Here is a 55,054-nt window from a genome sequence, read left to right as displayed (position 1 = left end):
CACGACCAGCTGAACGTTGGAAACGTGGATCGGGGCCTCGGTGGTCACGATGCCGCCGGCCTGGGAACCGCGAGCGGTCGGGCCGGCCTTCGTGTGCTTCTTGACCCGGTTGACACCCTCGACCAGGACACGGTCCTCGCGGGGGAAGGCCGCGATGACCTTGCCCTGCTTGCCCTTGTCCTTACCGGTGATGACCTGGACCAGGTCGCCCTTCTTGATCTTCATGCTTACAGCACCTCCGGCGCGAGCGAGATGATCTTCATGAACTTCTTCTCGCGCAGCTCACGGCCGACAGGGCCGAAGATACGGGTGCCACGAGGGTCGCCGTCGTTCTTCAGAATGACGGCGGCGTTCTCGTCGAAGCGGATGTACGAGCCGTCCGGACGGCGGCGCTCCTTGACGGTGCGAACGATGACGGCCTTGACGACGTCACCCTTCTTCACGTTGCCGCCGGGGATCGCGTCCTTGACGGTGGCGACGATGACGTCACCGATGCCCGCGTAGCGGCGACCGGAGCCACCGAGCACACGGATGCAAAGGATCTCCTTCGCACCAGTGTTGTCGGCGACACGCAGTCGCGACTCCTGCTGGATCACGTCTATCTCCTGGTTGTCTGCCGGTTCCCGGGGCGGTTCGCACAGCGGCGGACCGCCCCGAGCCTGGCGGAACTATTCCTAGGGGGTCCCCCTAGGAGGGATTACTTGGCCTTCTCGAGGATCTCGACGACGCGCCAGCGCTTCGTCGCCGACAGCGGCCGGGTCTCCGCGAGGAGGACACGGTCGCCGACGCCCGCAGCGTTCTGCTCGTCGTGGGCCTTGAGCTTGTTCGTACGGCGGATGACCTTGCCGTACAGCGCGTGCTTGACACGGTCCTCGACGGCGACGACGACGGTCTTGTCCATCTTGTCGCTGACGACGAGACCCTCACGGGTCTTGCGGAAACCGCGCGCCTCGGTGTTCTCAGTCACGTTGCTCTCGCTCATCAGGCGTTCTCCACCGTCTCGATGCCCAGCTCGCGCTCACGCATGAGGGTGTAGATCCGCGCGATGTCCTTACGGACGGCCTTGAGCCGACCGTGGTTCTCGAGCTGACCCGTCGCCGCCTGGAAGCGGAGGTTGAACAGCTCTTCCTTGGCCTCGCGGAGCTTCGCAAGAAGCTCCTCGTTGCCCAGCTCGCGCAGCTCGGACGCCTTGGTACCGGCCGACATCACGCTTCACCTGCCTCGCGCTTGACGATCCGGCACTTCATCGGCAGCTTGTGGGCTGCGCGAGTGAGGGCCTCACGGGCGATCTTCTCGTTGGGGTAGGACAGCTCGAACATGACCCGACCCGGGTGCACGTTCGCGATCCACCACTCCGGAGAACCCTTACCGGAACCCATGCGGGTCTCGGCAGGCTTCTTCGTCAGGGGACGGTCCGGGTAGATGTTGATCCAGACCTTGCCGCCACGCTTGATGTGGCGGGTCATGGCGATACGGGCCGCCTCGATCTGGCGGTTGGTCACGTACGCCGGCGTGAGGGCCTGAATGCCGTACTCGCCGAACGCGACCGTCGTACCGCCCTTGGCCTGACCACGGCGCTTCGGGTGGTGCTGCTTGCGGTGCTTGACCCTACGGGGGATCAGCATGTCGGTCAGGCCTCCGTTCCGGTGCTCTCAGCCGGAGCGGCGGCGGGAGCGTCGGCCTTGGGGGCCTCGGCAGCCGGAGCCGTCTGCGGCTTACGACCGCGACCGCCACGCTCGCCACCGCGGCCACCACGGCCGGCCGGGCGGTCAGCGCCGCCACGGGCCGGGCGGTTGCCCGCGCGGGCAGCAGCGTTCTCGGCGCGGACCTCGGCGATGTTCTTGACGTCGCCCTTGTAGATCCAGACCTTCACACCGATGCGGCCGAAGGTCGTCTTGGCCTCGAAGAAGCCGTAGTCCACGTTCGCGCGGAGCGTGTGCAGGGGCACACGGCCCTCGCGGTAGAACTCCGAGCGGGACATCTCGGCGCCACCGAGGCGGCCACCGCACTGGATCTTGATGCCCTTGGCGCCGGCCTTCATGGCGGACTGCATGCTCTTGCGCATGGCCCGACGGAAGGAGACGCGGGAGGAGAGCTGCTCGGCGACGGCCTGGGCAACCAGCTGAGCGTCGGTCTCGGGGTTCTTGACCTCGAGGATGTTCAGCTGGACCTGCTTGCCCGTGAGCTTCTCGAGGTCGCCGCGGATGCGGTCGGCCTCGGCGCCACGGCGGCCGATGACGATGCCCGGACGAGCGGTGTGGATGTCCACACGCACGCGGTCACGGGTGCGCTCGATCTCAACCTTCGAGATGCCGGCGCGCTCCATGCCGGACGTCATCATCCGACGGATGGCGACGTCTTCCTTGACGTAGTCCTTGTACAGCTTGTCGGCGTACCAACGCGACTTGAAGTCGGTCGTGACACCGAGCCGGAACCCGTGCGGGTTTACCTTCTGGCCCATTACCGGGTTCCTTCCTTGCTGCTGACGACCACGGTGATGTGGCTGGTCCGCTTGCGGATCCGGTAGGCGCGGCCCTGGGCACGCGGACGGAACCGCTTCAGGGTCGGGCCCTCGTCGACGTACGCCTCGGAGATGTAGAGGCTGTCGGCGTCAGTGTGGTCGTAGTTGTGCGCGGCGTTGGCAATGGCGCTGTCCAGCACCTTGCCGACCGGCACGCTCGCGGCCTGCGGGGCGAAACGCAGGACCGCCTGAGCCTCCGTGGCATCCATGCCACGGATAAGGTCCACCACGCGGCGGGCCTTCATGGGCGTGACGCGGATGTACCGCGCCTGGGCCCTGGCTTCCATGGTTGTCCTTCCAGTGTCTGTCATGGTCAATCCACCCCGCTACTAGCGGCGCTTCGACTTCCGGTCGTCCTTGACGTGACCCCGGAAGGTGCGCGTCGGCGAGAACTCGCCGAGCTTGTGGCCGACCATCGACTCGGTGACAAACACCGGGATGTGGGTCTTGCCGTTGTGCACCGCGATCGTGTGGCCGAGCATGGCCGGGATGATCATCGAGCGACGGGACCAGGTCTTGATGACGTTCTTGGTGCCGGCTTCGTTCTGTACGTCCACCTTCTTGATCAGGTGGTCGTCGACGAAGGGCCCCTTCTTGAGACTGCGCGGCATCTAAACCCGCTCCTAGCGCTTCTTGTTCGTCTTGCGGCGGCGGACGATGTACTTGTTCGAAGCCTTCTTCGGCGAACGAGTACGACCCTCCTTCTGACCCCACGGCGAGACCGGGTGACGACCACCGGAGGTCTTGCCTTCACCACCACCGTGCGGGTGGTCAACCGGGTTCATCGCCACACCGCGGACGGTCGGGCGGACGCCCAGCCAGCGCTTGCGGCCGGCCTTGCCCCAGTTGATGTTGCTCTGCTCGGCGTTGCCGACCTCGCCGACCGTGGCGCGGCAGCGCTGGTCGACCAGGCGGATCTCACCGGAGGGCATGCGGAGGTGGGCCATGGTGCCCTCCTTCGCGAGCAGCTGCACCGAGGCACCGGCGGAGCGGGCGAACTTGGCGCCGCCACCGGGACGGATCTCGATCGCGTGGATCGTGGTACCGACCGGGATGTTGCGGAGCGCCAGGTTGTTGCCCGGCTTGATGTCGGCCCCGGGACCGTTCTCGACGCGGTCACCCTGCTGCAGGTTGCGCGGGGCGAGGATGTAGCGCTTCTCGCCGTCGGCGTAGTGCAGCAGCGCGATGCGCGCGGTGCGGTTGGGGTCGTACTCGATGTGCGCGACCTTCGCCGGCACGCCGTCCTTGTCGTGACGACGGAAGTCGATCACGCGGTAGGCGCGCTTGTGTCCGCCACCCTGGTGGCGAACGGTCACACGACCGGCGTTGTTACGGCCGCCCTTGCTGTGCAGCGGGCGGACCAGCGACTTCTCCGGCGTGGACCGCGTGACCTCGACGAAGTCGGCGACGCTGGAGCCACGACGGCCCGGCGTAGTCGGCTTGTACTTGCGGATTCCCATTTCTCAGTCCTCGTCCGATATCGGACGATCCGACCCGCTTACGCGGTCGGACCGCCGAAGATGTCGATACGGTCGCCCTCGGCGAGGGTCACGATCGCGCGCTTGGTGTCAGCACGCTTACCGAAACCGCTCTTGGTGCGCTTGCGCTTGCCCTGGCGGTTGATCGTGTTGACCCCGGTGACCTTGACCGAGAAGACCGCCTGGACGGCCTCCTTGATCTGGGTCTTGTTGGAGCCCGGCGCCACGACGAAGGTGTACTTGCCCTCGTCGAGCAGCGCGTAGCTCTTCTCCGAGACGACCGGCTTGAGGAGCACGTCACGGGGGTCCGTGAAGGACTTGCTCAGCGGCGTCTCGACGGTGTTCTTGCCCTCGGTGGCGTGGCGCTTCGCCTTGGCGACGCGCGCGGCCTTGGCGGCCTTGGCGGCCTTCGAGGCGATGCTCGGGTGACGCGTAGCCATCAGGCTTCGCTCCCTTCGGTGTCAGCGGCCTTGGGGCCAGACACGAAGGACTCGAACGCGGCCTGGGTGAAGACCACGTCGTCCGAGACGAGAACGTCGTACGTGTTCAGCTGGCCCGGCTCCAGGATGTGGACCTGGGGCAGGTTGCGGGCGGACAGCCACGCGGCCTCGTCGGTGCGCTCGGCGACCAGGAGCAGGTTCTTGCGCTCCGAGATCTTGCCGAACAGCGTCTTCGCGGCCTTGGTGGAGATGTCGCCGTCGACCACGCCGGAGACGACGTGGATACGGTTGTGGCGCGCCCGGTCGGTGAGGGCGTGGCGCAGGGCCGCGGCCTTCATCTTCTTGGGGGTGCGCTGCGAGTAGTCGCGCGGCACGGGACCGTGCACGACGCCACCACCGGCGAACTGCGGCGCGCGGGTCGAGCCCTGACGGGCGCGACCGGTGCCCTTCTGGCGGTAAGGCTTCTTGCCACCGCCGCGGACCTCGCCACGCGTCTTGGTCTTGTGGGTGCCCTGGCGGGCAGCGGCCAGCTGCGCGACGACGACCTGGTGGATCAGCGGGATGCTGATCTTCTCCACGTCGAAGATCTCCGCGGGGAGCTCGACCGTACCGGCCTTGTCGCCGGCAGGCGACAGGATGTCAACAGTGCTCATCGGTTACCTCAGGCCCCCTTGGCCGCGGTGCGGACCAGGACGAGGCCGCCGTTCGGACCGGGAACCGCGCCCTTGATGAGCAGCAGACCCTTCTCCGCGTCAACGGCGTGGACGGTCAGGTTCTGGGTGGTGACCCGCTCGTTGCCCATGCGGCCCGCCATGCGGAGGCCCTTGAACACACGGCCCGGGGTGGCGCAGCCACCGATGGAACCGGGGGAGCGGTGCTTGCGCTGGGTGCCGTGACCGGCGCCGAGGCCCTTGAAGTTGTGACGCTTCATGACACCGGCGAAGCCCTTGCCCTTGCTCTTGCCGGTCACGTCCACCTTGATGCCGGCCTCGAACACCTCAGCGGTGATCTCCTGGCCGAGGGTGTACTCGCTGGCGTCAGCGGTACGGATCTCGACGAGGTGGCGACGGGGGGTGACGTCGGCCTTCGCGAAGTGGCCCTTGAGGGGCTTGTTCACCTTGCGCGGGTCGATCTCGCCGAACGCGATCTGGACGGACTCGTAGCCGTCGACGTCGTTCGTGCGGACCTGGGTGACGACGTTGGGGCCGGCCTTGACGACGGTGACCGGAACAACACGGTTGTTCTCGTCCCACACCTGCGTCATGCCGAGCTTCTCGCCCAGGATGCCCTTGATCTGCTTAGCCATTCTCAGATCACCGATCCCTAGAGCTTGATCTCGATGTCGACACCGGCCGGGAGGTCGAGTCGCATCAGAGAGTCAACGGTCTTGGGCGTGGGGTCGAGGATGTCGATGAGGCGCTTGTGCGTGCGCATCTCGAAGTGCTCGCGAGAGTCCTTGTACTTGTGCGGCGACTTGATGACGCAGTACACGTTCTTCTCAGTGGGCAGCGGCACCGGGCCCGCGACCGACGCACCAGTGCGGGTCACCGTCTCGACGATCTTCTTCGCCGAGGAGTCGATGACCTCGTGGTCGTAGGCCTTGAGCCGGATGCGGATCTTCTGTCCCGCCATGGCTACTCAGTAGTCCTTTGTCTCGATATAACGCTCTGGTACCCGAGGGTTCGCATCCTGGCCTCCGACCCACGCGGTCGGGTGTGTCGCGCTCCTGGCGACAGGGATGTCCATACATGGATTCCCCACCAGGGACGCGGCTCCGCCCGAAAGCGACCGCAGGACCGGGGGTGAGAACACCCACCGGGCGCCTGGTCCGCACCCCGCTGACACTTCCCGGAAGATTCCCGTACGTCCGCCCCAGCGCTGCCTCGCGGCAGATTGGGCGACGAGTACTGTGGGACTCGCTTCCGGTCCCCCCGACGGGAGGCGCGCAGCATCGGCACTCGACCGAGCAACTCCGACAGTCTGCCATAAGGGACGGGGCCCTGGCCAATCGAGCCGGAGAGAATACCCCCGAAGTGACGCAGGTCAAACACCGGCCGAGCCAGTGGCGGGGATCCGGGGCGTCCCCGTCGGTCCTGCGATCACCCGGTCGCCGGGAGTGACCGCTCCCGCAGCGGTGACGAGAGCCGCGAGGGCCTCGCCCGGCACGGTCCCCCTCCGCACGGCCGAGCCACGCGACTGCCGCCTCCACGCACGGTGGGCACACCGAACACGCCAGGGACAGAGGGCAGTTGGCGCGGCGGACGGACGGCTGGGTATCGGGCCGGCGGCCGTGAACCCGTTCGAGGGCTACGGGTAACAACGGGCGTATCCGACCGACGGCAGACACGGAGACCGCGTGAACAGCCCCCCTGACAGACATGACGAGGACGCCTCCGTCATCGCCGACTCCCTGACCCGGCCCGAGGTCTTCGGGGAGCTCTACCACCGGCACGCGGCGCTGATCCACCGGTACGCGGCCCGCCGGCTGGGCGAGGACGCGGCCGAGGACATCACCGCCGAGACCTTCCTGGCCGCGTTCCGCACCCGCGGGCGCTACGACGTCTCGCGCGCCAGTGCCCGCCCCTGGCTGTACGGGATCGCCGCCAACCTCATCGGCAAGCAGCGCCGTAACGAGGTACGGGCGCTCAGGGCCCTGGCCCGCACGGGACACGACCCCGTGGCCCACTCCTGGACCGACCGCAGCGACAGCCGCGTCACCGCCGAGGCCGCGCAGGGCCGGCTGGCCGGCGCGCTCGCCGACCTCTCCCGGGGCGACCGGGACGTCCTGCTGCTGGTCGCCTGGGCGGACCTCGGCTACCAGGAGGTCGCCGAGGCGCTGTCCATCCCGGTGGGCACGGTGCGCTCCCGCCTCAACCGGGCGCGCCGGAAGGTCCGCCTGGCCCTCGGTGACGTGGACCCCACGTTCGTACCCGACTCCCGGGAGGTGATCGGCCATGGCTGAACCGGCGATGGAGGAGATGACAGCGGTACGACGGCTGCGCGACGACGCTCCCGTGCCCGACCACGCCCGGCTCACCCCGGCCCGCCAGCGGCTCCTGGACGAGATCGCCCGCCCCCGGCGCGGCCACGGCGGCTGGCGGCTCAAGGCGCTCGGCGCGGTCGCGGCGGTGGTGGCCGTGGCCCTGCTGTCCACGCTGACGCTGTGGGGGCAGCACACGGCACCGGTCGAGCCGACGGCACCGATCGGGCCCCACCAGTGGGTGTACCTGGAGTACCGGTACACCCACTGGCATTGCCCATCGCTCATGAGCGGGACGGGGTACGGCGAGGTCGCCGGGTTCTATCTGGATCCCGGGAAAAAGCCGTGCTCCGAGGAACCGGCCACGACCTACGACAACGAGCAGTGGCAGCGCTACGACGGCGAGAGGCAGGCTTCCGGGGGACCGGACGGCACCGGCGTGAACGTATACGGCCCTCGCGGGGACTACCTCTCGCCGAAGGCCGCCGACGCGCTGCTGGCGGACCTGCCCGACGACCCCGCCGACGCACTGCGGCTGATCCGCAAGCGGTCCGTCCCCGACCGCTCCGTCGACAAGGAGAAGCAGACCCAGGCCCAACGCGACTTCCACCAGGTCGTCGAGGTTCTCTCCTGGGCCTCGGCCGTCCCTGCCGACAAGGCCCGCACGATCCGTCGCGTCCTCACCGGACTCGCCGGAGCCATCGAGCCCGTCGGCACGACAGACGACGCGGGGCGCAAGGTCCTGGCGTTCGGCGTGGACGGCAACTTCCGCGACTACGCGTGGGAGCGCAACAACATGCAGGTACTGCTCGACCCGGAGACCCTCGCCTACCGAGGTGTCCGCTGGGTGGCCGCACTGGACTACTACGCGGGCGGCAAGGCCTCCGGCGGCCCGTTCGTCCCGAAGGGCACGGTCGTCGGCACGAGCACCCGTCTCCGCACCGTCGTCGTCGACGAGGCGGGCGAGCGCGGCTGAAGGTCAGGCCTGGGCCGCGTAGGCGACGAACGCGGTCCAGGCCTCGGGGGCCATCGCCAGCCGGGCACCGCCCGGGTTCTTGGAGTCGCGGATGTGGATCCGGGTGGGGGTGGGGGCTATCTCGACGCAGTCACTGGGGTTACTGCTGTCGCTGTAGCTGCTCTTCACCCACTTCAGCCCGGAGGTTTCGTCGACCGAGGTTCCGTGCGTCATGTCTCTCCCAGCACTCGCTCGATGAAGGCCAGCGACTCCCCCGGCGAGAGAGCTTGAGCCCTGATGATGCCGTACCTCAATTCGAGAATCCGGATGTGCCTCGGGTCGGAGACCGGGCGCCCGTTGAATTCGTCGTCGGTTCGCCCCGCTGCCGTGCCGTCTCCGAACTTCAGCACTTGGATCCGCCCAGCCGCACCAGGGTGGTCGGCGCGCGCAGTGGGCATCACCTGGAACTCGACCTGCGCCAACTCTGCCATTTCCAGCAGGCGTTCGAGCTGGCGACGGTGCACCATTGTGCCTCCGACGGGCCGTCGCAGAGTCACCTCTTCCTGCACAAAACTGAGCTCCGGAACGGGTGACCGGGAGAAAATGGACCGCCTGGCCATACGCGCGGCCACTGCTCGCTCCAATTCATCCTGAGACAGCGTTGGTCGCCACGTCCCGAAGAGCGCCCGCGCGTACTCCTCTGTCTGCAACAACCCATGAATGTTGTGGTTGCTGTAAAGCAGCAGCTCGACCGCCCGCTCCTCCAGCATCTTCAGCTCGCGCACCTTCTTCGGGTACCGGGCCTTCTCCATGTCCTCCTTGAAGGCCCTGAGGCGTCCGCCGGCGTTCAGGACCTCGTCCGCGCGGTCCAGGAAGTCCGCCCGGGGGATCCGCGCCCCGCGCTCCACCTTCCGGACCAGGTCCTCCCCGTAACCGATCGCCCGCCCGAACTCGACCACCCGCATCCCGGCCGCCTCCCGCCAGAGCCTGATCTGGCGGCCGGTCGCCTCGACCACCGGGGCGATCTCGTCCTCCGGGCCGACATCCCACCCCGGTTCGTCCGCGCTCTCGCTGCTCATACCCACCCACCTCCAACGCCCACGGTTCCCGTACGACACCCGGGACAGCCGGGACAGATCAGGACAGCGACCGGACAGTCCCGGTACGCACCGGCGTCATCGCAGCTCACAGTAGGCAGGGTCGGACACGCTGAGTGACGTGAATCAGGAAACCGCCGGGCCGGAGGCCCAACGCGTCGAACCCGTCCGCAACTTCAGCGTGCCGCTGTCCCCCACGCCACGCGGTGCCCGTCTGGCCCGGCTGCTCGCCACCGAACAACTCCGCTCCTGGGGACTGCCGTCGAGTCCGGCAGACCTGATCGTCGCGGAGCTGGCGAACAACGCGGCGACGCACGGACGCGTGCCAGGACGCGACTTCCGCCTCACGCTGTACGTCGTCGGGGGCATCCTCCGCATCGAGGTCACCGACACCCGCGACGACCGTCGGCCGCGGCTCCGACACCCTTCGGTGGAAGCCGAGTCGGGGCGGGGACTGCTCCTGGTGGACGCCCTGGCCGACCGCTGGGGCAGCACCTCCGGGCCACGCCCGCGCAAGATCGTCTGGGCTGAACTGAGGCTCCCGGCTTCCGCTTCCTCTCCGTGACGAGGGCTTGTCACCGCACCGGGCCGGTTCCATGATCCGAACCATGTACAGACGAAGACGCCTGGCGGGCACGTTCCTCGGAGCGGCTCTCGCCACCGCCGTACTGCCCGGAATCTCCCTCGTCCTCGACGACCCGCCCTGGGAACTGGTCCTGAGCGTGGCCGTCTTCCTCGTCGTGAACCAGCTGATCTCCAGCTATCCGAGCGCCGTCCGCTCCGCTCCCCCGGTCGCGCTGCTCGCCCTCACCGCGGTCGGCATCGTCCAGGACACGCTGATCTGGCTGCTCGTCTCCTGGATCGGCTCCCAGATGGACTTCGGCGTCCACGTCGGCGGCTTCCTGGCGGCCCTGGCGGGCGGCGCCGTCATGCGGCTGACGGTCCTCGCCGTCATGGCGGTCGGCCCGCAGCCCGTTCCCGAGACCGCCTGAACCGGCGCAGGACGCGGGAAGGGCCCGTACGAACGACGTCGTACGAGCCCTTCCCGGAGTCCGGACCGGTCAGATCACGCCCTGCTCCAGCATCGCGTCGGCGACCCGCTCGAAGCCGGCGATGTTGGCGCCGCTGACGTAGTCGCCGGGGACGCCGTAGCGTTCGGCGGTCTCGTGGCAGACGTCGTGGATGTTGTTCATGATGCCGGTCAGCTCCTCCTCGACCCGCTCCCGCGACCACGAGGTACGGGCGTGGTTCTGGCTCATCTCCAGCGCGCTGACCGCGACACCGCCCGCGTTGGCCGCCTTGCCGGGGCCGAAGGCGACGCCCGCCTGCTGGAAGAGGTGCACGGCCTCGGGGGTGGTGGGCATGTTGGCGCCCTCGGAGACCGCCTTGACGCCGTTGCCGATCAGGGTGGCCGCCGCGGCCGCGTCCAGCTCGTTCTGGGTGGCCGAGGGCAGCGCGACATCGCCGGGCACGTCCCAGACGCTGCCGTTCGCGACGAACCGCGCCGACGCGCCGCGCCGGGCCGCGTAGTCGGAGACGCGGCCGCGCTCGACCTCCTTGACCTGCTTGAGCAGTTCGACGTCGATGCCCTTCTCGTCGACGACATAGCCGCCGGAGTCGGAGCAGGTCACCGCGTTCGCGCCGAGAGCGGCGAGCTTCTCGATGGTGTAGATGGCGACGTTGCCGGAGCCGGAGACGACCGCGGTGCGGCCCTCCAGGTCCTCGCCGCGCTCGCGCAGCATGGCGGCGGCGAACAGGACGCTGCCGTAACCGGTGGCCTCGGGCCGGATCAGCGAACCGCCCCAGTGCGTGCCCTTGCCGGTGAGGACACCGGCCTCCCAGCGGTTGGTGATGCGCCGGTACTGGCCGAACATGTAGCCGATCTCGCGGCCGCCCACGCCGATGTCACCCGCCGGCACGTCCGTGTGCTCACCGATGTGCCGGTACAGCTCCGTCATGAACGACTGGCAGAACCGCATGACCTCGGCGTTCGACTTCCCGTGCGGGTCGAAGTCGCTGCCGCCCTTGCCGCCGCCGATGCCGAGACCGGTCAGGGCGTTCTTGAAGATCTGCTCGAAGCCGAGGAACTTCACGATGCCCAGGTTCACCGACGGGTGGAAGCGCAGGCCGCCCTTGTACGGGCCGAGCGCGCTGTTGAACTCCACCCGGTAGCCCCGGTTGACGTGGACCTTGCCGTGGTCGTCCGTCCACGGGACACGGAAGATGATCTGCCGCTCGGGCTCCACCAGGCGTTCGACGAGAGCCGCGTCCGCGTACTCCGGGCGCTGCGCGAGGACCGGGGCCAGGGTTTCGAGCACCTCGTGCGCGGCCTGGTGGAACTCGGGCTGCGCCGGATTGCGCCGCTCGACGTCGGCGAGCAAGGACGCGATACGGCTCTTCGGGTCAGGACGGGTCACCTGGGGTCCCTTCTGAGGGGGTGGCCGGAACGGTGGACCGGGATGGTCCGACCGGGTGGGTTTCCGGCGGCATCGGCATAGGGGCCAGGGCGCACCCGGGCAGGAGTGGGCGCCTGGAACCCCGGGAATCCGGTACGACCGGCGGGGGTGCGTGCGCTCGGCGCCGTTGCCGGTGCGCAGACCTGCGGATCCCCCGCCCGAGGGCGGAAGACCGCCCCCACAGTGTTACTCCTGAATTTCATTCGCGTTACGTGATTCCGCAGACGCGACAGGAGAAGGGCACTTCACCTGCGGGGTTCGTCCGTACAAGGTAACCCCGGCCGGTCTCTGTATACGGGCTTGTCCGACCGCCGAGACAGATGACTCCACAGGGTGGGCAATACGGATGAATCCGGCTCAATGGTAACCAATCCGGAGTGATCCAAGGTCGCGACGTTCCCGGCCGGCCGTCCCCGGACATGCGAAAGGGCCCGTACGACCGAAGTCGTACGGGCCCCTTCTGGAGCTCAGCTCAGGCTGTGGCTACCGGGTCAGGCGCAAGATCACTTCGTGATCTTGATGACCTGACCGGCGCCGACCGTCCGGCCACCCTCACGGATGGCGAACTTCAGGCCCTCTTCCATGGCGATGGGCTGGATGAGCTGCACCGACATCTCGGTGTTGTCACCCGGCATGACCATCTCGGTGCCCTCGGGGAGGGTCACAACGCCCGTCACGTCCGTCGTACGGAAGTAGAACTGCGGACGGTAGTTGTTGAAGAACGGCGTGTGGCGGCCACCCTCGTCCTTGGACAGGATGTAGGCCTGCGCCTCGAACTCGGTGTGCGGGGTGACCGAGCCCGGCTTGATGATGACCTGGCCGCGCTCGACGTCCTCGCGCTTGATACCACGGAGGAGCAGACCGACGTTCTCACCGGCCTGGCCCTCGTCGAGCAGCTTGCGGAACATCTCGATACCGGTGACCGTGGTGGTGGTCTTCTCGGTCTTGATGCCGATGATGTCGACGGTCTCGTTGACCTTCAGGACACCACGCTCGATACGGCCGGTGACGACCGTACCGCGACCGGTGATCGTGAAGACGTCCTCGATGGGCATGAGGAACGGCTTGTCGACGTCACGCTCGGGCTCCGGGATGGAGGCGTCGACGGCGTCCATGAGGTCCAGAACGGTCTGGCCCCACTCCGCGTCGCCCTCGAGGGCCTTGAGCGCCGAGACCTTGACGACGGGAAGCTCGTCGCCCGGGAACTCGTACTCGGAGAGGAGCTCACGGACCTCGAGCTCGACGAGCTCCAGGATCTCCTCGTCGTCCACCATGTCGGCCTTGTTCAGGGCGACGACGATGTACGGAACGCCGACCTGGCGGGCCAGGAGCACGTGCTCCTTGGTCTGCGGCATCGGGCCGTCGGTGGCGGCGACCACGAGGATCGCGCCGTCCATCTGCGCGGCACCGGTGATCATGTTCTTGATGTAGTCCGCGTGACCCGGGCAGTCGACGTGGGCGTAGTGACGCGCCTCAGTCTGGTACTCGACGTGCGCGATGGAGATGGTGATACCGCGCTGGCGCTCTTCGGGAGCCTTGTCGATCTGGTCGAAGGCCGAGGCCTCGTTCAGGTCCGGGTACTTGTCGTGCAGCACCTTGGTAATGGCGGCCGTGAGGGTCGTCTTACCGTGGTCGATGTGACCGATGGTGCCGATGTTGACGTGCGGCTTAGTCCGCTCGAACTTCGCCTTCGCCACTGGGATCCTCCTACGGAGTGGTTCTGTACGCCTTACTCATCGGCGCCAGGTGATCTTTGCTGGTAAGCCCGGGCCCCGGGTCATCCCCCCGCGAATGCGGAGGAATGACCCGTGAGGCTCAGGAGTCAAGCCTAAAGCGTGTGAACGGAGTGCGTTACTCGCCCTTGGCCTTCGCGATGATCTCCTCGGCGACGTTCCGCGGAACCTCGGCGTAGGAGTCGAACTGCATCGAGTAGCTTGCGCGACCCGAGGTCTTGCTGCGGAGGTCGCCGACGTAGCCGAACATCTCCGAGAGCGGCACCAGACCCTTGACGATCCGGGCGCCCATGCGCTCCTCCATGGCCTGGATCTGACCACGGCGGGAGTTGATGTCGCCGATGACCTCACCCATGTAGTCCTCGGGCGTGGTGACCTCGACGGCCATCATCGGCTCAAGGAGCACGGGGGACGCCTTGCGCGCGGCCTCCTTGAAGGCCTGCGAACCGGCGATCTTGAACGCGAGCTCGGAGGAGTCGACCTCGTGGTAGCCACCGTCGATGAGGATGACGCGGACGCCAGTCATCTCGTAGCCGGCCAGGATGCCGAACTGCATGGCCTCCTGCGCACCGGCGTCGACCGAAGGGATGTACTCCTTCGGGATGCGACCACCGGTCACCTTGTTCACGAACTCGTACGAGGCGTCGCCGCCCTCGATGGGCTCGATCGCGATCTGCACCTTGGCGAACTGACCGGTACCACCGGTCTGCTTCTTGTGGGTGTAGTCCAGACGCTCGACGGCCTTGCGGATCGTCTCGCGGTACGCGACCTGCGGCTTGCCGACGTTGGCCTCGACCTTGAACTCACGGCGCATACGGTCGACCAGCACCTCGAGGTGCAGCTCGCCCATACCACCGATGATGGTCTGGCCGGTCTCCTCGTCCGAGTGAACCTGGAAGGAGGGGTCCTCCTCCGCGAGACGCTGGATGGCGACACCCAGCTTCTCCTGGTCACCCTTGGACTTGGGCTCGATGGCGACCTGAATGACCGGCGCCGGGAAGTCCATGGACTCCAGGATGACCGGGTTCTTGTCGTCGGACAGCGTCTCACCGGTGGTGGTCTGCTTCAGGCCCATGACGGCGACGATGTCGCCGGCGCCCACCGACTCGATCTCCTCACGCTTGTTCGCGTGCATGCGGTAGATCTTGCCGATGCGCTCCTTCTTGCCCTTGACCGAGTTCAGCACCGCGGTGCCGGACTCCAGACGACCGGAGTAGATCCGGACGAAGGTGAGCTTGCCCAGGTGGGGGTCGCTCATGATCTTGAAGGCGAGCGCGGACAGCGGCTCGTCGTCCGACGGCTTGCGCTTGACGACGACGTCGGCGTCCTTGACGTCGTGACCCTCGATGGCCTCGACGTCGAGCGGGGTCGGCAGGTAGCGGACGACCGCGTCGAGCAGGGGCTGGACGCCCTTGTTCTTGAACGCGGTGCCACAGAACACCGGGGTGACCGTGACGTCCTTGGACTTGCCGGACGCGATGGTGACGCGACGGATCGCGGCGTACAGCTGCTCCTCGGTGGGCTCCTGGCCCTCCAGGAACAGCTCCATGATCTCGTCGTCGTGCTCCGCGACGGTCTCGACCAGCTTGCCGCGGTACTCCTCGGCAGCCTCGGTGTGCGTGGCCGGGATGTCGACGACGTCGTACATCTCGCCCTTCGCCGCCTCGGCGGACCACACGAGCGCCTTCATGCGGACCAGGTCCACAACGCCCTTGAAGTCCATCTCGGCACCGATCGGCAGCTGCATGACGATCGGGACCGCGCCGAGGCGGTTCTCGATCATGTCGACACAGCGGTGGAACTCGGCGCCGGTGCGGTCCAGCTTGTTCACGAAGCAGATGCGCGGCACGCCGTAACGGTCGGCCTGACGCCACACCGTCTCGGACTGCGGCTCGACACCGGCGACACCGTCGAACACCGTGACGGCACCGTCGAGGACGCGGAGCGAACGCTCCACCTCGACCGTGAAGTCGACGTGCCCGGGGGTGTCGATGATGTTGATCGTGTAGTCGTTGTCCTCGAGCGGCCAGTGACAGGTGGTGGCAGCAGAGGTGATCGTGATGCCACGCTCCTGCTCCTGCTCCATCCAGTCCATGGTGGCAGCGCCGTCGTGGACCTCACCGATCTTGTAGCTGACGCCGGTGTAGAAGAGGATCCGCTCAGTGGTGGTCGTCTTGCCCGCGTCGATGTGGGCCATGATCCCGATGTTGCGGACCTTGGCCAGGTCAAGTGAAGTGGTAGCCATAAGGCTTCAGTCTTCTCTCGGTCTCGATGGGGTCTGCGACTACCAGCGGTAGTGCGCGAAGGCCTTGTTGGACTCGGCCATCTTGTGGGTGTCCTCACGCTTCTTCACGGCCGCACCGAGGCCGTTCGAGGCGTCGAGGAGCTCGTTGAGGAGGCGCTCGGTCATGGTCTTCTCGCGACGGGCGCGCGAGTAACCGACGAGCCAGCGCAGCGCGAGGGTGTTGGCGCGACCGGGCTTGACCTCGATCGGGACCTGGTAGGTCGCACCACCGACACGGCGGGACTTGACCTCGAGGGTCGGCTTGATGTTCTCAAGCGCGCGCTTCAGCGTGATGATCGGGTCGTTGCCCGTCTTCTCACGCAGACCCTCCATGGCGCCGTAGACGATGCGCTCGGCGGTGGAGCGCTTGCCGTTCAGCAGCACCTTGTTGATCAGCGACGTGACAAGAGGAGAACCGTAGACCGGGTCGATGATGACCGGGCGCTTCGGGGCGGGGCCCTTACGAGGCATTCTTACTTCTCCTTCTTGGCGCCGTAGCGGCTGCGGGCCTGCTTGCGGTTCTTGACACCCTGGGTGTCGAGCGAACCGCGGATGATCTTGTAACGAACACCGGGCAGGTCCTTCACACGGCCGCCACGCACGAGCACGATGGAGTGCTCCTGCAGGTTGTGTCCCTCACCCGGAATGTAAGCGGTGACCTCGATGCCGCTGGTCAGACGCACACGCGCGACCTTACGCAGGGCCGAGTTCGGCTTCTTCGGGGTGGTCGTGAACACACGCGTGCAGACGCCACGACGCTGGGGCGAACCCTCGAGTGCGGGCGTCTTGTTCTTCTCGACCTTGTCCTGCCGGCCCTTACGGACCAGCTGCTGGATCGTAGGCACTACTTCTCCGGTTTCTGTGTGCCGAATGGTGAAGCTAACCTGGAACATTCGCCGACCCACGCGGTCGGGTGTGTCGAATCCGGCAGATCTTCGCCGCGAGGCGAAAAGGGCGCAGATCGCGGTGGCCGTTGACAGACCCCGCGTGCGGTTTCAAGGCACGCACGAGGGCCAGGGCACACCCCAGGCACAAGGTCTGAGCGTACCTACCTCATTCGCTGTGGTCAAAACAAATGGGCAGGACCGGTAGGCCCACACGATTCAAGCCGAAGCCGCGACCCCGTCCACGATCTTCGAATCAGCGGTTCCCGGCCCGAGGCCCGTCCGCGCGCGAAAGACCCGCGCCGATCACCGCACCGACCCACGATACGGACCGGCGCGGCCCGCCGCGACCGGAGCGGCCGGAAGCCCTCATCCAGAAATGGCCGATTCGCGCCCTTTCACGCTCCGCGATCTTGCGCCTTCAGTACGTTGATCCGTCCGTTGCGGTGAATCGGGGGCTGAGCATGACAATGTGGACACCTGCGTACTCGCCGGACGACGGCGGGCTGGACGACCGGGTGCCGTTCCTGGCCCGGCTGGAGAGCGAGGACCGCTCGGCGCTGCTGGCCCTGGGCCGCTCGCTGGACTTCACGCCCCGCATGGTCCTGGTCCGCCAGCACGAGCCCTCCTCCCACGTCCTCTTCCTCGTCCACGGCTGGACCAAGGTCACCGCCTCGGCCGCCAACGGCTACGAGGCCCTGCTGGCGCTGCGCGGCCCCGGCGACATCGTCGGCGAGTCGGCCGCGCTGACCGGACGCCCACGGTCGGCGACGGTGACCGCGCTGGAGCCCGTACGGGCGGTGGCCGTCGAACGCGACCGCTTCAAGGACTTCCTCGGCCGCTCCCCCGCCGTCTCCTTCGCCCTGCTCGGGCTCACCGCGGACCGCACCCGCGCGGCGGACCGGCGCCGGCTGGAGTTCGCCTCGATGAGCGTGCGGGAACGCTTCGCCGTCCTGCTGCTGGATCTGGCCCGCACCCACGGCCGCCGCACCCCGGAGGGCGTCGAGCTGGCCGTGCCGCTCAGCAAGCAGGAGCTGGCCGGCTCGGTGGGGGCGTCCCGGGAGATGGTGCAGCGCCTGCTGCGGGAACTGCGGGACAAGGGGGCCGTGGCCACGGGCCGCCGCACCATGCTGATCATGCGGCCGGACATCCTGCGCCGCATCGCGGCGACGGGTCCGGCGGCGGGCATCCCGACACCACCGGGACCGTCGGAGGAATGAGCGGGGCTCGCGGCGCGTCGGCGCGCGCGGCAGCCGACACCTCGCCGCGCGCGGCCGCAGACGCCTCGCCGCGCGTCGACGCGCGCGGCAGCCGACGCGGGCGGGCGGGCGAGCGCGCCCTGCCCGTGGTGTCCCGCGGCCCTGCCCGTGGTGTCCCACCTGCCTCGGACGCCCTTCTGTGCACACGGTCACACTCCGAATGGGTCATCCGCCCTCACCGCCCGAGCCCCGTCGCCACCACGCTGCTGCTCTGCACGGCACACCCCCCGAGAGGCGACCATGACCGACCCTGTGAACCGCACGCTCCTGCTGCTGGACATCGAGAGGTTCAGCGATCGGGACGACGTGGAGCAGGCCTATCTACGACGCATGCTCTACGACATCGCCGACCGCACGCTGGAGAGCGCGGGCATCGACGAGACCCGTCGGCTGCGGGCCGACCGCGGGGACTCGGTGATGGAGCTGATCGACGCCGGCGCCCCGGTCACGGCACTGCTGCGGGCCCTGCTCACGGAGGTCCCGGCGCAGCTCCGGACGGTCAACCGCATGGCGTCCAGCTCCGCGCAGATCCGGCTGCGCGGTGTCCTCGCCACCGGTTGGGTCGCCGTCGACCGGCACGCCGGCTGGGTCGGCAGCGACCTCAACCACGCCTGCCGGCTGCTGGACGCGGACGTGCTGCGGGCCGCGCTGCGCGAGCGCACCGGCGACTTCGCCCTGTGCGTCTCGGACGCCCTGCACTCCGGTGTCGTACGCCATGACCACCCCGGCATCCCCGCCGACGAGTTCCATCCGGTGACGGTGGCGAGCAAGAACGGCCCGCTGAAGGCGTGGCTGCACGGACCGGTGCCCGCGGGGGTCGCCGGCCAGGACCACGGTGGCACGGGGGCGGGGCAGGCGCCGGGCGGATCGGGGGACCGCCCGGCGCCGCACGTCACCGCCCAGAGTCCGCCCGAGGAGCTCGGTCCCGCGCAGGGGCAACCGGAGGAGCGCGTCCCCGCCCAGGGCACACCCCAGGATCGGGTCCCCGCCCAGGGGACTCCCGAGGAGCGGGTCCTCGCGCCGGGCGCCCCCGAGGAACGGGGCCCCGCGCGAGGCACCCCCGAGGAACGGGTCCCCGCGCAGGGCACCCGCAAGGACCGCCCGGCGCCGGACGGGACACGGGGAGCCCCGGCGCCGGGCGCCGTCTTCAACTTCAACGGCGGCTCGCCCTCCTTCGGCGGCAGCCTGGTCGCCGGTGACCAGCACGGCGTCAGCGGCGGCCAGGTCACCGGCGACGTACACCTCGGCGGCCACGAGCGCGGCCACGAGCGAGGGGAAGACGCGTGAACGCCCAGCCCGAACCGGACAGCCCCAGACCCGCGGCGGCCTCCGCCGGCGGCGCGGCGGCCGCCCCTGAGCCGAAGCCCGCCGAGCCGGCCGCCGACGAGACCCAGTCGGCGGCCGCGCCCGCCGCCGAGGAGCGCGAGCAGCCGCAGAACGCCTGGTCGGCCCGGCGCGACCTGATCGACCACAGCCCCCGGACCATGAACTTCAACGGCGGCTCGCCGTCGTTCGGCGGCAGCCTGGTCGGCGGCCACCAGCACGGCGTCAGCGGCGGCCGGGTCACCGGCGACGTCATCATGGGCACCAAGACGGAGATCCACTACGCGATGGCCGGGTACTCCGCGCCCTCCTCGGCCTCCGGCGAGATCCCGCAAACCACGCTCGACCGCCTGGCCGCCACCTTCGCCGCCGACGAGGAGGTCATGGCCGACCTCCTCGAACGCCTGCGCCGCGACCGCGTGCTCGTCCTGTCCGGCGCCCGCTTCACCGGCCGTCGCACGGCCGCCCTGATGCTGCTGCGCCGACTCGCCGCCGCCCCCGTCCGCGCCCTGCTGAGCGACACCGGACCGAGTTCCCTCGCCGAGCGGTTCGCCACCGAGGAGCAGGCCCGCGGCTACGTCCTGTGCGACCTCGCCACCCGCCGCGACCGCCCGCTGCGCGAACCGCACCTGCTCGCCGCGAAGGACCGGCTCGCCGAGCGGAACGCCTATCTGGTCGTCACCGTCGGCCCCACCGCCGTCCTGGAGGACGTGCCCGCCGTGGAGTGGCGGCCGCCGGTCGCGGCCGAGGTGCTCCGCGCGCACCTGGACGCCGGACCCGACCCGCAGGCCAACGCCAAACTCCTCGACCTGCCGGCCGTGACGGAGTTCCTGGAGCGCGGCCACCAGTTGCGCGAGGTGGCCGCCTTCGCCCAGTTGCTGGCCGGCCACGCGGCCGGACGGGTCACCGAGGACGATGTCGCCCAGTTCTCGCTGCTCTCCCTGGAGCACCAGGTGCAGGAGTGGTTCGAGGAGGACGAGAGCGCGATCCATCTGCGCGACAAGGCGTTCCTGGTCGCGCTGGCCGCCTTCGACGGTGGCCCGTACGCCCTCACCGCCGAGCTGAGCGACCTGCTGTACCGCTTCCTCCAGGAGACCGAGAACCCCTCCCGGGTCCCCGAGGTCCCCGTCTTCGGCACCCATATCGGCAAACGGCTGCGGCTGGCCCGCGCCGAGCGGTTCGAGGACGACGAGCACACCGAATGGGGTCTGGTGCTCCAGCAGAAGGCCAGGTTCCGGGACGAACGCGCCTCGCTGGTGCTGCTGCGCGAGCTGTGGACCGGCCACCCGTCCGCCCGGCCCGCCCTCATCAAGTGGCTGCGACAGCTCGCCGACGACGGCCGCCCGCTGGTGCGCACCCGCGCCGCGTCCACCGTCGCGATCCTGGCCCGTACCGACCTGCCCTCGGCGATGGCGCTGGTCATCGAGCCGTGGGCGACCTCGCAGCGGTTCCGCCAGCGGCTCGTCGCGGTCAACTCGCTGACCTTCGCCCACCTCATCGGCACGCCCAACATCCCGCGCATCCTCGACGCCTGGTGCGAGGGCGACGACGCCCGGCTGCGCTGGGTGGCCGTGCGGTCGTACGGACTGATCGGCCCCGAACGCCCCGCGGAGGCCATGGCCGCCCTGCGCGGAGCGGTACGGCGGCTCTACGACGACGGCCCCGACGACCTCGACGAGGCGATGGCCGGAGAACTCGGCGAGGCCGTCGAGCTGTTGCTGCTCTCCCCCGCCAGCGACCAGGTGCTCGCGGAACTGCGCGAGCACCTCGACCGCGACCGCGCCGTGCACGACCTCGCGCTCGCCGGATTCGTCAACGCCTGCCGCCGCAAGGAGGACGACGAGCGCTACGGCACTCCGCTGGTCCTCGCCTGGTACGCCCGCGCGGTGCCCGCCGGCGGCGCCGCGGCCCGCGGCATCCCCCACCTCTGGCGCGCCGCGCTGGCCGACCCGCGCGCCACCCGGCACGCGCTCGACGTCCTGCGCGACTGGGTCCTGATCGCCGACCGCGCCACCACCACCGAATGGGCGCTGGCCGCCCTGCTCCCGACGCTCGTCACCACACCCGCCGAACACCAGCGGCTGAGCCATCTGCTGCGCACCATGCCCGGCGAGGACGGCAACCCCCCGCCCCCGGTGGCGGCCCGCCTGCTCACCACGCTTCCGACCCGCTGACCCACGTCAGAACGCCCCGCGCACGCCGGGTGGTACGTCCGAGGAGACACGCCCCATGCCCACCTTCCGCCAGCCCGATTGGCAGCAGCAGGCCGACCGGCACACCCAGATCGTCGACCCGGTCCTCACCGTGCGGCAGCTGTCGCGCTTCGACTTCAACCTCAAGTCATACGTCCGTATCGACCACGCCCTGGTCTTCTCCACCGCCAAGGGCGGCTACGAGCCCTATCTGCCGCCCCGGCGGCCGACCCGCGCCGAGGTCCTGGCCAACCACTACACGGCCGTGTACGAGGTCGACATGGGCGTGCACCCGCACACCTGCGACCTCGAACTGCCCAGCGACAACGACGCGTTCGAGTTCACCGCCGCGGTCGACATCTCCTGGCAGGTCATCGACCCGGCCCGGTTCGTGGCCAGCGGCCACCGGGACGTACCCGGTCTGGTGCTGAGCGAACTCCAGCAGGCGGCCCGCCCGGTGACGCGCCGGTTCCCCATCGCCGAGAGCGCGGCCGCGGAGGCCGAGCTGCTGGAGCGGATGAACCTGCTGGGCCCGCTCGGGGCCCCGGCCGGACTCCAGGTCACCTGGACGCTCCGGCTGCGCCGCGACGAGGACGACATCGAGCACCAGCGGCGCATGCGGGCCATCGACCAGTCCGCCAGCGAGCAGATCCTGGCGGCGCAGCGGGGCATGGACATCGACGTCCAGGTCGACCGCCGGGGCCGGCAGAGCGACGCGCTCCAGATCGAGCGGGCCATGCAGTACGGCGCCCAGCAGCAGGAGCTGATCCTCCAGCAGCAGCGCATGCAGCACGCGCAGGCGCTGCTGGCCGGTGAGCAGCAGATGCAGCTCCAGCAACTGGAGGCGGAGAAGGCCAGGTTCTACGCGTGGCACCTCCAGCAGGGCGGTGTGCACGCCTGGGCGCTGCACCTGGCCCAGCACCCGGAGGACTCGGCCACCGTCATGAACAGCATGCGGGAGGACCAGCTCCGCATGATCCAGTCCCAGATGGAACTGGTGAAGCAACTGCTGGGCGGCGAGGGCGCGGAGAACTGGGAGCTGGAGGGCCCGAAGCAGCTGGCCCTGCGCACGGTCAACGACATCCTCACCCAGCGGCTGCCGGGCGTACCGCAGGACCCGCCGCAGCTGCCGGGGGGTGCCCCCGTGTATCCGGGGTCGGCTGTCCCGCAGGGCGGCGCGCCGGATCCGGGCGCGGCGGGGGTGCCCGGGCTGCCGGGTGACGGCGGGCCGGGGTGGGCGGGCGCGCAGCACCCGGGCGGGTACGCGGCGCCGACGGGCCCGTACGGCGCCCCGGGGACACCGGGGGCCCCCGGAGTGCCGCCGGTCCCCGCTCCCGGTGCCTACGGCGTCCCCGGAACGTCTGGTCCCGGTCCTTACGGTCCCGGTCCTTACGGCGTCCCGGGGGCGCCCGGTTCTCCTTCGTACGGTGTCCCCGGGGCGCCCGGACCCGGTCCTTACGGTGTCCCCGGGGCGCCCGGATCCGGTCCTTACGGTGTCCCCGGGTCGCCCGGTTCTCCGCCGTACGTTGTTCCCGGGACGCCCGGCGCTCCGCCGCAGGTCGTGCCCGGGGCGCCCGGCTCCCCGTCGTACGGAGTCCCCGGGACGCCCGGCGCTCCGCCGCAGGTCGTGCCCGGAGCACCCGGAGCACCCGGTTCTCCGACACAGGTCGTGCCCGGGACGCCCGGCTCCCCGTCGTACGGAGTCCCCGGGGTGCCTCCGGCTCCGGCGGGCGCGCCGGACATGCCCACCGCGCCGCCCGCGCCCCCCGCGTCGCCCGGTGCCGCGCAGCGTCCCCCGTTCCCGCCCGCCGCGGGTGGGCCGGACGCCCCGCCGCCCGCCTCGCCGCCGCCGCCGGCGTACGCCCCCGCGGCCCCGGCCGGGCCGCCGTCCGCACCGCCGGAGCCCCCCGCCTGGCAGCCCCCGCCCGGCTACGGCAGGACCCCGACGCTGCCGGCCCAGACGGTGCCGGACGTCCCGGCGGCCGCCCTCCAGGACGACGGCGACGGCGAGCCGGGGGACAAGGATGCTGCCGACCGGGTGGAGGGCAGCGGCGGATGACCACGCTCGATCCCGCTCCCGGCCCGGCGCCGGCCGTCCGCCCGGACGGCGACCCGGACCGCGACCCGGACTACGGCGACCTCGTCCCCCTCTGCGAGCGGCTGCTCACGGAGCTGCGCGCAGAGGTGGCCCGAGCGGACGGCAAGGCGTCCGTCCTGGTCGGCGCCCTCGGTATGACCGTGGGTGTCTCCAGCGGGCTGCTCGCCGGGCGGGACTGGTCCCCGGCCGCGCTCTCCGTCCCGGGCGCGGTGCTGTGGTGGGCCGGGACCGGAGCCCTGGGGCTGTCCCTGCTGGCCCTGATGCTGGCGGTGCTGCCCCGCTACCGCGCCGGGACATGGACGCCGGGCAGCCCGCTGTCCTACTTCGGCGACATCCAGGAAGCCGTCCGGCTCGGTCGGTTGGAGACCGCGCTCGGCGACACCCGGCGCGACCCCACGACCGGGCTGACCAGCACCCTCGCCGGCCTGAGCCATATCGCCGCCCGCAAGCACCAGTGGATCCGCACCGGTCTGATCGCCTTCTGCGCCGGCACGGCCCTGCTGCCCTCCTCGCTGCTGATCGGCTGATCCGGCCGCACAGCAGCCGTCCCCGCCTCCGAGGCCGTCGGGCCTCTGAGACTCCGCAGGAAGCACACGGAAGTACAAGGAAGCACGATGACCCAGCCACCACCGGAGTACCCGGAGCCCCCGGAGTACCCCACGCAGACAGCCCGGCCGCAGGTGCCCCCGCAGTACCCGCAGCAGCAACAGCCGCCCGCGTACCCGCAGCAGCCCACGTATCCGCAGCAAGAGCAGCCACCGACGTACCCCCAGCATCAGCCGTCGTACCCGCAACAGCAGCAGCCGTCGTACCCGCAACAGCAGCCTCCGGCGTATCCGCAGCCGCAGCCCTCGTACCCGCAGCAGCAACAGCCGCCCGCGTACCCGGGGCAGCAGCCCCCCGCGTACCCGGGCCGGCCGCAGCCGCCCACGTATCCGCAGGCCGCGCCCACCTATCCGGGCGCCTCCGCCCCGATACCTCCGCAGTACACCCAGTCCCCTCCCCAGACCCCCGCGGCCCCCGCCTCGGCTCCCGGCGCGGCCGCGGCCGCCGACGACCCCGCCCATCCGCACCACATCAGCACCGAGGCCCGCCGGACCCACATCTCCGCCCAGCAACGCCGCACCGACGTCACCGCGGTCGGCAACCTGCTGCTCTACCTGCCGAACTTCCTGTGCAGCCTGTGCGTCGTCGGCCTGGTCTCCGCGATCTTCGGCGATCTCGCGTTCGTGGTGATCCTGCTCTGGATCGCCAGTGGCGCACTCGTGTTCCACCGCCCGACGGAGAGCGCCCTCGCACGCCGTCTGCTTCATCTGCGCTACCCCACTCCACAAGAACGAGCCAAAATCGAACCCGTCTGGCGGGAGGTCACGGCCCGCGCCGGTGTCGAGGGGCGCAACTACGAGCTGTGGGTCGAGGACAGCGACGGCCTCAACGCGGTCGCCGCGGCCGGCCACATCGTCGGCGTCACCCGCTTCGCCATGAACGAGCTCCCCAACGGCGAACTCGCCGCCGTCATGGCCCACGAGCTGGGCCACCACGTCGGCGGCCACGCCTGGTCCGGTCTGCTCGGTTATTGGTACGCGCTGCCGGGCCGGCTCGCCTGGCGTTTCCTCAAGGCGTTCTCCACCTTCGTCTTCCGGGTGTCGAAGGCCTTCGGCTGCTTCGGCGTCGCCTTCGTGGTGCTGTTCATCGGTGGTATCGCGATGGCCACGATCAGCACGCTCTACGGGCTGCCGCTGCTGATCCTGGGTGTGCCGTACGCGCTCGCCGCCGTCGGCCGCCGCGCCGAGCTGCGCGCCGACGAGCACGCCGCCGCGCTCGGCTTCGCCCCGATGCTGGCCGCCGTACTGGGCAAGCTGCACCAGCAGGAACAGCAGGCCGAGGCCCAGACCACCGCCCAGAACGGCGGTGTCCCCGTCGAGGAGAGCGCGCTGAGCAAGCTGCTCTCCTCCCACCCGGACTACCACACCCGGCTGCACCACCTCCAGCCGTACCTCCAGCCGCAGCGGCCGCGCTGAGAGCCGCACCGGGCCCGGGGCCCACGTACGGAAACGCCGAAGGGCGGCCACCCCGTGGGGTGACCGCCCTTCAGTGCTTCAGACGACCCGCGCCTTACTGGTTGTACGGACCGTAGTCGTAGTCCTCCAGCGGAACGGCCTGGCCGGAGCCGGTGCCGAACGGCGAGTAGTCGATGTCGTCGTAGCCGACGGCCGAGTACATCGCGGCCTTGGCCTCCTCGGTCGGCTCGACCCGGATGTTGCGGTAGCGGGACAGACCCGTACCGGCCGGGATGAGCTTACCGATGATGACGTTCTCCTTGAGGCCGATGAGGCTGTCGGACTTGGCGTTGATCGCCGCGTCCGTCAGAACTCGGGTCGTCTCCTGGAAGGAGGCGGCCGACAGCCAGGACTCCGTCGCCAGCGAGGCCTTGGTGATACCCATCAGCTGCGGACGACCGGAGGCCGGGTGACCGCCCTCCTGGACCACACGACGGTTCTCGGTCTCGAACTTCGAGCGCTCGACCAGCTCGCCGGGCAGCAGCTCCGCGTCGCCCGACTCGATGATCGTCACACGGCGCAGCATCTGCCGGATGATGATCTCGATGTGCTTGTCGTGGATCGACACACCCTGCGAGTTGTAGACCTTCTGGACCTCGCCGACCAGGTGGACCTGGACGGCACGCTGACCCAGGATGCGCAGCACGTCGTGCGGGTTGGTGGCACCCACGGTGAGCTTCTGGCCCACCTCGACGTGCTCGCCCTCGGAGACCAGCAGACGGGCGCGCTTCGAGATCGGGAACGCCGTCTCGTCGCTGCCGTCGTCCGGCGTGATGACGATCTTCTTGGTCTTCTCGGTCTCCTCGATCCGCACGCGGCCCATGGCCTCGGAGATCGGGGCGACACCCTTCGGGGTACGGGCCTCGAAGAGCTCGACGACACGCGGCAGACCCTGGGTGATGTCGTCACCGGCCACACCACCGGTGTGGAAGGTACGCATCGTCAGCTGGGTACCGGGCTCACCGATGGACTGGGCGGCGATGATGCCGACCGCCTCACCGATGTCGACCAGCTTGCCGGTGGCCAGCGAGCGGCCGTAGCACATCGCGCAGGTGCCGACGGCGGACTCACAGGTCAGGACCGAGCGGGTCTTGACCGTGTCGATGCCCGCAGCCACCAGCTGGTCGATGAGGACGTCACCGAGGTCGACGCCCGCCGGGGCGAGCACCTTGCCGTCGACGACGATGTCCTCGGCGAGGCAGCGCGCGTACACGCTGGTCTCGGCGTTGTCCGCCTTGCGCAGGACGCCGTCGGCGCCGCGCTCGGCGAAGGACAGCTTGAGGCCGCGCTCGGTGCCGCAGTCCTCCTCGCGGATGATGACGTCCTGCGAGACGTCCACCAGACGACGGGTCAGGTAACCCGAGTCGGCGGTACGCAGGGCGGTGTCCGCCAGACCCTTACGGGCACCGTGCGTGGAGATGAAGTACTCCAGCACGGACAGGCCCTCACGGAAGGACGCCTTGATCGGACGCGGGATGGTCTCGTTCTTGGCGTTCGACACCAGACCACGCATACCGGCGATCTGCCGCATCTGCATCATGTTTCCTCGGGCACCCGAGTCAACCATCATGAAGATGGGGTTCGTCTTGGGGAAGTTCGCGTTCATCGCCTCGGCGACCTCGTTGGTCGCCTTGGTCCAGATCGCGATGAGCTCCTGAGTGCGCTCTTCCTTGGTGATCAGACCGCGCTCGTACTGCTTCTGGACCTTCTCGTCCTGCGCCTCGTAGCCCGCGACGATGGCCTTCTTGGCCTCGGGGACGACGACGTCGGAGATGGCCACGGTGACACCGGAGCGGGTGCCCCAGTAGAAGCCGGCCGACTTCAGGTTGTCGAGCGTCGCCGCCACGATGACCTTGGGGTAGCGCTCCGCCAGGTCGTTGACGATCTCGCCGAGCTGCTTCTTGCCCACCGAGTAGTCGACGAACGGGTAGTCCTCGGGCAGCAGCTCGTTGAAGAGCGCGCGGCCCAGGGTGGTGCGCAGACGGAAGGTGTCACCGGTCTGGTACTCCGGCTCGCCCTCCTCCACGGCCGGCGGGGTCCAGCCGCGCGGCGGGATGGTGCCCACCGGGAAGCGGATGTCGATCGCCGACTGCAGCGCGAGCTCACCGGCGTCGAACGCCATGATCGCCTCGGCCGTGGAGCCGAACGCGCGGCCCTCGCCCTTGGTGTCGCGCAGCTCACCGTCGGTCGTCAGGAAGAACAGACCGAGGACCATGTCCTGGGTCGGCATCGTCACCGGACGGCCGTCGGCGGGCTTGAGGATGTTGTTCGAGGACAGCATCAGGATGCGGGCCTCGGCCTGCGCCTCCGCGGACAGCGGCAGGTGCACGGCCATCTGGTCACCGTCGAAGTCCGCGTTGAACGCGGTGCAGACGAGCGGGTGGATCTGGATGGCCTTGCCCTCGACCAGCTGCGGCTCGAAGGCCTGGATGCCGAGGCGGTGCAGGGTGGGCGCACGGTTCAGCAGAACCGGGTGCTCCGCGATGACCTCTTCGAGGACGTCGTACACGACCGTGCGGCCGCGCTCGACCATCCGCTTGGCGCTCTTGATGTTCTGCGCGTGGTTCAGGTCGACCAGGCGCTTCATCACGAACGGCTTGAAGAGCTCCAGCGCCATGGCCTTGGGCAGACCGCACTGGTGCAGCTTCAGCTGCGGACCGACGACGATCACGGAACGCGCGGAGTAGTCCACACGCTTGCCGAGCAGGTTCTGACGGAATCGACCCTGCTTGCCCTTCAGCATGTCGCTGAGGGACTTCAGCGGACGGTTGCCGGGGCCCGTGACCGGGCGACCACGACGGCCGTTGTCGAACAGCGCGTCGACGGCCTCCTGGAGCATGCGCTTCTCGTTGTTCACGATGATCTCGGGCGCGCCGAGGTCGAGAAGCCGCTTCAGACGGTTGTTGCGGTTGATCACACGGCGGTACAGGTCGTTCAGGTCGGAGGTCGCGAAGCGGCCACCGTCCAGCTGCACCATCGGGCGAAGGTCCGGCGGGATGACCGGCACGCAGTCCAGCACCATGCCCTTGGGGCTGTTGCTGGTCTGCAGGAACGCGGAGACGACCTTCAGGCGCTTGAGCGCACGGGTCTTCTTCTGGCCCTTGCCGGTGCGGATGATCTCGCGGAGCTTCTCGGCCTCCTCGTCGAGGTCGAAGGACTCCAGGCGCTTCTGCAGCGCCGCGGCACCCATCGAACCGTCGAAGTACGTGCCGAAGCGGTCGCGCAGCTCGCGGTAGAGCAGTTCGTCGCCCTCGAGGTCCTGGACCTTGAGGTTCTTGAACCGGGTCCACACCTCGTCGAGACGGTCGATCTCGCGCTGCGAACGGTCGCGCAGCTGCTTCATCTCACGCTCGGCACCCTCGCGCACCTTGCGGCGCACGTCGGCCTTGGCACCCTCGGCCTCGAGCTCGGCCAGGTCGGTCTCGAGCTTCTTGGCGCGGGCCTCGAGGTCGGCGTCGCGGCGGTTCTCGATCTGCTGACGCTCGACGGAGACGTGGGCCTCCAGCGAGGGCAGGTCGCGGGTGCGGCGCTCCTCGTCCACGAACGTGATCATGTACGCGGCGAAGTAGATGACCTTCTCGAGGTCCTTCGGCGCCAGGTCCAGCAGGTAGCCCAGGCGCGACGGGACGCCCTTGAAGTACCAGATGTGGGTGACGGGAGCGGCCAGCTCGATGTGGCCCATCCGCTCACGGCGCACCTTGGCGCGAGTGACCTCGACGCCGCAGCGCTCACAGATGATGCCCTTGAAGCGGACGCGCTTGTACTTGCCGCAGTAGCACTCCCAGTCCCGGGTCGGACCGAAGATCTTCTCGCAGAAGAGTCCGTCCTTTTCGGGCTTCAGGGTGCGGTAGTTGATGGTCTCGGGCTTCTTGACCTCGCCGTGGCTCCACTGACGGATGTCGTCAGCGGTGGCCAGACCGATCCGGAGCTCGTCGAAGAAGTTGACGTCGAGCACTATGCGTCAATCCCTCTCAGGGTTGTAAGTCATGGGGTCTGATACGGGGGTCCTGGGGCCGGCCGGGCTCATGGTGAGCCCGGCCGGACTCCCGTCAGACCTCTTCGACGCTGCTCGGCTCGCGCCGGGACAGGTCGATGCCAAGCTCCTCCGCCGCGCGGAAGACGTCCTCGTCGGTGTCGCGCATCTCGATGGACATGCCGTCCGAGGACAGCACCTCCACGTTGAGGCACAGGGACTGCATCTCCTTGATGAGCACCTTGAAGGACTCGGGGATGCCGGGCTCCGGGATGTTCTCGCCCTTGACGATGGCCTCGTAGACCTTCACGCGGCCGGTGACGTCGTCGGACTTGATGGTCAGCAGCTCCTGGAGGGCGTAAGCGGCGCCGTAAGCCTCCAGCGCCCACACCTCCATCTCACCGAAGCGCTGGCCACCGAACTGGGCCTTACCACCCAGCGGCTGCTGGGTGATCATGGAGTACGGACCGGTCGACCGGGCGTGCAGCTTGTCGTCGACCAGGTGGTGCAGCTTGAGGATGTACATGTACCCGACCGAGATCGGGTCCGGGAACGGCTCGCCGGAGCGGCCGTCGAACAGTCGCGCCTTGCCGGTCGGCAGCACCATGCGCTCGCCGTCGCGGTTCGGGATGGTGTGCTGGAGCAGACCGGCGAGCTCGTCCTCGCGCGCACCGTCGAACACCGGGGTGGCGACGTTGGTGCCCGGGGCGACCTGGTCGGCGCCGATGACCTGAAGGCGCTGGGCCCACTCGTCGGCGAGACCGGAGACGTCCCAGCCGCGGCTGGCGAGCCAGCCGAGGTGGATCTCCAGCACCTGTCCCGGGTTCATTCGGGACGGGACACCGAGCGGGTTGAGGATGATGTCGACCGCGGTGCCGTCCTCCAGGAACGGCATGTCCTCGATCGGCAGGATCTTGGAGATGACACCCTTGTTGCCGTGACGGCCGGCGAGCTTGTCACCGTCGGTGATCTTGCGCTTCTGCGCCACGTAGACGCGGACCAGCTGGTTCACGCCCGGCGGCAGCTCGTCGCCCTCTTCGCGGTCGAAGACGCGGACGCCGATGACCTTGCCGATCTCGCCGTGCGGGACCTTCAGCGAGGTGTCACGGACCTCACGGGCCTTCTCACCGAAGATCGCGCGCAGCAGGCGCTCCTCCGGCGTCAGCTCGGTCTCGCCCTTGGGCGTGACCTTGCCGACGAGGATGTCGCCGGCGACGACCTCGGCACCGATCCGGATGATGCCGCGCTCGTCGAGGTCGGCGAGGACCTCCTCGGAGACGTTCGGGATGTCCCGGGTGATCTCCTCGGGGCCGAGCTTGGTGTCACGGGCGTCGACCTCGTGCTCCTCGATGTGGATCGAGGAGAGGACGTCGTCCTGCACGAGGCGCTGCGACAGGATGATCGCGTCCTCGTAGTTGTGACCCTCCCACGGCATGAACGCCACGAGCAGGTTCTTGCCCAGGGCCATCTCGCCGTTCTCGGTGGCCGGACCGTCGGCCAGGACCTGGCCCTCGATGATCCGGTCGCCCTCGTTGACGATGACCTTCTGGTTGACCGAGGTGCCCTGGTTGGAGCGGGCGAACTTGGCCAGGCGGTACGTGATGTACGTGCCGTCGTCGTTGGCGGTGGTGATGTAGTCCGCGGAGACCTCCTGGACCACACCCGCCTTCTCGGCCTTGACCACGTCGCCGGCGTCGACGGCGGAGCGGTACTCCATGCCGGTGCCGACGAGCGGTGCCTCGGACTTGATCAGCGGCACGGCCTGGCGCATCATGTTCGCGCCCATGAGGGCACGGTTGGCGTCGTCGTGCTCGAGGAACGGGATCATGGCGGTCGCGACCGACACCATCTGGCGCGGCGAGACGTCCATGTAGTCCACGTCGTCACCGGGGACGTAGTCGACCTCGCCGCCACGGCGGCGGACCAGGACGCGGTTCTCGGTGAAACGCAGGCCGTCGTCGAGCGTGGCGTTGGCCTGCGCGATGACGAACCGGTCCTCTTCGTCGGCCGTCAGGTAGTCGACCTCGTCGGTGACGACACCGTCGACGACCTTGCGGTACGGCGTCTCCACGAAGCCGAACGCGTTGACGCGGCCGTAGGAGGCGAGCGAGCCGATCAGACCGATGTTCGGGCCTTCGGGGGTCTCGATCGGGCACATGCGGCCGTAGTGCGAGGGGTGCACGTCACGGACCTCGAAGCCGGCCCGCTCACGGGAGAGACCACCCGGACCGAGAGCCGACAGACGGCGCTTGTGGGTGAGACCCGACAGCGGGTTGTTCTGGTCCATGAACTGCGACAGCTGGCTGGTGCCGAAGAACTCCTTGATGGAGGCGACGACCGGCCGGATGTTGATCAGGGTCTGCGGCGTGATCGCCTCGACGTCCTGGGTCGTCATGCGCTCGCGCACGACGCGCTCCATACGCGCCAGACCCGTACGGACCTGGTTCTGGATGAGCTCGCCGACGCTGCGCAGACGACGGTTGCCGAAGTGGTCGATGTCGTCGGTCTCGACGACGATCGACTGGCCGCTGTCGGCGACCGTCTCGGTCTCGCCCGCGTGCAGCTTCACCAGGTACTTGATCGTCGAGATGACGTCCTCGACGGTCAGGACGCCCGCGTCGAGCGGAGCCTCCGCACCCAGCTTCTTGTTGACCTTGTAGCGGCCGACCTTGGCCAGGTCGTAGCGCTTGGGGTTGAAGTACAGGTTCTCGAGGAGCGTCTGCGCGGCCTCACGCGTGGGCGGCTCGCCCGGACGCAGCTTGCGGTAGATGTCGAGCAGCGCGTCGTCCTGGCCCTGGGTGTGGTCCTTCTCCAGGGTGGCGCGCATGGACTCGTACTCGCCGAACTCCTCGAGGATCTGCTCGGTGGTCCAGCCGAGAGCCTTCAGGAGGACGGTGACGGACTGCTTGCGCTTGCGGTCGATACGCACACCGACCATGTCGCGCTTGTCGATCTCCATCTCCAGCCAGGCACCCCGGGACGGGATGATCTTGGCGGAGAAGATGTCCTTGTCGGACGTCTTGTCGATGGAGGAGTCGAAGTAGACACCCGGCGAACGGACCAGCTGCGACACCACGACACGCTCGGTGCCGTTGATGACGAAGGTGCCCTTGTTGGTCATGAGCGGGAAGTCGCCCATGAAGACCGTCTGGGACTTGATCTCGCCGGTCTCGTTGTTGGTGAACTCAGCCGTGACGAAGAGCGGGGCCGCGTACGTGAAGTCACGGTCCTTGCACTCGTCGATGCTGTTCTTCGGCGGTTCGAAACGGTGATCGCGGAAGGTCAGGGACATCGACCCGGAGAAGTCCTCGATCGGGGAGATCTCCTCGAAGATCTCCTCCAGACCGGACTTGGTGGGGACGTCCTGACCGCTCTCCAGAGCCTCCTCGACCCGACTCTGCCAAGCGGTGTTGCCGAGCAGCCAGTCGAAGCTCTCGGTCTGCAGCGCGAGCAGGTTCGGAACCTCGAGAGGCTCCTTGATCTTTGCAAAGGAGATGCGCAGCGGGGCGGTGCTGGCAGCGTTGTTCGTATTCGCGGTCGAGGCAGTGCGCGAGGCGGCCAAGAGGGGGTCCTTCCGAGGGCTCGGACTCACTACGCGCGTACCGGTCCCTCGCTCACGCATCAGGACAGGAGGTTCCGGATCCGGCCAAAAGGCCAGGTCGGAGAGTTCCGGTCATCGATGCTCGAGTGAAGGCATGCCCCTGGTGACGGGCAGGGGACAGCTAACAGGCAGCGCAAAGGGACAGTGTAGCCACTCGGCACACTGATGTCCAGTGCGGGTTTTTCGAGACCCTCGTCGTCCTCGACACCTGCTGCAAGCCCACGCCCTCAATGCACGTTGATACTGCCCTCCACGCCGTCGATCCATGCCTCGGATTCGGATCGTTGTGACGACGCGTCCTGAGAATTGCGCGCTGCGTGCGGTTCGTCAAGGCCCCCAGGCCCGAACCGGCTGCCGCGCTCGTCACTTGCCGCCTGTCACCGGGGGTTTCGCAGGCACGATGAAGATCACCATACTCGCCGGGCCCTCCGGTGCAAGGAGGCCGCCACCCGGCCCCTCGAACGCCGAAGAGCGACCACCCAGATGGATGATCGCTCTTCGGTGCGTTCGCGTTACAGCCCCAGAAGGCCGTAATCAGCGTGCAGACGAGGTCCAGGGGACCTCGAGGTGTTACTTGACCTCGACGGAGGCGCCGGCGCCCTTGAGGGACTCGGCGGCCTTCTCGGCGGCGTCCTTGGCGACCTTCTCGAGGACGGGCTTCGGGGCGCCGTCCACGAGGTCCTTGGCCTCCTTCAGACCCAGGGAGGTCAGCTCACGCACGACCTTGATGACCTGGATCTTCTTGTCGCCCGCACCGGTGAGGATGACGTCGAACTCGTCCTTCTCCTCCTCGGCCTCGACCGGGGCACCCGGGGCGCCCGGGGCGGCCACGGCGACCGCGGCGGCGGCGGTGACGTCGAACTTCTCCTCGAACGCCTTCACGAACTCGGAGAGCTGGATGAGGGTCATGCCCTCGAACTCGGCGAGCAGTTCGTCCTGGGTGAGAGCCATGATGGCTTTCCTTCCACTAAATCGGCTGGTGCCGGATGTACATGTATGGCGGGCGTACGTTCGGCCCGCTACGACCTCCGCCCCCGGCGGGGAGCCTTAAGGCGGCGGTCATTTCGCGAGCCGAGTTACTCGGCACCGCCCTGCTCGTCGACCTTGGCACGGAGCGCGTCCACGGTGCGGACGAGCTTCGAGGGAAGCGCCTGGAAGAGCTGTGCAGCCTGCGTCTGCTTGCCCTTCATGGCGCCCGCCAGCTTGGCGAGCAGAACCTCGCGGGACTCGAGGTCCGCAAGCTTCTTGATCTCGTCGGCGGACAGCGCCTTGCCGTCAAGGACACCGCCCTTGATGACGAGGTTCGGGTTGTCCTTGGCGAAGTCACGAAGACCCTTCGCCGACGTCACCGGGTCACCGGTGATGAAGGCGACCGCCGTCGGACCGTTGAACAGGTCGTCGAGCGTGTCGATCCCGGCCTCGTTGGCCGCAATCTTGGTCAGCGTGTTCTTCACCACGGCGTACTGGGCGTCTTCACCGAGCGAACGGCGCAGCGTCTTGAGCTGCGCCACGGTGAGACCCCGGTACTCGGTCAGCACAGCGGCGTTCGAGCTACGGAACTGGTCCGCGAGCTCGGCTACCGCGGCAGCCTTGTCGGGCCTTGCCATGAGCGTGGCCTCCTTCCGGGTGATGAGGACCGCTCAGAAGGGGCTGAACAAACGAAACGCCCCGGCGCAGGCGCACGGGGCGTAGCTCGACCGGGCGTACATGGCGCGAACCATGAACTCCGGGAGCATTTCCACGGTCACCTGCGCGGGTCGTCCACTGTCAGCGGATCCTTCGGCCACCGCGCCCTCTCGCGAGCACACGGCAACGACCAGCGGTCTTTGGCTTCGGCAAGAGAGTACGTGAGCGGGCCACCGTCAGGCAAATCCGCCCGTACGGGGCTCACGCCCGGCCGGGAGCCGCCCTGGAACCGCGCGCTCACGGGGTGGTCTTCTGCTGCTTCACCAGGTCCTCGAAGTCCTGGGTGTCCGCGGCCGGCGGCCGTCGTACCGAGAGCCGTACGCCGTAGTCGCGGTAGTGGGCGGTCTGGGTCATCAGGCCCGTCGACATCCGCGCCTCCTCCACCTTCTTCACCAGCAGGTCGCGGTCGTCGACCCAGATGTCCAGGGTCTCGCCGGTGACCCCGGCCGCGGTGAGCTGCTCGCGCAGCGCGCCGTCGGCGAGAGCGGCCACCTCCACCGTCCCCGTGTAGTGCCGGGTGCGCACGCCGTCCACCGTCTCCTCCCCGGCCGCGCGGACGTCCCCGGAGGCCAGCAGGAGCCTGACCGGGGGGACGGGGGCGGTGTTGCGGAGCTGGTCCTTCAGATACCTGCCCGAGTCGCCGGGCAGGGCGTCCAGGTCCGCGTAGTCGTACCTGATCCAGTGCCGGCCGCCCATCTGCCGAGCGAACCGGGTGCCGACCTGCGCGTAGTACGCGTCGGGCAGCAGCCGGGCCTCCATCGTGGTGGTGCCCAGCCTGCGCATGGTCGCGGCCAGTTCGCCGCCGGTGTACGTGATGCGCAGGGTGCCGGTGGAGTCGCCGGCCCAGTCCAGGGCGCCCTCGGTGCGGGTGGAGAGCATGGCGCCCATCACCGTGGCCGAGGTGATCCGCGCGGAGCCGGCCCGGACGGTGGCCGTCTCCACGGCGCGCAGCGCGGCCGCCGTACGGGCGTCGGGGTGGTGCGGGGCGCTGTCGGACTCCGCGGGCCCCGAGTCGCCGTCCCGGCCGGCGGTGCAGCCCGTGAGGGCGGTCAGGACGGCCGCGAGGAGCAACGGGAGGACACCGCGCCCGACGAGTCTGTCCCTCATCCGTACCCCCCTCGTCTCCCCCGTGATCTTCACGCTAACCCGGCGCCGCGGAAAGGGCACGGGTGTGCGCGGAAACAGGGACGGGCCCCGCACCTGGAAGAGGTGCGGGGCCCGTGACCGACCGGGGTGAGCGTCAGGCTCAGACCGCCGCCGGGTCCTCCTCGACGAGGAGGTTGCGGGTGCGGTTCGGGTCGACCGGGATGCCGGGGCCGATCGTGGTGCTGATCGCGGCCTTCTTGACGTAACGACCCTTGGCGGCCGACGGCTTCAGACGAAGGATCTCGTCGAGCGCGGCGCCGTAGTTCTCCACCAGCTTGGCGTCGTCGAAGGACACCTTGCCGATGATGAAGTGCAGGTTCGAGTGCTTGTCGACGCGGAACTCGATCTTGCCGCCCTTGATGTCGTTGACAGCCTTGACGACGTCCGGGGTGACGGTGCCGGTCTTGGGGTTCGGCATGAGACCACGGGGGCCGAGGACGCGGCCGAGGCGGCCGACCTTGCCCATGAGGTCAGGGGTGGCGACGACGGCGTCGAAGTCCAGACGGCCCTTCGCAACCTCGTCGATCAGTTCGTCGGAGCCGACGATGTCGGCGCCCGCAGCCTCTGCGGCCGCAGCACGGTCACCGGTCGCGAAGACCAGGACCCGGGCGGTCTTGCCGGTGCCGTGCGGCAGGTTCACGGTGCCACGGACCATCTGGTCGGCCTTGCGCGGGTCGACACCCAGGCGGAAGGCGACCTCGACGGTGCCGTCGAACTTGCTCGTGGAGGTCTCCTTGGCGAGACGGACGGCCTCGAGCGGGGCGTAGAGCTTGTCCCGGTCGATCTTGGCGTCCGCAGCGCGGAGAGACTTGCTGCGCTTGCTCACTACTGCTCCTGTGTGTTCTTGAGGAGTCGTGGTACGGGCCGAGCAGGCCCCGCCACGGTTCTACGAAGGTGCTACGGGGCTGAGGTTCAGCCTTCGACCGTGATGCCCATGGAACGGGCGGTGCCGGCGATGATCTTCGCGGCGGCGTCCAGGTCGTTGGCGTTGAGGTCGGGCATCTTGGTCGTGGCGATCTCGCGGACCTGCGCCTCGGTGATCTTGGCGACCTTGGTCTTGTGCGGCTCGCCGGAGCCCTTCTCGACACCCGCGGCCTTGAGGATCATCTTCGCGGCCGGCGGAGTCTTGGTCACGAAGGTGAAGGAACGGTCCTCGTAGACCGTGATCTCCACCGGGATGACCCAGCCACGCTGCGACTCGGTCGCGGCGTTGTAGGCCTTGCAGAACTCCATGATGTTGACGCCGTGCTGACCGAGCGCGGGGCCGACCGGCGGAGCCGGGTTCGCCGCACCGGCGTTGATCTGGAGCTTGATAAGCCCCGTGACCTTCTTCTTCTTGGGAGGCATGTGCTCTCTCCGGGTCCTAGTGAGAGTTTTCAGCCTCCGTCCGCTTAATCCGGATGGAGGCATACCGCACTACGGTAGCCGATGGCCACCCGGCACAAGAAATCGAGCTGGTCAGGCGGGTTCCACGGGGGTACGGCGCCGCACCTCGAGCACCGTCCACGACAGCCCCACGACCAGGAATATCGCACCGAACAGTCCGATGACCCCGGTCACTTCGTCGGCCCTGCCCAGCCCCTGGTCCTCCACGGCCGCCGTCGGGTCCGAGGGCAGATAGCGGACGACGACCGACCGCCCCTCCCGGTCCGTGTGGTAGTCCCTGACGGCGGTGAAGGGGGGCAGCTCCGCCTCCACCTTCCGCCCGTCGACCTCGATCCCGGCCCAGCAGCGGTGCCGCCAGCAGTTCTCCGCACCACCGTGGTGGAAGACGCCGACCGCGCGCACACCGTCCTTCTGGACGGACGTGATCCGCGCCCACTGGGTGACTCCCACCCAGCCCGCGCAGGCGAGCAGCGCGGCGCCCAGCAGCAGGAACACGCCGGCCACGAGAAAGGGCCGAGGGCGCCCGGACCGCGCGGGCTGTGCCGCACTGTCCGAGGCGCCCTCGGCCGCTATGTCACTCGTCACTACCCGGATCCCCCCGATCCCGGCCGGTGTTCTTCGAGGACGGTTCAGTTCTTCTGGATCTGGTCGAAGGAGAGCTCGACCGGCGTCTCGCGGCCGAAGATCTCCACCAGGCCCTTGACCTTCTTGGAGTCGGGGTTGATCTCGTTGATGGTCGCCTGGAGCGTGGCGAACGGACCGTCGGTGACGGTGACCGAGTCGCCGACCTCGAAGTCCAGCACCTGGACCTCGACCTTGCGCTGCGGCGCCGGCTTGCCCTCGGCCTCGGCGGCCTCGCGGGCGGCCTTCTCCTCGGCCTCCGGGGCGAGCATCTTGACGATCTCGTCCAGGGTCAGCGGGTACGGGTCGTAGGCGTTGCCCACGAAGCCGGTGACGCCGGGGGTGTTGCGGACGACGCCCCAGGACTCGTTCGTCAGGTCCATGCGCACCAGCACATAGCCGGGGAGCTTGTTCTGGCGGATGGTCTTGCGGTCGCCGTTCTTGATCTGGACGACCTCTTCCTGCGGCACCTCGGCCTGGAAGATGTAGTCCTCGACGTTCAGCGAGACGGCGCGCTGCTCCAGGTTGGTCTTCACGCGGTTCTCGTAGCCGGCGTAGGTGTGGATCACGTACCACTCGCCGGGCAGGGAGCGCAGCTCCTGGCGGAGGGCCTCGACGGGGTCGACGGGCTCGGCCTCCTCCTCGGCGGCCTCGTCCTGCGCGGCCTCCTCGGAGTCGTCCTCGTCGGACTCGTCTTCCTCGGACTCGTCCTCGTCCAGGGCGGGCAGCGCGGCCTCCTCGGCCGGCTCGTCCGTCTCGGCTTCCGCAGCCTCGAACTCGTCCTGCTCGTCCGCGCCCTCGACGATGTCGAGCTCGTCGTCCACGGACTCGTCCGGCTCGATGGCGTCGTCGTTCAGGTTGGCGTCAGGCACTGTGGCTGCTTCTTCCTGGATACATAGGGGTGGAACACGCGAAAGGGACGCCGGTAACCGCGGCGCCCTTCGCTGGTCGGCTCAGCCGAAGACGTACTTGGCTCCATGGCTGAGCCCATAGTCAATCACGGTGACCAGAGCGATCATGATCGCAACGAAGAAGATCACCACGGTGGTGTACGACGTCAGCTGGTTGCGCGTCGGCCAGACGACCTTGCGCAGCTCCGCGACGATCTGCCGGTAGAAGAGGGCGAGTCGCTTCAGCGGGCCCTTCTTGGCGCGCTTACCACCCTTGCGGGGCTTCTTCTTGGACTCGAGCGCCTCGTCCTGGGCATCAGGCATGTCGATGGAGCCCACGGCGTCCGCCATTCGTCCTCACCTGATTCCGGGTCGTGGCCGTGCCGCGCCCGGTCTGAGCCGCACGGCGGTGCATTACTGTACGTACATGCGCACACATCACTGGCGAATGGTGTGTGTAGCAGGGCCGGAGGGACTTGAACCCCCAACCGCCGGTTTTGGAGACCGGTGCTCTACCAATTGAGCTACGACCCTTTGTGTGTCCCCAACGTACCGCATCCGGACGGGTGCTCGGTGTGCACCCGATGAGCGCGGGCCGCTGAAGGCCAACGAGGTGAGAGTGTACGTGGTCCGGGGCCGGGCGTCGAACAGAAAGTGCCCGTGGGAGCGCCAAGAACGGAAGATCACCGGACGGGTGACGGAAGATCACCCAGGCCACCGCGGGATTCCGGACTGGTGTTCAAGAGTGCGCCCGGTCCTGTTCAGTCTGTGAAACCAGCGTGCCGGGGGCGTTTCCGGTCTGAAACGATGGGGTCCATGAGCGCTGCAACCCCTCCCACCGAGCGCCGGGTCTCCGCCCGCATCGGCGCGATCTCCGAGTCCGCCACCCTCGCCGTGGACGCCAAGGCCAAGGCCCTGAAGGCCGCCGGGCGTCCGGTGATCGGATTCGGCGCCGGCGAGCCCGACTTCCCGACTCCCGGCTACATCGTCGAGGCGGCCGTCGAGGCCTGCAAGAACCCGAAGTTCCACCGCTACACGCCCGCCGGCGGCCTGCCCGAGCTGAAGGCCGCCATCGCCGCGAAGACGCTGCGCGACTCCGGCTACGAGGTCGACGCCTCCCAGATCCTGGTGACCAACGGCGGCAAGCAGGCGATCTACGAGGCGTTCGCCGCGATCCTCGACCCGGGTGACGAGGTCATCGTCCCGGCGCCGTACTGGACCACCTACCCGGAGTCGATCCGCCTGGCCGGCGGTGTCCCGGTCGAGGTCGTCGCCGACGAGACGACCGGTTACCGGGTCTCGGTGGACCAGCTCGAGGCGGCCCGCACCGAGAACACCAAGGTGCTGCTCTTCGTCTCCCCCTCCAACCCGACCGGCGCGGTCTACACCCGCGAGCAGATCGAGGAGATCGGCCGCTGGGCCGCCGAGAAGGGCCTGTGGGTCCTGACCGACGAGATCTACGAGCACCTCGTCTACGGCGACGCGGAGTTCCACTCCCTGCCGGTGGTCGTGCCCGAGCTGGCCGACAAGTGCATCGTGGTCAACGGTGTCGCCAAGACGTACGCCATGACCGGCTGGCGCGTGGGCTGGGTCATCGGCCCGAAGGACGTCGTCAAGGCGGCCACGAACCTCCAGTCGCACGCCACGTCGAACGTCTCCAACGTGGCCCAGGTGGCCGCCCTGGCCGCCGTCTCCGGCGACCTGTCGGCCGTCGCCGAGATGCGCGAGGCCTTCGACCGGCGCCGCAAGACGATCGTGCGGATGCTGAACGAGATCGACGGCGTGCTCTGCCCCGAGCCCGAGGGCGCGTTCTACGCCTACCCGTCGGTGAAGGGCCTGCTGGGCAAGGAGATCCGCGGCAAGCGCCCGCAGGACAGCGTGGAACTGGCCGCGCTGATCCTGGAGGAGGCCGAGGTCGCGGTCGTCCCGGGCGAGGCCTTCGGCACACCGGGCTACCTGCGGCTGTCGTACGCGCTCGGTGACGAGGACCTCGTCGAGGGCGTCAGCCGGATCCAGAAGCTGCTGGCCGAGGCGCGGGACTGAGGTCCCGCCCACCCAGGCCGCAAGGGGCACCCGGGACATCGGTCCCGGGTGCCCTTTCCTTCGTGCTCCTTTGTACGGGCAGGACCACGATCGGGGAAACCGCTACCGGGACGGCGGGAACGTACGGCAGGATCTTTGGATGGAGAGCTCTTCAGGGGGGCACCCCCCGAACCCCCCGCATGTACGTGATGTCTCCGAGCTGCCCAAGGCCCATCTGCATCTGCACTTCACCGGGTCGATGCGACCCGGCACGGTGCTGGAGCTCGCCGACAAGTACGGGGTGCGGCTGCCCGAGGCGCTGACCGAGGCGCTGACGAGCGGGGAGCCGCCGAGACTGCGGGCGACCGACGAGCGGGGCTGGTTCCGCTTCCAGCGCCTGTACGACGCGGCCCGCTCGTGCCTGCGGCAGCCGGAGGACATCCAGCGACTGGTCCGGGAGGCGGCCGAGGAGGATGTGCGGGACGGCTCGGGCTGGCTGGAGATCCAGGTCGACCCGACCTCGTACGCACCGCGCCTGGGCGGGCTGATCCCGGCGCTGGAGATCATCCTGGACGCGGTGGACACCGCGTCGCGGGAGACCGGGCTCGGTATGCGGGTCCTGGTGGCCGCGAACCGTATGAAGCACCCGCTGGACGCTCGCACGCTGGCCCGTCTGGCGGTGCGCTACGCGGACCGGGGGATCGTCGGATTCGGGCTGTCGAACGACGAACGCCGGGGCATGGCACGGGACTTCGACCGGGCGTTCGCCATCGCCCGCGAGGGCGGACTGCTGGCGGCGCCGCACGGCGGCGAGCTGACCGGCCCGGCCTCGGTACGCGACTGTCTGGACGACCTGGACGCCACCCGGATCGGGCACGGGGTGCGCGCGGCGGAGGACCCGCGGCTGCTGAAGCGGCTCGCCGACCGCGAGGTGACCTGCGAGGTGTGCCCGGCCTCGAACGTGGCACTCGGCGTCTACGAGAAGCCGGAGGACGTCCCGCTGCGCACCCTGTTCGAGGCGGGCGTCCCGATGGCGCTGGGCGCCGACGACCCGCTGCTGTTCGGCTCCCGGCTGGCCGCCCAGTACGACATCGCCCGCCGCCACCACGCCTTCACGGACGCGGAGCTCGCGGAACTGGCCCGGCAGTCCGTACGGGGTTCGGCGGCGCCGCAGGACGTGAAGGCGAGGCTGCTGTCGGGGGTCGACGACTGGCTGACCGCCGAAGGCCCTCCCGAGACCCCTGGGACCCCTGAGACTTCTGGAGCTCACCGAAGGTCATGAACCTCACCGTTCTCGGTGCCACCGGAGGCATCGGTCAGGAGATCGTCCGCCAGGCGCTGGCGGCGGGGCACCGGGTCACGGCCGTGGTCCGGGATCCCGCCCGGCTGACGGTCACCGGCGCCGGCCTGGAGGTGGTCCGCACGGACCTGTCCGCCCCGGAGACGCTGCGGCCCGCGGTGGCCGGCCGGGACGCGGTCCTGTCCGGGCTCGGGGCCCGCAGCCGCAGGGACGCCGGGGTCGCGACCCGGCTGACCCGGACCGTGCTGGAGGCCATGGAGGCGGAGACGGTCCGGCGGCTGCTCGTGGTGAGCGCGGGGCCGGTCGGGCCCGAGCCCGAGGACGAGGGCTTCGTCGACCGGATCGTGCGCGGCCTGGTCTCGGCGGCCCTCAAGGACGTCTACGCCGATCTGCGCGCCATGGAGGCCGAGCTGGCCCGCAGCGCCACGGACTGGACGGTCGTACGACCGCCCCGGCTCCAGGACAAGCCGCTCACCGGGACGTACCGCACGGTGATCGGCGGTTTCCCACCCGGGGGCCGCTTCATCGCCCGCGCGGACGTGGCCCACGCGATGCTCACGATGACCGGGGACCCGGCGACGGTGGGACAAGGGGTGGGCGTGGCGTACTAGAGACAGGGTCGGCCCCCTGTCGGGGCCGAAGGGGGCCCGGGCGGTCGGCTACAGGCCGGTTCCCACCATCACCGGCTCGTTGACCAGTGTGATCCCGAACACCTCGCGAACCCCCCCGATCACCTCGCGGGCGAGCGCCAGCAGGTCCTCGGCGGTGGCCGTGCCGCGGTTGGTGAGGGCGAGCGTGTGCTTGGTGGAGATGCGGGCGGGCCCGGTGCCGTAGCCCTTGGTGAAACCGGCCTTGTCGATCAGCCAGGCCGCGGAGGTCTTGGTGTGCCCCTCCCCCGCCGGGTAGGCGGGCGCCTCCACGTCCTCGCCCAGGTGCTCGCGCACCCGCGCCCGGAACACGGCGAAGTCGGCGTCGGTGAGGATCGGGTTGGTGAAGAAGGACCCGGCGGACCAGGTGTCATGGTCCTCGGGGTCCAGGACCATGCCCTTGCCCGCGCGCAGCTTCAGCACGGTCTCGCGGGCGCGGGCCAGCGGTACGCGGTCGCCGGGCGCCACGCCCAGCGCCCGGGCGGTCTCGGCGTAGCGCAGGGGCGCGGAGAGGCCGTCCGCGTCCTCCAGCTCGAAACGGACGCGCAGTACGACATACCGCTCCGGGTCGGCCTTGAAGCGGCTGTGCCGGTACGAGAAGACGCAGTCGGCGTTCGTGAGGGCGACCGTCTCGCCGGCCCGGCGGTCGTAGGCGATGACCTCGGTGATCGTCGAGGAGACCTCCTGCCCGTACGCCCCCACGTTCTGGATCGGGGTCGCGCCCGCCGATCCGGGGATGCCGGCGAGGCACTCGATACCGGCGAGCCCGGCTTCCACCGCGCGGGCGACGGCGTCGGTCCAGATCTCGCCGGCGGCCAGCTCCAGCGTCGTCCCGCGCAGCTCGAACCCACGGGTGGCGATGCGCAGCGCGGTCCCGGCGAAGCCCTTGTCGCCGATGACGAGGTTCGACCCGCCGCCGATGACCAGCAGCGGCGTGCCGCCGTCGTCGGCCTCGCGGACGGCCGCGATCACCTCGGCGTCGGTCGTCGCGGTGACCAGCCGGGTCGCGGGACCGCCCAGCCGGAAGGTGGTCAGCGGGGCGAGGGGGGCGTCGTGGAGTTCCTGCACGCGCCCAAGACTACGAGACGGCACCGACGGCCCGGCCCACCCGCCACCGGTGCCGCCTCTGCCGCCGGTGGCACGGCGTACGCGTGCGTACCCCTCGCGCCCGGCACGCGCGCGTACCGCCTGTTCCCCGCGCCCGCACCCACGCGTACGGCCCCGTCGCCGTGGACGGGGCCGTACGCGGTCGTCGTACACGCGCGTGCCTGTTCTCAGTGCGCGGTGGGCTCCAGAGCCTCGACGGGACGCGCCGCCGTGCCGTCCGCCGTGCCGTCGGCCGCACCCGCCGCCGGAGCCGCGGCCCGGTCCGTCGCCGGAGCGGTCCGCCGTCCGGCCGGGATCAGCAGCGCCGCGATGCCCGCCAGGACCACCGCACCGGAGCCGGTGACCAGGGCGGGCCGCAGGCCGTCGACGAAGGCCTCGGCGGACTCGTAGCCGCCCCGGGCCGAGAAGATCGAGGCCATGACGGCGATGCCGAGCGCACCGCCCACCTCGCGCAGGGCGTTGTTGGCGCCGGAGGCGATGCCCTGCTCCTTGGGCCGGACGCTGGACATCACCAGGTTGGCGGCCGGGGCGAAGTAGAGGGCCATCCCGATGCCGCTCAGGATCAGGCCGGGCAGCTGGACGGCGTAGGAGGCGTCGGCGGTGACCACGGAGGCCAGGTAGCCGAGGCCTGCGGCCTGGAAGAAGAGGCCGGTGGCGACGACCGGACGGCCGCCGACGCGGTCGGAGAGGATCCCGGCGATCGGCGCGACGAGCATGGGCATGCCGGTCCACGGCAGCATCCTCAGGCCGGCCTCGGTGGGCGAGTAGCCCAGCACGCCCTGCATGTACTGGCTGAGCAGGAAGATCGAACCGAACATCCCGAGGAACATCAGCATGCTCGCGGCGTTGATCCCGGCGAAGGCGCGGGAGCGGAACAGCCGCATCGGGAGCATCGGGTTCGCGGCGCGGCTGCCGTGCAGCACGAACCCGGCCAGCAGCGCACCGCCCGCGGACAGTCCGGTCAGGACGAGGGAGCTGGTCCAGCCGTCGGAGGGCCCGCGGACCAGGCCGTAGACGATGCCGAAGAGGCCGCCGCTGGCGAGCAGGGTGCCGGGGAAGTCGAGCGGGGCGCCGGCGCCGTAGGACTCGGCGAGGCGCAGGCGGGCGAGCGGGAGCAGGGCCAGACCCAGCGGGACGTTCAGCCAGAAGATCCAGTGCCAGGAGATGTGTTCGGTGAGGCTGCCGCCGATGAGCGGCCCGGAGGCGACGGCGAGCCCGTTGACGGCACCCCAGATGCCGTACGCCATCCCGCGCTTGGCGGCGGGCACGGCCGCCGTCAGCAGGGTCAGCGTCAGCGGCATCATGATCGCCGCGCCGACGCCCTGCACGGCGCGGGCGGCGATGAGGGAGCCGATGCCGGGCGACATGGCCGCTGCGGCGGACGCGGCGGTGAAGACGGCGAGCCCGGCCAGAAACATCCGGCGCCGCCCGAAGCGGTCGCCGAGCGCCGCGCCGAACATCAGCAGGACGGCGAAGGTGAGCGTGTAGGCGCTCACGGTCCATTCCAGGTCGCCCAGCGCGCCCCCGAGGTCCTCCCGGATGGAGGGCAGGGCGGTCGTGACGACGAGGTTGTCGAGGGCCGCCATGAATCCGGCGACGCTGGTGATGACGAGGGCCCACACGGTTCCCCCACGACGTGCGCCGTGCGCCGTCTGCTGTTCCGCGGTCTGCTGTGACATCGCTCCCCCAGAGCGTCTTTTTCGTTCCCGACAGTCGAGGCGTGCTGGAAGTTAGTTATTGATGACTAACTTTCCTGCCCATGGGAAAGCCCCCGCGCTCGGCCTTCCCTTCCACCCGCCGCTTTCCCACCCGCGCTTCCCCATCCGTCACTTCTCCAGCCGGCCCTTGAGGCGGGCCTCCGGATAGAGCCCTTCCCACACCCGGTGCTCGGGCGGAAACCCCATGGCCACCAGGCAGTTGATGAGCATGCCGTACGCCATGAAGGTGGTCGTCTCCCCGACCTCCGCACCGAGCGACAGGTGCACCGTGTCCCACAGGAGCATCCAGCCGGCCCGTACGGACTCGCCGAACTCGTGATCGCCGGCCTGTTCCGCGGCGGCCACCGTGACGAACATCTGCATCTGCATCTGCAGCTGCTCGGGCCGCTCGGCGATGAGCGCCGTATAGGCGTTCGCCATGGCCCGCAGGGCCTCCTCGCCCTCCAGTCCCTCGGCCGCCTCCGCGAAGGTGCGGGTCACGTCCGCCGTGCAGCGCTCCACGGCGGCGAGGAAGATCGCCTTCTTGCCCGGGAAGAGCCGGAAGAGATACGGCTGCGAGACGCCGACGCGCTTGGCGATCGCCTCGGTCGACGTGCCGTAGTAGCCGCCCGTCGCGAACTCGGCCGTCGCCGCGCGGATGACGCTCTCGCGCCGCTCTTCTGCACTCATCCTGACCACGAAACGAAGTTAGTACTCAATCACTAACTTGGTCAAGGGGTCGTCGACGGGACCCGTACGTCAAGTCGCCGCCCCCATGCGTGAGGGGCGCCTCGCCGTCGAGTGCGCCCCTCACCGCATGTACGCCGTCCACCGGGCGCCTGCCGCGCCCCTCGGGCATCAACCGTCCACCGGACGGCTGCCGTCCGCCGGACGCCCGTCGCCGTCAGGCCAGCCGCACGACCGCCCGGGACATGCCCAGCACCTTCTGTCCGGCGCACATGGCCGTCAGATCCACGCGCACGGTGTCGTCGTCGAGCTTGGCCGCGACCTTGGCGCTGACCTCCACGGTGGCGCCCTCGTCGTCGTTCGGGACGACCACGGGCTTGGTGAACCGGACGCCGTACTCGACGACCGCGCCCGGGTCGCCGGTCCAGTCGGTGACCACCCGGATCGCCTCGGCCATGGTGAACATGCCGTGCGCGATCACGTCCGGGAGGCCGACCTCCTTGGCGAACTTCTCGTTCCAGTGGATCGGGTTGAAGTCGCCGGAGGCCCCCGCGTACCGGACCAGGTCGGCGCGGGTCACCGGGAAGGTCTGCGCGGGCAGCTCGGTGCCGACCTCGACGTCGTCGTAAGCGATCTTCGCCGTCATCGGTTCCTCACGCCTCCTCGGCCGCACGGGCCACCAGCTTGGTCCAGGCGGTCACGACGTGCTCGCCCGCCTCGTCGTGGACCTCGCCACGGATGTCCAGGATGTCGTTGCCGGCCATGGACTTGATCGCCTCGATGGTGGAGGTGACGCTCAGCCGGTCGCCGGCCCGCACCGGGCGGGTGTAGGCGAACTTCTGGTCGCCGTGCACCACCCGGCTGTAGTCCAGCCCGAGCTGCGGGTCCTCGACGACCTGGCCCGCGGCCTTGAAACTGATCGCGAAGACGAAGGTCGGCGGGGCGATCACATCGGGATGACCGAGCGCCTTGGCGGCCTCCGGGTCCGTGTACGCCGGATTGGTGTCACCCACCGCCTCCGCGAACTCCCGGATCTTCTCCCGCCCCACCTCGTAGGGCTCGGTGGGCGGATAGGTCCGCCCCACGAAGGACTGATCGAGCGCCATGGCCCGGCACCTCCTGCTGCTGTGCTGTCGACTGCTGTGATCGGCGGTGGCCCGAGGGTCCGCCGAAACGACACGAGGCCGCCCCCTGACTGCGGGGGCGGCCTCGTGTACGAGCCTGATTTATCGCGTTTCGCGGTGCGCGGTGTGCGCGTTGCAACGCGGGCAGTGCTTCTTCATCTCCAGTCGGTCCGGGTTGTTACGCCGGTTCTTCTTGGTGATGTAGTTCCGCTCCTTGCACTCCACGCAGGCCAGCGTGATCTTCGGGCGGACGTCGGTGGCAGCCACGTGAGTGCTCCTTGACGAACGGATAGGACTGATTTAACGCAAGAAAGAGTAGCCGATCGAAGGACCGACCCCACAATCGGCTACTGTCAGTAGCGGTGACCGGACTTGAACCGGTGACACAGCGATTATGAGCCGCTTGCTCTACCGACTGAGCTACACCGCTTTGATGCGATCGGACCCCGTCTTGCGACGGGGACCTCTCCCACCAGAGCCCCAATACGGAATCGAACCGTAGACCTTCTCCTTACCATGGAGACGCTCTGCCGACTGAGCTATTGGGGCGAGCGATGAAGACATTACACGGTCCGCCGCCGTTCACCCAAATCCGTTCCGCGCCGGGCCCCGGGGCCCGGGCGGAGCCCCGCGCCAGGGCGGTTGCACGGCGGGCGCGAGGCGGGTGCGGGAGGGGTTCGGGACGGGGCCGGAGGGGATTCGGGGCGGATTCGACGATTCCGCTCACGGGTCCCATGCGCCCCTCCCGATTCGCTTCCACCCCGCTCACGTCGGCTTTCTGTAAGCAGGATCACAGCGGGACGGGGTCAGGGCCACACCGGTACGACTATTGCGCTCCTCCCCGACGCGGGCAGACGGCCGCCCTAGGCTCGACTCACTCTGCGTGATCTTGCGCCCAGTCGTCCGTGCGCGGCCCCGAGCCGGCCCCGATCCCCGAGTCCTTGGAGCGCGATGCCCGACAGCCAGCCGCCGCAGCCCCACTCGTCGTCCTCCTCCTTGCCGTCCGGGTCCTCGGGACAGCCGGGCTGTCCGGGACATCCGGACCAGGTCGACCCGGCTCCCCTGCTGTTGTGCGGGGCGCGGCTCACGGACGGCCGGGTCGTGGACGTACGGCTGGGCGGCGGACGCATCGAGGCGGTCGGCACCGCCGGGAGCCTGGCGGCGGAGGCGGCCCGCGGATGCGCCGCCCGGGTGGACCTCGACGGCTATCTGCTCCTGCCGGCCCCGGCCGAACCGCACGCCCACGCCGACACCGCGCTCTCGGCCGACGAGGGCGGACCGGTCTCGCACGATCCCCGGGACGTCCAGCGCCGGGCGACGGAGGCCGCGCTGCTGCAACTGGGGTACGGCGCCACCGCGCTGCGGGCGCACGTGCGCGTGGGCGACGTCCAGGGGCTGAGCGCGCTGGCCGCCGTCCTCCGGGCCCGGCGCTCGCTGCGCGGGCTCACCGCCCTGACGACGGTGGCGGTGCCACGGCTGCTGACCGGGGTGGCCGGGGCCGACGGCCTGGCCGTACTGCGGGACGCGATGAAGATGGGCGCCTCCGTGGTGGGCGGCTGCCCGGACCTGGACGTGGATCCGACCGGCTATGTCGAAGCCGTGCTGGAGGTCGCCTCGGAGCACGGCTGCCCGGTCGACCTGCACACCGACGCGGCCGACCCGGCCCGCCTCGCCCGGCTCGCGGCGATGGCGGGCGGGCTGCGGCCCGGGGTGAGCCTCGGCCCCTGCGGCGGCCTCGGCCGGCTGCCCGTCGAGGCGGTCTCGCGCGTCGCGGACCAGCTGGCGGCGGCCGGGGTGACGGTGGTGTGCCTGCCGCAGGGCGGCTGCGGAGGCGTCGACCGGCGGGGTACCGCTCCGGTACGGCTGCTGCGCGCGGCCGGTGTGCGCGTCGCCGCCGGGAGCGGCGCGCTGCGGGACGTCTCGAACCCCGTGGGCCGCGGCGACCCCCTGGAGGCGGCCTACCTGCTGGCCTCCCGGCACGGGCTGCACCCCGAGGACGCGTACGACACCGTGAGCGCGTCCGCGCGAGCCGCCCTGGGTCTGCCCGAGGTCCGGGTGGAGGCGGGCTTCCCGGCCGATCTCCTGGCCGTGCGCGGCAACCGGCTGACGGAGGCGCTGTCGCCTGCGTACAGCCGGATCGTGGTGCACCAGGGGCGGGTGGTGACCCGGACGAGCGCGGTACGGGAGTACTTCAACCCGGCCGCGGCGGTGGAGCCGGGCCTGCCGCGGCAGGGGCGCGGCGGGGTGTCCTGAGGGAGCGCGGCCGTCGGCATGGACGCCGGTCGCCGGCGCCGCCACCAGGTGCGGGCGACACGGGCGAAGCCGTGCGGCGGACCCGCCTGTCCGGGCGTACGGTCGGAGACATGCGCATTGTCATCGCTGGTGGTCATGGTCAGATCGCGCTGCGGCTGGAGCGGCTGTTGTCCGCGCGCGGGGAAGAGGTCGCGGGAATCATCCGTAAGGGCGAACAGGGCGACGATCTGCGGGAGGTCGGTGCCGAACCGGTCCTGCTCGACCTGGAGTCGGCCTCGGTCGAGGAGGTCGCGGCACACCTCCAGGGCGCGGACGCCGCGGTGTTCGCGGCGGGTGCGGGTCCGGGCAGCGGAGCGGGCCGCAAGGACACGGTGGACAAGGCCGCGGCGGTGCTGTTCGCGGACGCGGCGGTCCGGGCGAAGGTGCGGCGCTTCGTGGTCGTCTCCTCGATGGGAGCGGACCCGGCCCACCAGGGGGACGACGTCTTCGACGTCTATCTGCGGGCCAAGGGCGCGGCCGACGCGCACGTGCGGAACCTGGAGGCGCTGGACTGGACGATCCTGCGCCCCGGTTCCCTGACGGACGACGCCGGCACCGGCCTGGTCCGCCTGGAGGCGCACACCGGGCGCGGTTCCGTGACACGGGACGACGTGGCCGCCGTACTGGCGGAGTTGGTGGACACCCCGGCGACGGCGGGTCTGGTCCTGGAGCTGATCGGCGGGTCGACACCGGTGTCGGTCGCGGTGAAGTCGATCGCGGGGAACTGACCGCACCGGTGACACCGCTCCGGTCCCCCGAACGGCCGTACGGCACGGACGTGTTCCAGGACCGGGGCGCCCGCGTTCTAGAACAGCGGCATCTGGCCGGGGAACTCCGGCACGGCGTAACCGTCCAGGGTGGGCTGGGCCGCGCCCAGCGAGGCGGCCCGGCGCGAGCCGGGACATGAGGTGAGCGCGCCGTTCTCCCGTGCCCCGGGCGGGTCGTGCCGGGCGTACCGGCCCGCGACCACGGCGATCTCGCGACGGCACTCGGGGCAGCTTCTGCGGCGGGAGGACATGGAATCAGTGTGCCCTGCAACGGTCCTGACGGCACAACCGCTCCGCGATACGGCCGTACCGGCGGAGCTCGTGCGGGTCGCGGGCGCCGACGCGCGGAAACCCGCTCGCGTACCTAGGCTCCGTGCACGTGGCAGACACCTTCGAGGAACTCGTGGAGAAACAGCGCGCCGCGAACGAGGCGCATCTGAGGGTCCTGCAGCTGCGGGACACCTACGGCGCCCCCACGACCGCGTCGTGGACGCAGCAGCAGACCGACACGTACGAGACCGCCTGGCGGGCCTGGCGGGACCTGGCACGGGACGTACAGGCCTCCGTGACCGACTACGCGAAGGACGAGGGCAGGTCGCGCCACGACGTCGAGGCGGACGTGAAGCAGGCGGCGGGCCCGGAGCCCGAGGAAACCCTGGAGGAGCGTGGAAAGTCCGGCTGAACGGACGACCGACACCGGGCCGAGGACCGCCCGACCGCGCCGATCGGACACGCACCACCCCCCGGCCCGCCTGGCCAAGGGCCCGTGACCTGTCGTTACGCAGGTCGCGGGTCCTTCGTTCCCGGGTGGCGGCACCAGGATTCGAACCGGGGAAGGCGAAGCCGGCGGATTCACGGGCCCTTGGCCGCGTTGGACGCCCCGAGCGCGGCGAGCGTGAAGGCGTCCCGCAACTCTCCCGCACGGATCGCCTGTGCGATCTCGTCCGGACCCCACCAGCGCGCGTCGGCGATCTCGCCGTCGCCGGCCGGGTCGGGGCGCGGTGGGGCGTCGTCCTGGACCGAGACCTCGACGACGGCGACCTCGCTCTCCAGCATGCCGGAGTCGACGTCCAGGTACGCCACCACAGCCGCCGCGGTGCCGACCAGTCCCGTCTCCTCGGCCAGTTCGCGCAGCGCGTCCGGGACCGGATCGGCCTCGCCGAAGCCGCGCGGGAGTTCCCAGGCCCACCGGCCGATCGTCGGTCGCCACTGGCGAACCAGCAGGATGTCGTCACCTCGTCGGGCCAGTACCAGGACTCCGGTGCGGCCTCCGCCGAGGCGGATCCGGTGCCGGACGGTCTCGGCGCCGGACGGCAGGCGGTAGGTGTCGAGGTGGACCTCGCACCATCGCCCGCCGTCAGCATCCGTGTAGGCCTTGTGGGTACGCGTGCGTGGCGCCTCAGCTTCCATCGGACCCTCCCCCTGTCGCTCCGGGGAGCTCTATCACGTCGTACCGCCCCCGGAAGTCGGTCAGGCGGGTCACGCCCGCCGATACGGCCGCGACGACGACCGGTGCGAGCGCTCCACCCGCGCCGGCGGCGAACGCCTCGGGCATCCCCTGGCCGAGCAGGCTGGTCGCCAGGCTCATTCCGCCGCCCGCGACCGTCTGAGTGGTGACTCCCCTCGCGGACTGTACGAACCGCTGGAGACGGGTCACCGGCACCTCGTGCCCGCCGGCCGGTGGCTCCTTCGTACGCTCCGCGAGCAGATCGCCCACCTCCTGCAGTGCGGCGAGGTCACGCCGGTGCCACCAGTCGGTCAGGGCGTCGGCCGCGTCATCCGTGTAACGCTGCCACTGCGCGCCGCTCATCAGGCCGAGCCGTAACTCGAACCGGGTCGGATAGACCACGACCGGGGTCTGCTCCACCAGCGCCGCCGCCTCCCGGCGCCGGATGCCGCGTCGCGGCGAGGTCAGCCCGAGCAGGCAGCCTTCGCCCGCCGCGATGGCCCGGTAGTACGTCTCGTCGAAGGACTCGCGCAGCGTCCGTGCGTCCGCCTGCGCCGCGGGGTCACCGGAGCGCAGCAGGGAATCGAGGCGCTCGTACAGACGGCTGCGGCTGGGCAGGCCGTTCACGTCGAACTCCCCGCCGGTCCAGGCGGCGAGCACCGACCGGCCCTCGTCGCTCGCCGTGTCCTCCGGGCGCGGCGGGGGGCGCAGCGCGTACGCGGTCGCGTAATCGGCCGGCGTCAAGGGGCTGACCTCCAACAGCCCGCGCTCGGCGGCCTCCAGCCAGTCACGCCACCGGGCGACCGTGCGCCGCCGCAGCGGAGCGTCGAGGACACCGGTCGCCGCCAGCAACCGGTCCGCCATGCCGACAGGCCCCTCCGTGGCGAGGGCCGAGACCGCGGCCTCGCCGTCCGCGCGGACGGCGAGCTCCCGCTGGAGTCGCAGGCACTGTTCGTCGGTGACCGGGAGGGAGGAGAAGAGGAAACCGGTCGAGAGCATCGCGATCAGTTGTCCGGCCAGGTCGGCGTTCCGGGAGTTCACCCGGATCGGCAGTACCGCACCACCGCCGATCGCCCGGATGGCCAACTCGTCGAGCAGTGCGGCGGGCCGGAGCGCCGCGAAGGCGGCGCCGTCGAGCAGTTGGGGATAGGTCAGGAAAAGAGAGCCGCCCTGGACGACTTCCCAACGCAGCCGCCCGAGCAGTTCCGCCCGCTCCAGCGAGGTCGGTCGCTCCACCGGGGCGCTGCCCCCGGGCGCTCGGGCGCTCAGCCTGGCCCGCTGCCGCACGCTGTCCCACCCCGTGCTGAGGACCGCGGTCATGTGTCAGCCCTTTCTACGGCGTCCATGCAGGAGCCAGTTCAGCAGGTGCCGCATCGAACAGGACCGAATACCGCATGAAACAAGGCCGATTGGGAACCCACGCGCCCGCCCCTCCATCCTCCTGGTCCCGAGTCCCCGAAGCCGCACCGATCCACGGCCAGGCGGCCGGGACCCCGTCACAAGGATGTGAGATGCCCAGGCTGAAGCAGAGCCGTACGGCGGCCGGATGCCTGGCGGCAGCAGTGCTGCTGACGTCTGGATGCGCTGTCCTCGACAGCAGCGCTGCTGATGCCGGAGGGCCGGGCGCGTCCTACGAGCAGGCGTACGCCGACCACGAGCCGTTGCACGTGGTCGGCTACCCCTCCACCGGCTCTCTGCTGGTGGTGCAGAAGCTCGTGTGGGACATCGCCGACGGCAAAACGGATGACCTTCGCAAGCTGGCGACCAGCGACAGTGACGAGACGGACGCCCGGAAGACCGCCGAGAACTGGATCAAGGGCTTCGGTGCCGGCGCCCGTCGCAACGTGACTGGCGATTTCTATGACGACGGCTCAGAGCGACAGGTCGTGGTCCTGTACTTCCATGACACCCGCCAGGTCAAAGAGTTCACCGTTCGGCTCGATGGCGACGCGGGCAACGAGAACTGGAGGGTTCTGATGAAGTCGACCGATTTCAAGGACGCGACCCGTACTCCCGGCTGGGTGCCGAAAGAGCCGGGAGGAACCGGCTCCAGAATGAAGAACAGCAACTGATCGCATGAGCACCCCGGGCCCCCGCCCTCCGGAACGAGCCGGAGGGCGGGGGCCCGTCGACTCCCACGCCACGGCGCCCCCGCACCCCCTGGTCCGCAACAGCGCCGATCCTTCGACCGGGCGCTGACCTGCTGTTTGTCTCACAGGGGTGATCCAATCCCGGTCCACACGCAGCGATCCAAGACAAAACGGCGACCACCCGCTACGGCAGGACCGCCACCATCTACCTCGCCGGACTCCACCTCGCCGCCGTTTTCATCTGGTCCGCGAAGTGATCCGAGGGAAACGTCCTGGTGCCACTGGCCGGTGGATCGAACCCGAGTGATCATGCTCACCGCTGGGGGACACCTGGGGGACACGCACTGATCGACGGTGGGAAACGGGCGGTACGAGGTGAGACACGTCCACGCCGAATCGAACAAGGTGGGAAAACGAGAAACCCCCTCCGATCAGGTACTGGACCTGATCAGAGGGGGTTTCCCTCCGGGTGGCGGCGCCAGGATTCGAACCTGGGAAGGCGAAGCCGGCAGATTTACAGTCTGCTCCCTTTGGCCGCTCGGGCACACCGCCGGGGTTGCTGCCCTTCGCACCGCTTGTCGGCGGTGTTCCCTGGCAACGACGTAAACAATACCCGATGAGGAGGGGTGCTTCGCCACCCGATTGATCGCCACTCGCGAGGGGCGGGGTGGCTAGGCTTGTGCGGATGCGGCCCCGATCCCCGGCGGGCTCGGCGGCAGCCCCGTGTACGGCGGCACACAGCCGGTACGGACCCGATTCGCCCTCAGATACAAGGAGCCACAGGACATGGCCGACTCCAGTTTCGACATCG

At 69.6% G+C, this 55,054-nt stretch carries 57 protein-coding genes and 4 tRNA genes (2 of these 61 running past the window's edge); 18 read left to right on the top strand and 43 right to left on the bottom strand.

The window, feature by feature from the left end; genetic code table 11:
- From rplX to rpsJ, 13 genes are all read right to left on the bottom strand, one after another.
- Positions 1-225 carry the 5' portion of a 50S ribosomal protein L24 gene (gene rplX, locus ACZ60B_RS01105; protein ID WP_003992365.1) on the bottom strand. 99 nt of this gene lie to the left of the window's left edge, so 225 of the gene's 324 nt are visible here — the first part of the coding sequence; it begins with the start codon at positions 223-225; its stop codon lies off the left edge, out of view.
- Between the two features lie 2 nt (positions 226-227).
- Complete coding sequence (gene rplN, locus ACZ60B_RS01100; RefSeq protein ID WP_003998823.1) at positions 228-596, bottom strand: 50S ribosomal protein L14; 369 nt, start codon at positions 594-596, stop codon at positions 228-230.
- 101 nt (positions 597-697) lie between these two features.
- On the bottom strand, positions 698-982 hold the full coding sequence (gene rpsQ / locus ACZ60B_RS01095; protein WP_152888004.1) for a 30S ribosomal protein S17: 285 nt from the start codon (positions 980-982) through the stop codon (positions 698-700).
- Positions 982-1,206 carry a 50S ribosomal protein L29 gene (gene rpmC, locus ACZ60B_RS01090; RefSeq protein WP_007494763.1) on the bottom strand — a complete coding sequence of 75 codons (225 nt, stop codon included), beginning with the start codon at positions 1,204-1,206 and terminating at the stop codon, positions 982-984. Before rpmC ends, rpsQ begins: the two co-directional genes overlap by 1 nt.
- Positions 1,206-1,625 carry a 50S ribosomal protein L16 gene (gene rplP / locus ACZ60B_RS01085; protein WP_004927269.1) on the bottom strand — a complete coding sequence of 140 codons (420 nt, stop codon included), beginning with the start codon at positions 1,623-1,625 and terminating at the stop codon, positions 1,206-1,208. Before rplP ends, rpmC begins: the two co-directional genes overlap by 1 nt.
- A gap of 5 nt (positions 1,626-1,630) precedes the next feature.
- Positions 1,631-2,461 carry a 30S ribosomal protein S3 gene (rpsC, locus tag ACZ60B_RS01080; protein WP_152888002.1) on the bottom strand — a complete coding sequence of 277 codons (831 nt, stop codon included), beginning with the start codon at positions 2,459-2,461 and terminating at the stop codon, positions 1,631-1,633.
- Positions 2,461-2,808 (bottom strand): 50S ribosomal protein L22, encoded by a 348-nt coding sequence (gene rplV, locus ACZ60B_RS01075; RefSeq protein WP_019329637.1) that lies wholly within the window; start codon positions 2,806-2,808, stop codon positions 2,461-2,463. The genes rpsC and rplV overlap by 1 nt, the downstream gene beginning before the upstream one ends.
- A 42-nt stretch (positions 2,809-2,850) precedes the next feature.
- Positions 2,851-3,132 carry a 30S ribosomal protein S19 gene (gene rpsS, locus ACZ60B_RS01070; RefSeq protein WP_005481224.1) on the bottom strand — a complete coding sequence of 94 codons (282 nt, stop codon included), beginning with the start codon at positions 3,130-3,132 and terminating at the stop codon, positions 2,851-2,853.
- A gap of 12 nt (positions 3,133-3,144) precedes the next feature.
- Positions 3,145-3,981: a 50S ribosomal protein L2 gene (rplB, locus tag ACZ60B_RS01065; RefSeq protein WP_030039757.1), complete on the bottom strand. Its 837-nt coding sequence runs from the start codon at positions 3,979-3,981 to the stop codon at positions 3,145-3,147.
- A 38-nt stretch (positions 3,982-4,019) separates the two neighbouring features.
- Complete coding sequence (rplW, locus tag ACZ60B_RS01060) at positions 4,020-4,439, bottom strand: 50S ribosomal protein L23 (RefSeq protein WP_152888000.1); 420 nt, start codon at positions 4,437-4,439, stop codon at positions 4,020-4,022.
- Positions 4,439-5,092, bottom strand: a complete 654-nt coding sequence (rplD, locus tag ACZ60B_RS01055) for a 50S ribosomal protein L4 (protein WP_351602483.1) — start codon at positions 5,090-5,092, stop codon at positions 4,439-4,441. The genes rplW and rplD overlap by 1 nt, the downstream gene beginning before the upstream one ends.
- An 8-nt stretch (positions 5,093-5,100) precedes the next feature.
- Entirely contained in the window at positions 5,101-5,745 is a 645-nt protein-coding gene (gene rplC, locus ACZ60B_RS01050; RefSeq protein ID WP_020135811.1) for a 50S ribosomal protein L3, read from the bottom strand.
- A 17-nt stretch (positions 5,746-5,762) separates the two neighbouring features.
- A complete protein-coding gene (gene rpsJ / locus ACZ60B_RS01045; RefSeq protein ID WP_003948644.1) occupies positions 5,763-6,071 on the bottom strand; it encodes a 30S ribosomal protein S10 in 309 nt (102 codons plus the stop codon).
- Between the two features lie 724 nt (positions 6,072-6,795).
- Between rpsJ and ACZ60B_RS01040 the strand changes: the two genes are divergently transcribed.
- Both ACZ60B_RS01040 and ACZ60B_RS01035 read left to right on the top strand, forming a co-directional pair.
- Positions 6,796-7,401: an RNA polymerase sigma factor gene (locus ACZ60B_RS01040; protein ID WP_469383147.1), complete on the top strand. Its 606-nt coding sequence runs from the start codon at positions 6,796-6,798 to the stop codon at positions 7,399-7,401.
- On the top strand, positions 7,394-8,395 hold the full coding sequence (locus tag ACZ60B_RS01035; protein ID WP_469383145.1) for a hypothetical protein: 1,002 nt from the start codon (positions 7,394-7,396) through the stop codon (positions 8,393-8,395). The genes ACZ60B_RS01040 and ACZ60B_RS01035 overlap by 8 nt, the downstream gene beginning before the upstream one ends.
- 3 nt (positions 8,396-8,398) lie before the next feature.
- Here the strand turns inward: ACZ60B_RS01035 and ACZ60B_RS01030 are convergent, their stop codons facing one another.
- Together ACZ60B_RS01030 and ACZ60B_RS01025 are read right to left on the bottom strand one after the other, a co-directional pair.
- A complete protein-coding gene (locus tag ACZ60B_RS01030; RefSeq protein WP_469383143.1) occupies positions 8,399-8,608 on the bottom strand; it encodes a DUF397 domain-containing protein in 210 nt (69 codons plus the stop codon).
- Complete coding sequence (locus tag ACZ60B_RS01025) at positions 8,605-9,453, bottom strand: helix-turn-helix domain-containing protein (protein WP_469383141.1); 849 nt, start codon at positions 9,451-9,453, stop codon at positions 8,605-8,607. The genes ACZ60B_RS01030 and ACZ60B_RS01025 overlap by 4 nt, the downstream gene beginning before the upstream one ends.
- Before the next feature lie 139 nt (positions 9,454-9,592).
- Here ACZ60B_RS01025 and ACZ60B_RS01020 point away from each other — a divergent pair, with 139 nt between their 5' ends.
- The gene (locus ACZ60B_RS01020) at positions 9,593-10,036 is read left to right on the top strand and encodes an ATP-binding protein (protein ID WP_469383140.1); all 444 of its coding nucleotides are present in this window, start codon (positions 9,593-9,595) and stop codon (positions 10,034-10,036) included.
- A gap of 43 nt (positions 10,037-10,079) precedes the next feature.
- Positions 10,080-10,463, top strand: coding sequence for a hypothetical protein (locus tag ACZ60B_RS01015; RefSeq protein ID WP_469383138.1), 384 nt, complete (start codon positions 10,080-10,082; stop codon positions 10,461-10,463).
- A 69-nt stretch (positions 10,464-10,532) separates the two neighbouring features.
- On the opposite strand, the gene gdhA is transcribed toward ACZ60B_RS01015, so the two are convergent.
- From gdhA to rpsL, 5 genes are all read right to left on the bottom strand, one after another.
- On the bottom strand, positions 10,533-11,888 hold the full coding sequence (gdhA, locus tag ACZ60B_RS01010) for an NADP-specific glutamate dehydrogenase (RefSeq protein ID WP_469383136.1): 1,356 nt from the start codon (positions 11,886-11,888) through the stop codon (positions 10,533-10,535).
- Between the two features lie 542 nt (positions 11,889-12,430).
- On the bottom strand, positions 12,431-13,624 hold the full coding sequence (gene tuf / locus ACZ60B_RS01005) for an elongation factor Tu (protein WP_162468597.1): 1,194 nt from the start codon (positions 13,622-13,624) through the stop codon (positions 12,431-12,433).
- Positions 13,625-13,778: 154 nt separating this feature from the next.
- Positions 13,779-15,905 carry an elongation factor G gene (fusA, locus tag ACZ60B_RS01000; RefSeq protein WP_469383134.1) on the bottom strand — a complete coding sequence of 709 codons (2,127 nt, stop codon included), beginning with the start codon at positions 15,903-15,905 and terminating at the stop codon, positions 13,779-13,781.
- 39 nt (positions 15,906-15,944) lie between these two features.
- Entirely contained in the window at positions 15,945-16,415 is a 471-nt protein-coding gene (gene rpsG, locus ACZ60B_RS00995) for a 30S ribosomal protein S7 (RefSeq protein ID WP_003992340.1), read from the bottom strand.
- Positions 16,416-16,417: 2 nt separating this feature from the next.
- Entirely contained in the window at positions 16,418-16,789 is a 372-nt protein-coding gene (rpsL, locus tag ACZ60B_RS00990) for a 30S ribosomal protein S12 (protein WP_003948652.1), read from the bottom strand.
- Positions 16,790-17,298: 509 nt separating this feature from the next.
- Between rpsL and ACZ60B_RS00985 the strand changes: the two genes are divergently transcribed.
- The 6 genes from ACZ60B_RS00985 to ACZ60B_RS00960 all read left to right on the top strand — a co-directional run bounded on the left by ACZ60B_RS00985 (position 17,299) and on the right by ACZ60B_RS00960 (position 25,721).
- A complete protein-coding gene (locus ACZ60B_RS00985; RefSeq protein ID WP_469383539.1) occupies positions 17,299-18,048 on the top strand; it encodes a Crp/Fnr family transcriptional regulator in 750 nt (249 codons plus the stop codon).
- A 279-nt stretch (positions 18,049-18,327) separates the two neighbouring features.
- Positions 18,328-19,374 carry a hypothetical protein gene (locus tag ACZ60B_RS00980; RefSeq protein WP_469383132.1) on the top strand — a complete coding sequence of 349 codons (1,047 nt, stop codon included), beginning with the start codon at positions 18,328-18,330 and terminating at the stop codon, positions 19,372-19,374.
- Positions 19,371-21,584 carry a hypothetical protein gene (locus tag ACZ60B_RS00975; RefSeq protein WP_469383130.1) on the top strand — a complete coding sequence of 738 codons (2,214 nt, stop codon included), beginning with the start codon at positions 19,371-19,373 and terminating at the stop codon, positions 21,582-21,584. Before ACZ60B_RS00980 ends, ACZ60B_RS00975 begins: the two co-directional genes overlap by 4 nt.
- A gap of 55 nt (positions 21,585-21,639) precedes the next feature.
- Positions 21,640-23,661: a hypothetical protein gene (locus tag ACZ60B_RS00970; protein WP_469383128.1), complete on the top strand. Its 2,022-nt coding sequence runs from the start codon at positions 21,640-21,642 to the stop codon at positions 23,659-23,661.
- The gene (locus ACZ60B_RS00965; RefSeq protein WP_469383126.1) at positions 23,658-24,227 is read left to right on the top strand and encodes a Pycsar system effector family protein; all 570 of its coding nucleotides are present in this window, start codon (positions 23,658-23,660) and stop codon (positions 24,225-24,227) included. The genes ACZ60B_RS00970 and ACZ60B_RS00965 overlap by 4 nt, the downstream gene beginning before the upstream one ends.
- An 87-nt stretch (positions 24,228-24,314) precedes the next feature.
- Complete coding sequence (locus ACZ60B_RS00960) at positions 24,315-25,721, top strand: M48 family metalloprotease (protein WP_469383124.1); 1,407 nt, start codon at positions 24,315-24,317, stop codon at positions 25,719-25,721.
- A gap of 94 nt (positions 25,722-25,815) precedes the next feature.
- Here the strand turns inward: ACZ60B_RS00960 and ACZ60B_RS00955 are convergent, their stop codons facing one another.
- From ACZ60B_RS00955 to ACZ60B_RS00905, 11 genes are all read right to left on the bottom strand, one after another.
- Complete coding sequence (locus ACZ60B_RS00955) at positions 25,816-29,715, bottom strand: DNA-directed RNA polymerase subunit beta' (protein ID WP_469383122.1); 3,900 nt, start codon at positions 29,713-29,715, stop codon at positions 25,816-25,818.
- Positions 29,716-29,809: 94 nt separating this feature from the next.
- Positions 29,810-33,295, bottom strand: a complete 3,486-nt coding sequence (rpoB, locus tag ACZ60B_RS00950; RefSeq protein ID WP_469383120.1) for a DNA-directed RNA polymerase subunit beta — start codon at positions 33,293-33,295, stop codon at positions 29,810-29,812.
- A gap of 609 nt (positions 33,296-33,904) precedes the next feature.
- Positions 33,905-34,288, bottom strand: a complete 384-nt coding sequence (gene rplL / locus ACZ60B_RS00945) for a 50S ribosomal protein L7/L12 (protein ID WP_469383538.1) — start codon at positions 34,286-34,288, stop codon at positions 33,905-33,907.
- 122 nt (positions 34,289-34,410) lie between these two features.
- Positions 34,411-34,941, bottom strand: coding sequence for a 50S ribosomal protein L10 (rplJ, locus tag ACZ60B_RS00940; protein ID WP_351602441.1), 531 nt, complete (start codon positions 34,939-34,941; stop codon positions 34,411-34,413).
- Positions 34,942-35,257: 316 nt separating this feature from the next.
- On the bottom strand, positions 35,258-36,127 hold the full coding sequence (locus ACZ60B_RS00935) for an SCO4651 family lipoprotein (protein WP_469383118.1): 870 nt from the start codon (positions 36,125-36,127) through the stop codon (positions 35,258-35,260).
- A gap of 139 nt (positions 36,128-36,266) precedes the next feature.
- Positions 36,267-36,992 (bottom strand): 50S ribosomal protein L1, encoded by a 726-nt coding sequence (gene rplA, locus ACZ60B_RS00930; protein WP_351602437.1) that lies wholly within the window; start codon positions 36,990-36,992, stop codon positions 36,267-36,269.
- 86 nt (positions 36,993-37,078) lie between these two features.
- Positions 37,079-37,513, bottom strand: coding sequence for a 50S ribosomal protein L11 (gene rplK, locus ACZ60B_RS00925; protein WP_037627044.1), 435 nt, complete (start codon positions 37,511-37,513; stop codon positions 37,079-37,081).
- A gap of 111 nt (positions 37,514-37,624) precedes the next feature.
- Positions 37,625-38,137 carry a hypothetical protein gene (locus tag ACZ60B_RS00920; RefSeq protein ID WP_469383116.1) on the bottom strand — a complete coding sequence of 171 codons (513 nt, stop codon included), beginning with the start codon at positions 38,135-38,137 and terminating at the stop codon, positions 37,625-37,627.
- Positions 38,138-38,181: 44 nt separating this feature from the next.
- A complete protein-coding gene (gene nusG / locus ACZ60B_RS00915) occupies positions 38,182-39,045 on the bottom strand; it encodes a transcription termination/antitermination protein NusG (RefSeq protein ID WP_469383115.1) in 864 nt (287 codons plus the stop codon).
- A gap of 81 nt (positions 39,046-39,126) precedes the next feature.
- Positions 39,127-39,414, bottom strand: a complete 288-nt coding sequence (secE, locus tag ACZ60B_RS00910) for a preprotein translocase subunit SecE (RefSeq protein ID WP_152888556.1) — start codon at positions 39,412-39,414, stop codon at positions 39,127-39,129.
- A 110-nt stretch (positions 39,415-39,524) separates the two neighbouring features.
- Positions 39,525-39,597 (bottom strand) — tRNA-Trp (locus tag ACZ60B_RS00905).
- A gap of 282 nt (positions 39,598-39,879) precedes the next feature.
- Here ACZ60B_RS00905 and ACZ60B_RS00900 point away from each other — a divergent pair.
- From ACZ60B_RS00900 to ACZ60B_RS00890, 3 genes are all read left to right on the top strand, one after another.
- A complete protein-coding gene (locus tag ACZ60B_RS00900; protein WP_469383111.1) occupies positions 39,880-41,106 on the top strand; it encodes a pyridoxal phosphate-dependent aminotransferase in 1,227 nt (408 codons plus the stop codon).
- 139 nt (positions 41,107-41,245) lie between these two features.
- Complete coding sequence (locus ACZ60B_RS00895; protein ID WP_469383109.1) at positions 41,246-42,367, top strand: adenosine deaminase; 1,122 nt, start codon at positions 41,246-41,248, stop codon at positions 42,365-42,367.
- Positions 42,364-42,996: an NAD(P)-dependent oxidoreductase gene (locus ACZ60B_RS00890; protein WP_469383107.1), complete on the top strand. Its 633-nt coding sequence runs from the start codon at positions 42,364-42,366 to the stop codon at positions 42,994-42,996. Before ACZ60B_RS00895 ends, ACZ60B_RS00890 begins: the two co-directional genes overlap by 4 nt.
- 48 nt (positions 42,997-43,044) lie before the next feature.
- On the opposite strand, the gene ACZ60B_RS00885 is transcribed toward ACZ60B_RS00890, so the two are convergent.
- The 8 genes from ACZ60B_RS00885 to ACZ60B_RS00850 all read right to left on the bottom strand — a co-directional run bounded on the left by ACZ60B_RS00885 (position 43,045) and on the right by ACZ60B_RS00850 (position 48,196).
- On the bottom strand, positions 43,045-44,100 hold the full coding sequence (locus ACZ60B_RS00885; RefSeq protein ID WP_469383106.1) for a UDP-N-acetylmuramate dehydrogenase: 1,056 nt from the start codon (positions 44,098-44,100) through the stop codon (positions 43,045-43,047).
- A 206-nt stretch (positions 44,101-44,306) separates the two neighbouring features.
- Complete coding sequence (locus ACZ60B_RS00880) at positions 44,307-45,818, bottom strand: MFS transporter (RefSeq protein ID WP_469383105.1); 1,512 nt, start codon at positions 45,816-45,818, stop codon at positions 44,307-44,309.
- A gap of 147 nt (positions 45,819-45,965) precedes the next feature.
- The gene (locus tag ACZ60B_RS00875; protein WP_469383103.1) at positions 45,966-46,535 is read right to left on the bottom strand and encodes a TetR/AcrR family transcriptional regulator; all 570 of its coding nucleotides are present in this window, start codon (positions 46,533-46,535) and stop codon (positions 45,966-45,968) included.
- A 205-nt stretch (positions 46,536-46,740) separates the two neighbouring features.
- Positions 46,741-47,169, bottom strand: a complete 429-nt coding sequence (locus tag ACZ60B_RS00870; RefSeq protein ID WP_450662738.1) for a MaoC family dehydratase — start codon at positions 47,167-47,169, stop codon at positions 46,741-46,743.
- Between the two features lie 7 nt (positions 47,170-47,176).
- On the bottom strand, positions 47,177-47,629 hold the full coding sequence (locus tag ACZ60B_RS00865; RefSeq protein ID WP_469383102.1) for an FAS1-like dehydratase domain-containing protein: 453 nt from the start codon (positions 47,627-47,629) through the stop codon (positions 47,177-47,179).
- A gap of 120 nt (positions 47,630-47,749) precedes the next feature.
- Positions 47,750-47,914 (bottom strand): 50S ribosomal protein L33, encoded by a 165-nt coding sequence (rpmG, locus tag ACZ60B_RS00860; RefSeq protein ID WP_003948671.1) that lies wholly within the window; start codon positions 47,912-47,914, stop codon positions 47,750-47,752.
- A 90-nt stretch (positions 47,915-48,004) separates the two neighbouring features.
- Positions 48,005-48,077 (bottom strand) — tRNA-Met (locus ACZ60B_RS00855).
- A gap of 46 nt (positions 48,078-48,123) precedes the next feature.
- Positions 48,124-48,196: transfer RNA gene (locus ACZ60B_RS00850), tRNA-Thr, on the bottom strand.
- Positions 48,197-48,598: 402 nt separating this feature from the next.
- On the opposite strand from ACZ60B_RS00850, the gene ACZ60B_RS00845 reads away from it, so the two are divergent.
- Together ACZ60B_RS00845 and ACZ60B_RS00840 are read left to right on the top strand one after the other, a co-directional pair.
- Positions 48,599-49,900, top strand: a complete 1,302-nt coding sequence (locus tag ACZ60B_RS00845) for an amidohydrolase family protein (RefSeq protein WP_469383100.1) — start codon at positions 48,599-48,601, stop codon at positions 49,898-49,900.
- A 110-nt stretch (positions 49,901-50,010) separates the two neighbouring features.
- A complete protein-coding gene (locus ACZ60B_RS00840; protein WP_469383099.1) occupies positions 50,011-50,667 on the top strand; it encodes an NAD(P)H-binding protein in 657 nt (218 codons plus the stop codon).
- Positions 50,668-50,744: 77 nt separating this feature from the next.
- Here ACZ60B_RS00840 and ACZ60B_RS00835 read toward each other — a convergent pair whose 3' ends face one another.
- Positions 50,745-50,957 (bottom strand): hypothetical protein, encoded by a 213-nt coding sequence (locus ACZ60B_RS00835; RefSeq protein WP_152888533.1) that lies wholly within the window; start codon positions 50,955-50,957, stop codon positions 50,745-50,747.
- A 128-nt stretch (positions 50,958-51,085) separates the two neighbouring features.
- Between ACZ60B_RS00835 and ACZ60B_RS00830 the strand changes: the two genes are divergently transcribed.
- Complete coding sequence (locus ACZ60B_RS00830; protein WP_469383096.1) at positions 51,086-51,388, top strand: hypothetical protein; 303 nt, start codon at positions 51,086-51,088, stop codon at positions 51,386-51,388.
- A 170-nt stretch (positions 51,389-51,558) separates the two neighbouring features.
- On the opposite strand, the gene ACZ60B_RS00825 is transcribed toward ACZ60B_RS00830, so the two are convergent.
- Together ACZ60B_RS00825 and ACZ60B_RS00820 are read right to left on the bottom strand one after the other, a co-directional pair.
- The gene (locus ACZ60B_RS00825) at positions 51,559-52,116 is read right to left on the bottom strand and encodes an NUDIX hydrolase (protein WP_469383095.1); all 558 of its coding nucleotides are present in this window, start codon (positions 52,114-52,116) and stop codon (positions 51,559-51,561) included.
- Positions 52,106-53,473 (bottom strand): hypothetical protein, encoded by a 1,368-nt coding sequence (locus tag ACZ60B_RS00820; protein WP_469383093.1) that lies wholly within the window; start codon positions 53,471-53,473, stop codon positions 52,106-52,108. The genes ACZ60B_RS00825 and ACZ60B_RS00820 overlap by 11 nt, the downstream gene beginning before the upstream one ends.
- 191 nt (positions 53,474-53,664) lie before the next feature.
- Between ACZ60B_RS00820 and ACZ60B_RS00815 the strand changes: the two genes are divergently transcribed.
- Positions 53,665-54,225, top strand: coding sequence for a hypothetical protein (locus ACZ60B_RS00815; protein WP_469383092.1), 561 nt, complete (start codon positions 53,665-53,667; stop codon positions 54,223-54,225).
- A gap of 488 nt (positions 54,226-54,713) precedes the next feature.
- Here ACZ60B_RS00815 and ACZ60B_RS00810 read toward each other — a convergent pair.
- Positions 54,714-54,795 (bottom strand) — tRNA-Tyr (locus tag ACZ60B_RS00810).
- A 234-nt stretch (positions 54,796-55,029) separates the two neighbouring features.
- Here ACZ60B_RS00810 and ACZ60B_RS00805 point away from each other — a divergent pair.
- Positions 55,030-55,054 carry the 5' portion of a YajQ family cyclic di-GMP-binding protein gene (locus tag ACZ60B_RS00805; protein ID WP_469383090.1) on the top strand. Its footprint extends 464 nt past the window's final position, so 25 of the gene's 489 nt are visible here — the first part of the coding sequence; it begins with the start codon at positions 55,030-55,032; the stop codon falls past the right edge of the window.

The organism is Streptomyces sp. NPDC104096, from assembly GCF_055584385.1.
The sequence above is the reverse complement of the archived record's forward strand: the minus strand, read 5'-3'. Positions and strand labels throughout refer to the sequence as shown.

Bases quoted from the DNA above. Each gene is read 5' to 3' on its own strand.
- ACZ60B_RS00825 (WP_469383095.1), bottom strand. From the start codon at position 52,116: ATGGAAGCTGAGGCGCCACGCACGCGTACCCACAAGGCCTACACGGAT.
- ACZ60B_RS00985 (WP_469383539.1), top strand. From the start codon at position 17,299: ATGTGGACACCTGCGTACTCGCCGGACGACGGCGGGCTGGACGACCGG.
- ACZ60B_RS01015 (WP_469383138.1), top strand. From the start codon at position 10,080: ATGTACAGACGAAGACGCCTGGCGGGCACGTTCCTCGGAGCGGCTCTC.
- ACZ60B_RS01035 (WP_469383145.1), top strand. From the start codon at position 7,394: ATGGCTGAACCGGCGATGGAGGAGATGACAGCGGTACGACGGCTGCGC.
- rplC (WP_020135811.1), bottom strand. From the start codon at position 5,745: ATGGCTAAGCAGATCAAGGGCATCCTGGGCGAGAAGCTCGGCATGACG.
- rpmC (WP_007494763.1), bottom strand. From the start codon at position 1,206: ATGTCGGCCGGTACCAAGGCGTCCGAGCTGCGCGAGCTGGGCAACGAG.
- rpsG (WP_003992340.1), bottom strand. From the start codon at position 16,415: ATGCCTCGTAAGGGCCCCGCCCCGAAGCGCCCGGTCATCATCGACCCG.
- rpsS (WP_005481224.1), bottom strand. From the start codon at position 3,132: ATGCCGCGCAGTCTCAAGAAGGGGCCCTTCGTCGACGACCACCTGATC.
- ACZ60B_RS00820 (WP_469383093.1), bottom strand. From the start codon at position 53,473: ATGACCGCGGTCCTCAGCACGGGGTGGGACAGCGTGCGGCAGCGGGCC.
- ACZ60B_RS01030 (WP_469383143.1), bottom strand. From the start codon at position 8,608: ATGACGCACGGAACCTCGGTCGACGAAACCTCCGGGCTGAAGTGGGTG.
- ACZ60B_RS00870 (WP_450662738.1), bottom strand. From the start codon at position 47,169: ATGACGGCGAAGATCGCTTACGACGACGTCGAGGTCGGCACCGAGCTG.
- rplV (WP_019329637.1), bottom strand. From the start codon at position 2,808: ATGGAAGCCAGGGCCCAGGCGCGGTACATCCGCGTCACGCCCATGAAG.
- rplK (WP_037627044.1), bottom strand. From the start codon at position 37,513: ATGCCTCCCAAGAAGAAGAAGGTCACGGGGCTTATCAAGCTCCAGATC.
- rpsJ (WP_003948644.1), bottom strand. From the start codon at position 6,071: ATGGCGGGACAGAAGATCCGCATCCGGCTCAAGGCCTACGACCACGAG.
- ACZ60B_RS00880 (WP_469383105.1), bottom strand. From the start codon at position 45,818: ATGTCACAGCAGACCGCGGAACAGCAGACGGCGCACGGCGCACGTCGT.
- ACZ60B_RS00900 (WP_469383111.1), top strand. From the start codon at position 39,880: ATGAGCGCTGCAACCCCTCCCACCGAGCGCCGGGTCTCCGCCCGCATC.
- ACZ60B_RS00970 (WP_469383128.1), top strand. From the start codon at position 21,640: ATGCCCACCTTCCGCCAGCCCGATTGGCAGCAGCAGGCCGACCGGCAC.
- ACZ60B_RS00890 (WP_469383107.1), top strand. From the start codon at position 42,364: ATGAACCTCACCGTTCTCGGTGCCACCGGAGGCATCGGTCAGGAGATC.
- ACZ60B_RS00835 (WP_152888533.1), bottom strand. From the start codon at position 50,957: ATGTCCTCCCGCCGCAGAAGCTGCCCCGAGTGCCGTCGCGAGATCGCC.
- ACZ60B_RS00965 (WP_469383126.1), top strand. From the start codon at position 23,658: ATGACCACGCTCGATCCCGCTCCCGGCCCGGCGCCGGCCGTCCGCCCG.
- rplW (WP_152888000.1), bottom strand. From the start codon at position 4,439: ATGGCTACGCGTCACCCGAGCATCGCCTCGAAGGCCGCCAAGGCCGCC.
- ACZ60B_RS00815 (WP_469383092.1), top strand. From the start codon at position 53,665: ATGCCCAGGCTGAAGCAGAGCCGTACGGCGGCCGGATGCCTGGCGGCA.
- ACZ60B_RS00845 (WP_469383100.1), top strand. From the start codon at position 48,599: ATGCCCGACAGCCAGCCGCCGCAGCCCCACTCGTCGTCCTCCTCCTTG.
- ACZ60B_RS00960 (WP_469383124.1), top strand. From the start codon at position 24,315: ATGACCCAGCCACCACCGGAGTACCCGGAGCCCCCGGAGTACCCCACG.
- rpsC (WP_152888002.1), bottom strand. From the start codon at position 2,461: ATGGGCCAGAAGGTAAACCCGCACGGGTTCCGGCTCGGTGTCACGACC.
- rplJ (WP_351602441.1), bottom strand. From the start codon at position 34,941: ATGGCAAGGCCCGACAAGGCTGCCGCGGTAGCCGAGCTCGCGGACCAG.
- ACZ60B_RS00840 (WP_469383099.1), top strand. From the start codon at position 50,011: ATGCGCATTGTCATCGCTGGTGGTCATGGTCAGATCGCGCTGCGGCTG.
- rplP (WP_004927269.1), bottom strand. From the start codon at position 1,625: ATGCTGATCCCCCGTAGGGTCAAGCACCGCAAGCAGCACCACCCGAAG.
- rpsQ (WP_152888004.1), bottom strand. From the start codon at position 982: ATGAGCGAGAGCAACGTGACTGAGAACACCGAGGCGCGCGGTTTCCGC.
- rplB (WP_030039757.1), bottom strand. From the start codon at position 3,981: ATGGGAATCCGCAAGTACAAGCCGACTACGCCGGGCCGTCGTGGCTCC.
- ACZ60B_RS00895 (WP_469383109.1), top strand. From the start codon at position 41,246: ATGGAGAGCTCTTCAGGGGGGCACCCCCCGAACCCCCCGCATGTACGT.
- ACZ60B_RS00935 (WP_469383118.1), bottom strand. From the start codon at position 36,127: ATGAGGGACAGACTCGTCGGGCGCGGTGTCCTCCCGTTGCTCCTCGCG.
- ACZ60B_RS01025 (WP_469383141.1), bottom strand. From the start codon at position 9,453: ATGAGCAGCGAGAGCGCGGACGAACCGGGGTGGGATGTCGGCCCGGAG.
- ACZ60B_RS00980 (WP_469383132.1), top strand. From the start codon at position 18,328: ATGACCGACCCTGTGAACCGCACGCTCCTGCTGCTGGACATCGAGAGG.
- secE (WP_152888556.1), bottom strand. From the start codon at position 39,414: ATGGCGGACGCCGTGGGCTCCATCGACATGCCTGATGCCCAGGACGAG.
- rplD (WP_351602483.1), bottom strand. From the start codon at position 5,092: ATGAGCACTGTTGACATCCTGTCGCCTGCCGGCGACAAGGCCGGTACG.
- fusA (WP_469383134.1), bottom strand. From the start codon at position 15,905: ATGGCTACCACTTCACTTGACCTGGCCAAGGTCCGCAACATCGGGATC.
- ACZ60B_RS00865 (WP_469383102.1), bottom strand. From the start codon at position 47,629: ATGGCGCTCGATCAGTCCTTCGTGGGGCGGACCTATCCGCCCACCGAG.